We start from the raw sequence: 56,461 nt of genomic DNA on the forward strand, positions 1-56,461 counted from the left end.
GGCGAAGCCGGCGCGTCGGTGACGCTGGGTGACGTTCTGCTGGCGGGCGAAGGCTCGGAGCTGAAGGCCGTCGACGGCATCACGGTCGCCGCCGAGATCATCGCTCAGGCGAAGGCCGACAAGGTCATCGTCTTCAAGAAGCGCCGTCGCCACAACTATCGTCGTCGCAACGGCCATCGTCAGCAGCACACGATCCTGAAGATCGTGTCGGTCGGCGCCTGAATTTCAGCCGCGCCACCCCAACGAAATCCAGGAGTAGTTCGCAATGGCACATAAGAAAGCAGGCGGTTCGTCGCGTAACGGTCGTGATTCGGCCGGCCGTCGCCTTGGCGTGAAGAAGTTCGGCGGCCAGGAAGCCGTCGCCGGCAACATCCTCGTGCGTCAGCGCGGGACGAAGTTCTATCCGGGTCGCAACGTGGGCATGGGCAAGGACCATACCCTGTTCGCGCTCGTCGATGGCCGCGTCGCGTTCCACGAGGGCAAGCTCGGCCGTAAATTCTGCTCGGTCGAACTGGCCGCAGCGGCCGAATAATCGGGCAACCGCGCCGGGTTGCCCACCAGGGTGACCCGGGTTCCGCGCAGGAACCAGCAAAAAAGGGAGACGGGTCACCCCGGCTCCCTTTTTTCATGCTCCCTCCACCGTTTGGGCTTCTGTCGCCGTCCCGTCACGGGACTGTGGCAAGCGCCCGACGCGACGAGGAGTTGTCGAGTGATGTTCGCGCGGACCCCAAGATTGTTGTTGCGGCCAGCCTGGCCGGAAGATGCCGCCGCCCTGACCCGGGCCATCGGCCATGAAGCCGTCGCCCGCATGGCGGCGCGCGTTCCCCATCCCTATACCCATGACGACGCCGAACGCTGGCTGGCCCAGCCCTGCGGCCCGACCGAACCGCGTTTCCTGATGACCGCACTCGACCGGGGCGGCGCGCCCGAACTGATCGGGGGAATCGCGATCATCGCGGGCGATACCGGGCATGAGCTGGGCTATTGGCTGACGCCCGACGCCTGGGGTCGCGGCTATGCGACCGAGGCGGGCCGCGCGGTCGTCGCCATGGCGCGCCATGCCCTGCCCATCACCCGGCTGAACGCCTGGCACTTCGCCGACAACCCGGCCTCGGGCCATGTCCTCACCAAGCTCGGCTTCCGCCCGACCGGCCAGCGCATGGCCCGCGCCTCGGCCGGGCGGGACACGCTGTCGCCCAGCATCCACTATGCGCTGGACCTGGAGGATGAGCGAAATCGCGCGATGCCGCTCGCGGCGTGAGGGTTATCCCTAGGCCGGATCGACATTCAGGCTTCCCAAAGCCGCTGCAGGCTGATTCATAGGCCTCCGTGTCAAAGCGCGGAGGGAGTGATGGGGATCAAGCGTTACGAGTTGAGCGAGGCGCAGTGGTCGCGGATTGCGTCGCTGGTTCCGGGCAAGACGACTGATCCCGGCCGAACGGGTTCAGATAACCGATTGTTCGTAAACGGATGTTTGTGGGTGCTGCGCTCGGGAGCGCACTGGTGCGACCTGCCGGAACGCTACGGCAAGTGGAAGACGGTGCATCGGCGTTTCAGCCGCTGGTGCCACGCCGGCGTCTGGGAGCAGGTGTTCGAGGCGCTGACGGCCGACCGGGACAACCAGTATCTGATGATCGACAGCACCATCGTTCGAGCACACCAGCAGGCTGCGACCGGAAAAGGGGGGCCAAGGATCAGGCGCTGGGGCGTTCCCGAGGTGGATTGACAACCAAGATTCACATGCTCGCCGACACGTTCGGTCGCCCTGTGCGGTTCCGCATCACGCCGGGGCAAGCCAGCGACATCGCCTCCGCATCTGATCTGCTCGAAGGTCAGCACGCCGTGGCGGTGCTGGCCGACAAAGCCTATGACGGCAACGACTTGCGTGACCGGATCGCAGGCATGAACGCCACCGCTGTCATCCCGTCAAAACGCAATCGCAAGGTCGCAATCCCGCACGACGCCGACATCTACAGGCACCGCAACCAGATTGAGCGATGCTTCGGACGCCTCAAACATTTCCGCCGCTTCGCCACCCGCTACGACCGCCGAACTGCTCACTTCACCGGCTTCGTACATCTCGCCGCCGCCATGATATGGTTACGCTGAATGTCGATCCGACCTAGGTGTTTGATCCCGGCATTTGATGGTGCATCATCGTCGCAAGCTTGGAGGGATGCACTATGGGACAGGTTCTACACGGGAGCGCCCGCACGACAGAGGCGGTCCGTCGAGCGATACAACATAGTCAAGAGAGCCTGAGGGTGCTGGCGAAGCGCCACGGGATCAACCAGAAGACCGTCGCGAAGTGGAAGAAGCGGACGGCGGTCAAGGATCTGCCGACTGGGCCGAAGGACCCGCACTCGACGGTACTGACCATCGAGGAGGAAGCGGTCATCGTCGCTTTCCGGCGCCACACGTTGCTGCCGCTGGACGACTGCCTCTACGCGCTACAGGCGACGATCCCGCACCTGACGCGCTCGTCGCTACACCGCTGCCTGCAACGCCATGGCATCAGCCGGTTGCCCGAGATCACCGGCGACAAGACGCCCAAACGCAAGTTCAAGACCTACCCGATCGGCTACTTCCACATCGACATCGCCGAGGTTCAGACCGCCGAGGGCAAGCTGCGCCTGTTCGTGGCGATCGACCGAACGAGCAAGTTCGCGTTCGTCGAACTGCATCAGGAAGGTGGCAAGATGATCGCGGCGCAGTTCCTGCGTAATCTGGTCACGGCCGTGCCCTACCGTATCCACACCGTGCTGACCGATAACGGTATCCAGTTCACCAACCATGCCCACCAAAAATACGCCTTCCACCACATCTTCGATCGCGTCTGCGACGAGAACGGCATCGAGCACCGGCTCACCAAGGTGAAGCATCCCTGGACCAACGGCCAGGTCGAGCGGATGAACCGCACCATTAAGGAAGCGACCGTCAAGCGCTACCATTACGACAGCCACGACCAGCTCCGGCAACATCTCGGCGACTTCGTCGCCGCCTACAACTTCGGCCGCAGGCTCAAGACGCTCAAAGGCCTCACGCCCTACGAGGCCATCTGCAAAGCATGGCAGAACGAGCCAGCACGCTTTACATCAAACCCGCACCATCAAATACTGGGACCAAACACCTAGGTTCTATTCCGGATCGTGAGGCATACCCCCGCGATCCGGGATGCCTGGCGATTGCAGGGGCGTGGCCTTCGACTTCGCTCAGGCTGAACGGTTGTTGTGCAAAGACCGTATCCCGAACTCCGTTCAGCCTGAGCGAAGTCGAAGGCCACGCGACACCACCGCCCCACGCCTACCCACCCGATGCGCCGACGCCACGCCCTCCCCCCGATCACCCCCGGACCAAAAGGCCGGGCTGGTCAGTCGGTGCGGTGAGCGGTAAAGGCGCCCCATGCATTTTCTCGATCAGGCCAAGATTTTCGTCCGCTCCGGCGCGGGCGGCCCCGGCGCCGTGTCCTTTCGGCGTGAAAAATACATCGAATATGGCGGCCCCGACGGCGGCAATGGCGGCAAGGGCGGCGACATCATCTTCGAGGCGGTCGCAGGCCTGAACACCCTGATCGACTTCCGCTACACCCAGCATTTCCGGGCCCCGCGCGGGCATGGCGGATCGGGCTCGAACCGTACCGGCGGCGGCGGCGACGATCTGGTCATCAAGGTGCCGGTCGGAACCCAAGTCCTGTCCGAGGACAAGGAAGAGGTGCTGCTCGACTTCACCAAGGTCGGCCAGCGCGAAGTGTTCCTGCGCGGCGGTGACGGCGGGCGCGGCAACGCCACCTACAAGACCTCGACCAACCGCGCGCCGCGCCAGCATGGCACCGGCTGGCCTAGCGAAGAGGCATGGGTCTGGCTGCGGCTGAAGCTGCTTGCCGATGCGGGCCTGGTCGGGCTGCCCAATGCGGGCAAGTCGACCTTCATCAACGCCGTCACCAATGCGCAGGCCAAGGTCGGCGCCTATGCCTTCACCACCACCCGGCCGCAGCTGGGCGTGGTGCGGCACCGCGAGCGCGAGTTCGTGGTCGCCGACATCCCCGGCCTGATCGAGGGCGCCGCCGACGGCGCCGGGATCGGCGACCGCTTCCTGGGCCATATCGAGCGGTGCCGCGTGCTGCTGCATCTGGTCGACGCCAATGACGCGGACGTGGCCGAAAGCTATCGCATCGTCCGCGACGAGCTGGAGGCCTATGGCGGCGGGCTGATCGACAAGCCGCACATTATCGCGCTTAACAAGATCGACACGCTCGACGACGAGCTGATCGAGGCGCTGTCGGCCGAACTGGCCGAGGCGAGCGGCGCGGACGTGATCCCGCTGTCGGGCGCGGCGGGCACCGGCGTCGACTGGGTGCTCGACAAGCTGCTGGAACAGATGGGGCCGGGCGCGGATGCGGTGCCCGAGAATGACGTGGGCGAGGACGAGATTACGTGGTCGCCGCTGGGCTGATGCGTCGGGTGGTGGACTCGGTGAGACACCCTGCCCTCCCCCATCCCCTCCCGCCTGCGGGAGGGGAGCGTTTTTGCGCGGGCCGGTTCGCGCCAATCGCTATGGCCGCCCCCAGCGCAGCCGATCGATATCTCGTCCTCCACTCTCCCCAAGCACGCCCCTCCCGCAAGCGGGAGGGGATGGGGGAGGGCCGCGTGCGGCTAGGCCTGGCATTCCAATGATCTTCCCCCCCACCACCTGCCAGCGCCTGATCGTCAAGGTCGGCTCCGCCCTCCTCGTCACCCCCGAGGGCGAAGTCCGCCGCGCATGGCTGACCGGCCTCGTCGCCGACATCGCCGCGCGGGTGCGCGAGGGGCAGCAGATCGCCATCGTCTCCTCCGGCGCGATCGCACTGGGCGCGCGTCGACTCGGCCTGCCCAAGGGTGGCCGTGCCAGCCTGGAGGACGCACAGGCCGCCGCCGCGACCGGCCAGATCGCGCTGAGCCAGGCCTGGGCGGAGCTGCTCCAGGGCGAAGGGCTGACCGCCGCACAGATGCTGGTCACGCTGGACGATCTGGAGGATCGCCGCCGCTATCTGAATGCCGCGGCGACGCTGGGACGGTTGCTGGGGCTGGGCGTGGTGCCGGTCATCAACGAGAATGACAGCGTGGCGACCGAGGAAATCCGCTTCGGCGACAACGACCGGCTCGCCGCGCGCGTCGGTCAGGCCGCGGGGGCGAACGGCGTGCTGCTGCTGTCCGACGTGGACGGACTGTACGATTCGAACCCGCACACCAATCCCGATGCGCGCCATATCGAGCGGGTCGAGCGAATCGATGCGGTGCACGGCATGGCCGATGGCGGCTCGGCGTCGGGGATGGGGTCGGGCGGCATGGTGTCGAAGATCGCCGCCGCGCGCATCGCGGTCAGTGCGGGCGCGCACCTCGCCATCGCCTCGGGCCGGATCGACCATCCGCTGTCGACCCCGGCCCGCCACACCAACTTCGTCGCCGAAAAGAGTGCGCCTGCCCGCAAGGCATGGCTGGCGGGCGGGCTGACCGCGCGCGGCGCGATCCATGTCGATGCGGGTGCGGCCAAGGCGCTCGCCGAGGGCAGCAGCCTGCTTGCGGCGGGGGCGACCGCCGTGCAGGGCCATTTCGCGCGCGGCGACCTCGTCACCGTCGAAGGGCCGAACGGCACCATCGCCCGCGGCCTCAGCGAATATGACTCGACCGAGGCGCGCGCGCTGATCGGCACGCGATCGGACCAGCAGGCCGAGATACTGGGTCACGCGCCGCGCGCCGCGCTGATCCACCGCAACCACCTGGCCTTGCTATGATCGTCGCCGTCACGGGAGCGACCGGATTCGTCGGTCGCGCGGTGGTGGACCGTGCCGCCGGTTCGGGGCTGTCCTTGCGCGCCCTCACCCGCCGCGCCCAGCCATCGCGTGCCGGGCTCACCTGGATCGCGGGCGCGCTCGACAAGCCCGACAGCCTGGCGACGCTGGTCGAAGGGGCCGACGCGGTGCTGCATATCGCGGGCGTGGTGAATGCGCCCGACCGCGCGGGCTTCGTCGCGGGCAATATCGACGGCACCCGCGCGATCGTCGAGGCGGCGAAGGCGGCCGAAATCCGGCGCTTCGTCTATGTCTCCTCGCTGTCGGCGCGCGAGCCCGAGCTGTCCGTCTATGGCTGGTCCAAGCGGCAGGCGGAGGATGTGGTGACGGAGAGCGGTCTCGACTGGACGATCGTCCGGCCGAGCGGCATCTATGGCCCCCACGATACCGAGTGGCTCGACGTATTCCGTACCGCGAAACTCGGCCTCGCCTTCATGCCGCCGCCGGGCAAGCTCTCGCTGATCGCGGTCGAGGATTTCGCGCGGCTGTTGACCACGCTGGTCGCAACCGATGGTCCGCGCGCCGTGCTGGAGGTCGATGACGGCCAGGTGCTGACCCATGCCGAGCTTGCCGCCGCGATGGGCGCGGCCGTGGGGCGGCGGGTGATGACGCTGCATCTGCCCAGGGGTCTGCTGAGCCTGGGCGCGAAGATCGACCGCGCCTTGCGCGGCAAGGGCGCCAAGCTGACCCCCGACCGGGTCGGCTATCTCTGCCACCCCGACTGGACCGCGGACCCGGCCCTGCGCCCCGACCCGGCGCTGTGGGAGCCCGCCATAACGCTGTCCAAGGGGCTGGCGGATACGGCACGGTGGTATCGCGCCAACGGCTTGCTATAGCGGCAGGATACGCGCGGTCGAAAAGCCGCCGCATTTGGGTGCCACTGGGCGCCCGACTGAAAGGATCATCATGAGCGACCGCCAAGCCATTTTCGACACCGTCGCGGCCCAGATCGCGCCCTTCAACAAAAAGGGCGTGGCGCTGACCGAGGCGACGACCTTCCAGGGCGACCTGGAGTGGGACAGCCTGACCGTGATGGATTTCGTCGCCGCGATCGAGGACGAGTTCGACATCATCATCACGATGAACATGCAGGCCGAGATCGAGAATGTCGGCCAGCTGGTCGACGCGGTCGAAAAGCTGAAGCAAGCCTGATCGCCTTCAAACGGACACCGACATGACCGAAGCCGCCGCCCAGCCCCACGCCCTCCCCGCCGATGCGCCGGAGGTTGCCCCCGAGCGCGACCTGCTCTCCAAGTTCGACGGCCTGATCGCCGAGCGGCAGAAGCTGCTCGACTCGGGCGTCACCGATCCCTTCGCGATCGTGATGGAACAGGTGAAGTCCCCGACCGAGGCGGTGATCCGCGGCAAGGACACGATCCTGCTCGGCACCTATAATTACATGGGCATGACCTTCGACGCGGACGTGATCGCGGCGGGCAAGACCGCGCTGGAGAAGTTCGGCTCGGGCACCAACGGCAGCCGGATGCTCAACGGCACCTTCCACGATCACATGGAAGTCGAACAGGCGCTGCGCGACTTCTACGGCATGACCGGCGCGATCGTCTTCTCGACCGGGTACATGGCGAACCTGGGCATCATCTCGACCCTGGCGGGCAAGGGCGAATATGTCATCCTCGACGCCGACAGCCATGCGTCCATCTATGACGGCTGCCAGCAGGGCAATGCCGAGATCGTCCGCTTCCGCCACAATTCGGTCGAGGACCTCGACAAGCGGCTTGGTCGACTCCCGAAGGAACCCGCCAAGCTGGTCGTGCTGGAGGGCGTCTATTCGATGCTGGGCGACATCGCCCCGCTGAAGGAGATGGTCGCCGTCGCCAAGAAGCATGGCGCCATGGTGCTGGTCGACGAAGCGCACTCGATGGGCTTTTTCGGCCCCAACGGGCGCGGCGTGTACGAGGCGCAGGGGCTGGAAGGCCAGGTCGATTTTGTCGTCGGCACCTTCTCCAAGTCGGTCGGCACGGTCGGCGGCTTCGTGGTGTCCAACCACCCGAAGTTCGAGGCGGTGCGCCTGGCGTGCCGTCCTTATATCTTCACCGCCTCGCTGCCCCCTTCGGTAGTCGCGACCGCGACGACCTCGATCCGCAAGCTGATGACCGCGCACGAAAAGCGCGAGCGACTGTGGTCGAACGCGCGCGCGCTGCACGGTGGGCTGAAGGCCATGGGCTTCCGCCTGGGCACCGAGAATTGCGACAGCGCGATCGTCGCGGTCATCCTGGACGATCAGGAACAGGCGGTCATCATGTGGCAGGCGCTGCTGGACGGCGGGCTCTACGTCAACATGGCGCGGCCGCCCGCGACCCCGGCGGGCACCTATCTGCTGCGCTGTTCAATCTGCGCCGAGCATACGCCCGAGCAGATTCAGACGGTGCTGGGCATGTTCCGCGCCGCGGGCCAGGCGGTCGGCGTCCTGGCCTGATCCCATGGCCGGGCCGAGCGCAACGTCGGCCCGGCTTTGCAATATCTGGCCGCCGAGGATAGCGTCGCGCCCGTGATGGATCAGGACGAGCTTGGCGGGGTCGGCCGATGGCGGACCTTTGCGCTGATCGCCATGGCGGTGGCGGGTGCGGTGACGCTGGCCATGCTCGTCATCACGCTGGGCCACGCCAATCGCGAGCGCGACCGCGCGCTGGAGCGACAGAGCCACAGCTATGACGTGATGATCGCCGCGCGCACGCTGGCGGGCACGATCGCCCGGTCGGAGGCGTCGCTGGGCCGCTACGTCATCTCGGGCGACCGCAAGCTAGGCCAGCTCTATCAGGACGAGTGGACGACGGCGGGGGTGCAGCTCTACCGGCTCGACCGGATGATCGAGGATCAACGGCAACAACGCCTGATCGACCAGCTTCGCCGGGCCTATGATGCGCGCGGCCGTGAATTGTCGACGATCGCGCTGTCGACCACCTATCACCTCAACCGTCAGGCTTATGGCCTCTATTATCAGGCGCGCCAGGCCGAAGCGCTGCTGAAGATCAACGATCTGCTCGCCCGGCTGACCGATGGCGAACGCGTGTTGCTGCAACAGCGGTCCCAGGCCGCCGAGGAGACGATCCAGCATTCCAACCGGATCGCGGGCGGGCTAGTGGTGTTCGGCATCGTGCTGGTGCTGGGCGGCATTGCGCTGGCCTGGATCATCGTCGGCGCGGTCAGCGAGCGGGCCAAGGCTCATGCCGAAGCCCGCGCCGAACGCGCCCGTGCCGAGGAACTGGCCAGCGCGGTCGAGGTCGCGACCGAGGAGCTGAAGGTTCAGGAAGCCAAGCTCCGCCAGGCGCAGAAGATGGACGCGCTGGGCCAGCTGACCGGCGGTATCGCACATGACTTCAACAACATGCTGGCGGTCGTGCTGGGCGGACTCGAACTGGCCCGCCGGACCCATTCGCCCGAGGACGTGGCACGCCATCTCGACAGCGCGACCGAGGGTGCGCACCGCGCCGCCGCACTGACCCGCCGCCTGCTGATGTTCAGCCGCGAGGAAGCGCTGGCGCCCGAGACGCTGGTGCCGCGCCGCCTGGTCGAGGGGATGCGCGACCTGCTCGATCGGACGCTGGGCGACGGGGTGAAGGTCACGGTTCAGGACTGGACGACCGGCTGGACGCTGTTCTGCGATCGCACCCAGATGGAGAATGCGATCCTGAACCTGGCGGTCAACGCGCGCGACGCGATGGACGGGCGTGGCGAGCTGACCATCCGCACCGCCGAGATGCGGATGGGGCCACATGCCTTGCCCCGCGCCGAGGCGGGCGACTATGTCGTGCTGTCGGTCGCCGACACCGGCGAGGGCATGACGCCCGAGATCATTGAGCGGGTGTTCGAGCCGTTCTTCACCACCAAGCCCGCAGGCAAGGGCACCGGGCTGGGCCTCAGCCAGATTTTCGGGCTGGTCGGCCAGATGGGCGGCGACGTGACCATCCAGAGCGCGCCGGGCCGTGGCACGACCGTCAACCTCTATCTGCCCCGCCACTCCGCCCCGGCCCCCGCGCTACCCGTCGAGGCCGCGCCGGTTGCGGCCGAAGTCACGGCGGAGGCGGAGGACGCGCTGCGCATCCTGCTGGTCGAGGATGATCCGCGCGTGCTGGCCGCGACGATGGGCGCGCTTCAGGAACTGGGCCATGACCCGATACCATGCAACGATCCGCGCGAGGCGGAGGGGCTGCTCGCACGGCATCCGGGCATAAGGCTGATCGTATCCGACGTGCTGATGCCGCATCTTACCGGCCCCGAGCTGATCGCCGCGATCCGCCCGCGCCATCCCGGTCTGGCGGTGCTGTTCGTCACCGGCTTTGCGGGCGACGCGCAGGCGACCGGGTTCGAGGGGCATGAGGTGTTGCGCAAGCCCTTCACCCTCGCAGGGCTGGAGCGTGCGGTGGCGGCGGCGTTGAAGCGGGCGGACGGGATGGTCTGCGCGGCGGCGTGAGGGCTTGGGGGGCATGGCCTTCGACTTCGGCGCATCGCGCCGAAGTCGAAGGCCAAGGGAAATCCCAACCATCCAGCCGCCTTACCCCATAAACGAAGGGGGTGACGCGCCCGGCCCGCGCCCGTATAGCCATGGCCGTTTTATCGCGCGAGTGATGTCCCCGGCATGAAATCTATCGATCGCTACATGGCCCGGTTGATCGCGTTGCCGCTGTTCGCGACGCTGCTCATCTCGGCGATGCTGCTGGTGCTCGATCGCATCCGCCGCCTGTTCGAGTTTGTCGCGACCGAGGGCGGGCCGATCAGCGTGGTGTGGCGGATGCTCGCCAACCTACTGCCCGAATATCTGGGGCTCGGCATTCCGATCGGGCTCATGCTGGGCATCCTGCTCGCCTTCCGTCGCCTCGCCACCTCGTCCGAGCTGGACGTGATGCGCGGCGTGGGCATGAGCTATACGCGGCTGCTGCGCGTGCCGTACATGTACGCCATCGTACTGGCGGCGCTGAACTTCGCGATCGTCGGTTATATCCAGCCGGTCGCCCGCTATTATTACGAAGGCCTGCGCTATGAGCTGCGCACCGGCGCGCTGGGCGCGTCGATCAAGGTCGGCGAGTTCACCCATCTGGGCGACCGCATGACCCTGCGCATCGAGGAAAGCCGCGACAATGGCCGCGACCTGTCGGGCATCTTCGTCCATGCCAACACGTCCAAGGGCGACTGGATCGGCGTGACGGCAGCGCGCGGGCGGTTCCTGGCGACCGATGATCCCAACGTCATCATCTTCCGCCTGACCAACGGCACGCTCATCCACAACCGGCCCGAATTCAAGGCGCCGCGCGTGCTGACCTTCTCCAGCCACGATCTGCCGATCGACCTGCCCAAGTTCGACAATTTCCGCCAGCGCGGCGGCCGCGACCTGGAGTTCACCCTGCCCGAACTGGCCCGCCACGGTCAGGACGCGCAGAGTGCAGAGGCACGCGCGGGCAGCCGATCCGAATTCCACTTCCGCGTGGTCGAGGTGGTGACGATGTTCCTGCTGCCGCTGCTCGCGGTGTCGCTGGGCATCCCGCCGAAGCGATCGACCTCGGCACTCGGCGTATTCCTCTCGATCGTGATGCTCGTCACCTATTTCAAGGTGAACCAGTACGCGGCCGATATCGGTGCGCTGGGGCGGGTGAACCCGATCCTGGCGCTATGGGGGCCGTTCGCGGTGTTCGCGGGGCTGGTCCTGTGGATGTATTATGTCACCGCCTATGTGCCCGGCGGCCAGCCGATCGGCGCATTGGAGCGCGGGGTGGCGAAGCTCGCCAAGGCGATCGGCCGCTGGCTGCCCGGCCGCCGCCGTAAGAAGGCCTATACGGCATGAGCCTGTCCAATATCTTCCCGTCGAAGACGATCGCCATCTACATGGCGAAGATGTTCCTGGTCCGCACCTTCGCCATCCTGTTCGCGGTGGCGCTGGTGCTCCAGACGCTCGACGTGCTGAGCGAGTCCGGCGCGGTGCTGGCCGCATCCGGCAACGGCCAGGCGCAGGTATGGCGTTATGTCTCGCTGCGCCTGCCGCAGATCGTGTCGTTCCTGCTGCCCTTTTCGGTGCTGCTCGGCACCATCCTGACCTTCTTCACGATGAACCAGAATTCGGAGGTCATCGCGTTGAAGGCGGCGGGCATGTCGGCGCATCAGGTGCTCGCGCCCCTGCTGATCGCCAGCGCGGGCGTGGCCGCGTTCAGCTTCGTCTTCAACGACCGGATCGTGCCGCGCGCCAGTGCGACGCTCTCGGCCTGGCAGAAGGTGCAATATGGCCCCCTGCCCATCGACAGCGGCGACCGCTCCAATGTCTGGGTGCGCGACGGCGACGACCTGATCTCGGTCGACCTGATCCAGGGGCGCGGCGCCAAAACCCAGCTGGGCGGCGTGACCCTGTACGACCGCGCGGGCGGCAGCCTTCAGGCGATCGTTCGCGCGCCGCGCGGGGTGCGTTCGGGCGATGGCTGGAAGATCGGCCCGGTAACCCGGTTCGAGGTGAAGTCGGGCAAGCTGACCAATTATCCCTCGCTGGTTATCGGGCGCGGCGTCACGCCCGAACAGCTGACCCTGGCCAGCGTGAATGCCGACAATCTGTCGTTCGGCGCGCTGTCGAGCGCGATCACCGACCTGCGCGAGGCGGGCCGCCCGACCAAGTCGCTGGAGGGATCGCTCTGGCACAAGCTGTCCGCACCGATGTCGGCGATGCTGATGCCGCTCTTGGGCGCGGTCGCGGCGTTCGGTATCGCACGCTCGGGCAAGCTGTTCGTCCGCGCGGTGATCGGCATGGCGCTGGGCTTTGCTTATTTCGTGGCGGACAATTTCTCGATGGCGATGGGCGATCTGGGCGCCTACCCGCCCTTCCTCGCCGCCTGGGCGCCGATCCTGCTGTTCTTCCTGATCGGGGAAGCGGTGCTGTTCCGAACGGAGGAGTGAGGGGCGGGAAGCCTCGCTCCCGCCGCCATCAATCCCATCGCCCGTTCGCACTGAGCGAAGTCGAAGTGCACGGGCCGAGCATAGCGACTTGGCGGAGGTATTCCCGTGGCCTTCGACTGCGCTCAGGCTGAACGGAGGTGGGGACGCGATTACTGCGCCCCGTGTCCGCTAAGCGAGTCGAAACGCACGCCCCACCCTTCGCCCGGCAGGGAAGGATCACTTCCCCCGGCGGATCGTGCTCAGGCCGATCTTGGCAACCAACCCCGGCAACCCCTTGTAGCTCGCCTTGTGATAGGGCGAGTCCGGGGTCAGCGCCGCGCTGATCCGGCGGTGCGCTTCGCCCAGCGCATGATAGGGCAGCGACGGCAGCAGATGGTGCAGCGCGTGGTAACGCAGGCCCACCGGCGCCCACAGCCCCGGCAGCAAAGCGGGCGGCGGTACGTTGACCGAGTCGAGATACTGTGCGGTGACGGTCATCTGCTCGCCCTCATTCTCCCAGAGATGCGCGACCAGCGTGCGGACCTGGTTCAGCACCGCCACCGCCGAGCCGATCGCGAAGCCGATCGCAAAGCCACGCACCGGGATCACCCCGGTCGCGACCAGCGCGACCAGCGCGATCGCCCAGATCGATGCGGCGGCATCGGTGCGGTTGAAGCGAACCAGCGCCTCGCCCTCGGGCATACGGCGGCGGAACTGCGGGTTGATCGCCAGCGCCGAATAACGCTCGACCACGATCTTGCGCAGGCCGGGGATGACCCAGGACAGCGGCGACAGGATCGCAAAGCGGATCAACAGCCCCAGCGGCGCCAGCGCCGACACCAGGATGAACACCGGCAGCGTCCAGGGCTTCATCAGCGCCAGCGGCAGATATTCGGGATCGTCCGCCGTGCCGTAACGCGTCTTGGCATGGTGCAGGTTATGCACCCCCTCATACATGAAGGCGGGCGTCAGCAGCGGCACGCCGACCAGCACGTTCCAGCCTTCGCGGAAACGCGGCAGCGCCGAATGCTTCATGTGGCTGACTTCATGAATGAACAGCAGCGCGCGATAGAGCGCCAGCACCGCCACGACCGAGGCGACGACGATCACGCCGGTCGACGACGCCGTCACCGCCACGGCCAGCGCGGCATAGCCGACCAGCGCGCTGCCCACCATGTCGCCCCAATACAGGCCGGGACGCGGCGCGATCAGGTCGCGGGTCAGCTCGGCGGCGGCGCGCAGCATCGCCTTGTCGTCCGCAATCGGGACACGCACGGACGGGGCCGCTGCGACGGCCTGCGCACTCCGTTCAAAAGAAAGCGTCGATTCCATAGCTCTATCCTTTGCCCCCATATAGTGGCGACACGGTGGCATTCCCACGGCATGCCATGACGATATCCTCACTCGCTATGATCGACGCGGCCGGTTAGGAACGGACGCGATATCATTGTTCGGACCGCATCGCCCATGACCGTCTCCATCCGCCCCATTTCGTCGAAGCGCGACCGCAAGGCGTTCGTCGACTTCCCCTTCTCGCTCTATGCCGACGATCCCCATTGGGTGCCGCCGCTGAAGGGCGAGGCGCTGGGCCTCATCACGCCGGAAAAGAATGGCTGGTACAGCCATGCCAGGGCGCAGCTGTTCCTGGCGGAGGAGAATGGCAAGATCGTCGGGCGGATTTCGGCGCATCTCGACACGCTGGCGCTGGAGATGGAGCCGTCCAAGGGCTTCGGGCCGGGCGTCGGCTTCTGGGGCCTGATGGACACGGTGAACCATGACGTGTTCCAGGCGCTGCTCGCCGCCGCCGAGGGCTGGCTGCGCGAACAGGGCATGACCCGCGCGATCGGCCCCGTCTCGCAATCGGTGTGGGAAGAGCCGGGCCTGCTGGTCCACGGGTTCGACCAGGACCCGACGATCATGATGGGCCATGCGCGCCCCGAATATCAGGGCTGGATCGAGGGCGCGGGCTATAGCGTCGTCAAGCAGCTCTTCACCTACGAGCTGGACATCACGCAGGAATTTCCGCCAATCGTCCAGCGCATCATCAAGTCGGGCGAGAAGAACGAGCGCATCCGCGTGCGCGAGGTGAACAAGGCCAAATTTGAGGAAGAGGCCGCGATCATCCTGAGCATCCTGAACGATGCGTGGTCGGATAACTGGGGCTTCATCCCCCTTACCCCGCCCGAGATCAAGGATGTCGGCGTCAAGCTGAAGCCGATCGTCTTCAACGACCTTATCCGCATCGCCGAGCTGGACGGCAAGCCGGTGGCGTTCATGATTACGCTCCCCGACCTGAACGAGGCGATCAAGCCGCTGAACGGCAGCCTCCTGCCCTTCGGCTGGGCCAAGCTGCTGCTGTGGCTGCGCGCGCCCAAGGTGCGGACGATGCGCGTGCCGTTGATGGGCGTGGTCAAGGAGCTTCAGTCGTCGCGCATGGCGAGCCAGCTGGCCTTCATGATGATCGAATATATCCGCCGCGCCTCGGTCGAGCGCTACGGCGCGTCGCGTGGGGAGATCGGCTGGATCCTCGACGACAATCAGGGGATGCGCTCGATCGCCGAGACCATCAAGAGCGACGTCAACAAGACCTACAACGTCTATTCGCGCGATCTGGTCTGATCCGCGCCGGGTGGGGCCGTCCTGCAATGGCGGCCCCTTTTCCCGTGCTTCATTTGTTGCGGCCGAGATAGTTGAGCGGGTCGACACCGCGCCACATCCATTGCTTGCGGGTCATGCAGACCTTGCCGCGCATGATATGGTCTTCCTGGACGTTCAGGAAGCAATAGCGGGTCGGCTTGGCGTCTGCCGCCGCAGTGGTCGGCAGCGCAGCGGTTTCGACGGCCGGGGCAGTGGGCTTGGCCACATCCTCGCGTGGCGTCGGAGCGGACAGGGCGGCAGCGGCGGCGAACAGGGTGAACATCATGATGGGTCTCCGCGGTTCGAGGCTTAGCGACGCGCAATGCGGCCGGTGGGAATTTCGCCCTCCGTGGCGATCCATTCGTCGGCGGTGCGGCAGGTCTTGAGCCGAATGCGCGAGCCGGTCATCTCTCCGATGATGCAGTAGCGGGTCGCCTTCGACGGCATGATGGAAGGCTGAGTGCCGGTGGTGGCAACGGCGACGGTGTTCAGCGTGACGGTGTTCGGCTCGACGGACTCACGAGCCGGAGCCGCGGACAAGGTCGATGCGATCAGCAGTGTCAGCAACATGGTGGTAACTCCCTTTATGCCGGATCACCCCGGCATGTGAGTTACTGCATTAGTCATGCCATACACGTGAACGCTGCAATTTCAGACGGTTACGTCTTTCCGTAGCTGCGCAAGATGCCAAAGCGTGGCGAATTTCGCCATCTTGGTGGGAAAATTTGCCAAGACAGATCCAAGCCTCTCGGAGGATTGAGCGCCCTTTTCCATCGGGCCGGATGCCGGAGTTTTCCCGACGCGGCGAATAACCGCCATCGAATCATACGACACCAGAATCAAAGAATAGATACAGTACAGATCTCGATCGCACCAGCTTTTATGGTACGAAAATCTGATTGCAGAGCCTACATCCGCAAACCAAACATGACGTCCATCTTATGCCATAGTCGTAGCTTGCGACATATTCATGCAGAACCGATGACATTTTCATTGCGCTATTGCGAAAATTGCGTGGTCGATATGCGGTTTGTCGTGAAACTGTCACCGCCCGCTGCGAACAGGGATCGCATCGTCGTTCAACGGGATGCCCCTTCGATGGCAACGCAGATGAGTACCGCCAGCGTCACCAAGGCCTATGATCGCTGGTCGCCGGTCTACGACCTGGTCTTCGGCCCCGTCTTCAAGAAGGGCCGCTCCGCCGCCATCGTCGCCGCCGAGCGGATCGGCGGCCGGATCATCGAGGTGGGGGTCGGCACCGGCATTTCGCTTCCCCAATATTCGCGAGCCAACCGCATCGTCGGCGTCGACCTGTCCGAGCCGATGCTCGACAAGGCGCGCGAGCGGGTGCGCAACGGCAATCTGACCCATGTCGAGCAGATCGCGTACGGCGATGCCGAGGCTCTGCAGTTCGCCGACCACAGCTTCGATGTGGTCGTCGCGCAATATGTCATCACCGCCGTGCCCAACCCGGAAAAGGCGTTGGACGAGTTCGCGCGCATCTGCCGTCCCGGTGGCGAGATCGTCATCACGACGCGGGTCGGCGCGGGCGACGGCCTGCGCGGGCGGATCGAGAAGACGCTGATGCCGATCACCAGCCGTCTGGGCTTCCGCACCGACTTTCCGTTCGAGCGCTATACCGACTGGGCGGCGACGCGCGGTGACGTGGAGATGGTCGAAAGCCGCCCCCTGCCGCCGCTCGGCCATTTCTCGCTGGTCCGCTTCGCCAAGCGCCAGCCCCTCCAAGGACAGGTCCAATGACGGGTTTTCGCGCGCAGCTCGCCGAACAGCGGTGGGACGATCATCGCTATTATCACCACAGCCTGGTCAATCAGAGCCTGCACTTCGTCAGCGCCTGTACCTTCCTGACCGCCTATGTGCTGTTGTTCATCGACCCGGCGGTCGCCAGCCTGCTCGCCTGGGGCGTGGCGATGACCAGCCGCCAGGCCGGGCACTTCTTCTTCGAGCCCAAGGGCTATGACCATGTGAACAAGGCGACGCATGAGCATAAGGAAGAGATCAAGGTCGGCTATAACCTGGCGCGCAAATATGTGCTGATGGGCATCTGGGGCGCGATCCCGGTCGTGCTGCTGGTCCAGCCGACCTTGTTCGGCACGCTGGAATATCCGGACGGGTTCATGGGTTATCTGCGCCATGTCGGCATCGGCTGGCTGGGCCTGGGCGTCAGCGCGATCTTCGTGCGCGTGATGCAGCTCTGGTCGCAGCGCGATCTGGAAACCGGCTTGGTCTGGGCGACCAAGATCGTCACCGACCCGTTCAACGACTTCAAGATGTACAAGAGCGCGCCGCGCCGCCTGATGAAGGGTGAGCGGATGGATCATCATGACGTCGATGATTTCGAGGATTTGAAGGCGGCGTAACCCGCGGCTTGAGTTCGACGGACGGGGTGGCGGGCCGAATAGGACCGCCGCCCCGTTTTTACATCCCAACCTAGCCGCTAGCCGCTCCCCTCCCGCAGGCGAGTTTCAGGTCGGTCATGCCCCCGGCATGACCTAAACGATGCGGGGCATCGTTTACCTGAAACTGGGATGGGGGAGGGCAAGGCCGCGAGCGATGGTCTCGGTGAGACACCCTGCCCTCCCCCCAACCCCCTCCCGCCTGCGGGAGGGGGAGCAGGAAAGGCGGGAGGCCCCTACCCTCCCCGCCCCAACCTGACCGCCAGCGACTCCTTCAAAATCCGCCGCCGGATCGCCTTGTTCGCCGCCTTCAACTCCTGCGGCGCCTCCGGGGAGGTCCACCACCAGCCATCGTCACGCATCTGTTGTCCCGCTGCAACGAAGCGGTCGCAAATATCGGCGAACAGGGTGTCGTCGATGTCGAGGCTGAAGATCAGCCGCCCGGTCCCGACCCAGCTCAACGCCAGACCTTCCGCCCGGAGATAATATTGCAGCATCCAGTTATAGGGCGAGGCGACCGAATAGAGGATGGTCCAGATCGTCTGGACATGCGCGACCGACAGGGGCATTCCCGCCTCCGCCATCCGTGCGTTGAACATCGCGGCGCGCGCATTCCAGCGCGCGTCGAGCCCGTCATACAGCGCCGCCACCTCGGGCGTCTCCAGCCGCCGAAGGAACGCGTTCATCGCCCCCATCACCATGGGATGCGAATTGAACGTGCCCCGCGCGAAGCAGATGTCGACCGGCCGATCCTCGCGCCAGCGTTTCATCAGATGGGCGGGGCCGCACAGCACGCCGACCGGCAGACCGCCGCCCAGCGTCTTGCCATAGGTGATGAGATCGGGCTTCACCCCGAAATATTCGGGCATCCCCCCCTTCGCCAGGCGGAAGCCCATGAACACCTCGTCGAAGATCAGGACGATGCCGTTCGCCCGGCAGGTCTCGGCGAGCCGGTGCAGCCAGTCGCGATAGGCGGCCAGATCGGCCCCCGCCTTACGCCCGCCATCGACCAGCTGGCCGTCCGAGGGTGCGGAACCATTGGGGTGCATCGCCTGGAGCGGGTTGACCAGCACGCAGGCGATATCCTTACGCGTCGCCAGCACCTTCAGCGTCCGCTCGGACATGTCGGCCAGGGTCAGCGTGCGGTCAGCGGGCACGGGATTGCCGATCCCGGGCTGCACATCGCCCCACCAGCCATGATAGGCCCCGGCAAAGCGCACCAGGCGCGGACGCTTGGTGTGGTAACGCGCCAGGCGCACCGCCTGCATGACCGCCTCTGTGCCCGACATGTGGAAGGACACCTCGTCCATCCCCGACAGCGCGGTCAGGCGGCGGACATTGTCGGCGACGACCGGGTGGAACGAGCCGAGCACCCCGCCCAGATCGCCGACCATCGCGGCCCCCTCGGCCATGGTCTGTTTGTAGAAGTCGTTGCCGAACAGATTGACGCCGTAGGAGCCGGTCAGGTCGATCAGCCGGTTGCCGTCCAGATCGATCAGGATCGGCCCCTCGGATCGCTCGTAAAAGGCCCCGGTCGCCAGCGTCGTGCGCACCTTCTCACGGAACTGGAACGGCACGCGGTACGCGCCGGTGAATTGCAGGTCGGACAGGCCCGAGCGCGTCTCGCGGGTCAGCGCCAGCGTCTGCGCATAACGCTCGGCGAACAGGGCGCCCAACCGCTCGAACCCGGCGCGGCGTTGGGTGGCGACCACATCGGGTGCGTCATCGACCCGGAAGAAGCGATCCTCGCCATAGCTGTAGAACGGGATTTGCCCGGCGATCCGCTTGGCCAAGCGGACATGGCCGCCCAGCCCCGGATGCTTGGCGCGCGACAGGGTCAGGCGGCGATGCCCTTTCGTCAGGGCGACCGCACCGGCGGAAACGGCCAGCAGGCTAGTGAGAATCGGGTTCATGCGGCCTTTGACCGCGTACCCGTGACGGAGGCATGACAATGCGTGGACCCATCATGCGGTTCTTCCTGAACGAGGACATCAATTTCCTCGTCACCAACCGCCTGCCCCGACGCTTCGCGACGAAGCTGGTCGGGCGGATCGCGCGGAGCGAGCATCCGCTGATCGCCCGGCCCAGCCTGGGCTTGTGGAAATTCTTCGCAGGCGTGGACCTGTCCGACGCACGCACGACGCGCTTCAAATCCTTGCGCGACGGTTTCGTGCGACCGTTGCGCGACGGTGCACGGGCGTTCGACAGCGATCCCGACACGATCGCCAGCCCGTGCGACGCGCTGGTCGGGGCGCATGGCCGGATCGAGGACGACCGGCTCTATCAGGTGAAGGGCTTCCCCTATACGCTGGGCGACCTGATCTCCGATCGCGACCTGGTCGAGCGGTTCCGCGACGGATCGTTCCTGACGCTGCGGCTGACGGCGGGCATGTATCACCGCTTCCACGCACCGACGGATATCGTGGTGCAGGGCGTGACCTATCTGTCGGGCGACTGTTGGAACGTGAATCCGATCGCGCTGAAACGGGTCGAGCGCCTCTTCTGCCGCAACGAGCGCGCCGTCATCGAGGCGTGCACGCTAATGTCGGGCCAGCCGCTGTTGATCGTGCCGGTCGCCGCGATCCTGGTGGCGAGCATCCGGCTCCATTGCCTGGACACCGTCGAGACCTTGCGCGAGCATGGCCCCGGCCGCACGGCCTGTTCTGCGCGCATCGGCAAGGGCGAGGAAATGGGCTGGTTCGAGCATGGCTCGACCATCATCCTGTTCCTGCCCAAGGGGATGGCACTGGCCGACACGCTGGTCGAAGGACAGGCGATCCGCGCGGGCGAGGTGGTCGCGCGGGTCTGACGAAGGCGCTGTGCCCCGCCCAAGTCTCGGATCGGCCTGATCCTGTCACGGGAGCGCGCGGCATCGGATGGGAAGACGCGCGCAAGCCAACGCTGCCCGCCCGAAACCGGACCCCGGCCTTTGCCGGGGTGGACCGAAAAGGAGGAGTGGAGGTGGACCTTCCACTCCCCCTGAACGACGATCAGAACTCCGACCAGTCGCCGTCGTCGACCGCGACTGCCGTTGCGGCGCTGGACGCACGAGCGACACGGGGAGCGGCGGCGATGCGCGGGGTCGCCTGCGCCACGCGCGCCTGGAGCTGATGGACAGGCGAGCGATGGACGACGGGCGCAGGAGCCCGCGCGACCATGCCGCCGTCGACCAACCGGAAGCGGCTGACCTCGCGCGTCATGTTGCCGGTTTCCTCGGACAGGCTGCGTGCGGCGGCGGTGGCCTGTTCGACCATGGCCGCGTTCTGCTGGGTCACGCCGTCCATCTCGGCCACGGCGGTATTGACCTGCTGCAGCCCGGTCGCCTGCTGCGCTGCCGCCGAGGCGATGTCGGAGACCAGCGCGTTGATCTCGCCAATCCGGCCGGTGATGCGGGTCAGCGCATTGCCCGCCTGCGCCACCAGCTGCACCCCGGTATCGACCTGCTGGCTGGACGCGGTGATCCGTTCCTTGACGTCCTTGGCCGCGTCCGCCGAACGCTGCGCCAGCGCACGCACCTCGGAGGCGACCACCGCAAAGCCCTTGCCCGCATCGCCCGCACGCGCCGCCTCGACACCGGCGTTCAGCGCCAGCAGATTCGTCTGGAAGGCGATGCCGTCGATCACCGCGATGATCTCGCTGATCTCATGCGAGGAGCGTTCGATCCCATGCATCGCCTCGACGGCCTTGCGCACGACCTCGGTCGACTGGTCGGCATCGGTACGCGTCTCGGTGACGGCCTGGTTGGCACGCTTGGCGTTTTCCGCCGTTTCGCGCACCGTCTCGGTGATCTCGTGCATCGCGGCGGCGGTTTCCTCGAGGCTGGCCGCCTGCTGCTCGGTGCGGTGCGACAGATCGTCCGACGCCTCGCGGATATCGGCCGCCCCGTTGGTGATGCCCTGCGCTGGTACTCACCGCCGCCAGCGTGGCGGATACCGAGTCCATCGCATGATTGAAGTCGTGCTTCAGCTTTTCGAACGGCCCGGTCAGCGGTGCGTCGATCCGCCTGGTCAGGTCGCCCTGCGCCAGCGCATCGAGGCCGGAGCCGATGCTGCTGACGATCAGGTCGGTCTGTTCGGCCTTGGCGCGTTCGGCCCCGACAAGCTGATCGCGGAACGCCACCATCGCCTCGGCCAGTTGGCCCACTTCGTCCCGGCGCGGCGCGATATCGAGCTGGGCGTTCAGGTCGCCCCCGGCCAGCCGTCGCATGGCCCCCGTCATCGCTGCCAGCGGATTGGCGATGCCCCGGATCAGCGTCATCAGCAGATACGCCGTGAGCCCCAGCACCAACACGGAAATCGCGATCGAGATATTGCGCGACCAGATATAGTCCTGGGTCGCTTCGTTCATTTCCTTGTCCATCAGGGCGACCTGAATATCGCTCATGACGGCGGCGTCCTTGTTGGCGATGTCGAAGGTGCGCTTGCTGGCCCGAAAACTGGCCAGCGCCTGGTCATTCGCATTCCGGATGCCCAGATCGACCGTCTTCCGGGACATCTGCTCATACATGTCCCAATGTTCGCGGAACAGCCGGAACTGCGCGATCGATTTGGGAGATCTCAGACTGCGATCGAGAAAGGCCTCGTTCCGCGCAATCACCTGCGCCCGGTCTTTCCAATCCCGCAGCGCACTGGCGATCTGGTCGGGCTCCGTCATAAGAACGATAGAGGCCTCATAGGCCCGATAATCGGATGTCGCAGTGTTGATGAGCGAAATCGCGACCATTTTATCGCGGCGGCTGCGCCCCAAATTCTCGGCCACGCTGTTCAGATGCTGCTGACTCATGATCGACAGCGCCATCGTGACGACCAAGGCGACGGCAAGAATCCCGAACGCCACGAATAACTTGTTGCTGATTTTCAGATTCTTCATCGTCCACCACCCGCGATTTGGGAGGACTATCGCAGAAACCTCTTAAGATCGCGTTGAATGGCCTGATTGTTGGTTGACTTGCCGATAGATCGTTTCGGCATCAGCATGTCGGCCAGTCTATGACACGGACGATACAGGTGTTGGATCTCGGCATTCGCTGCCGTTCCTCCCACACACATTGTCGAAGATGTGGTGGAATGCCTATTCGTGACAAGCACGGTCAGAGTATGGAATACCACTATCTTTCAGCACTACACGAACATGGCAGGGCATAGCCGGAATATGTTTGAGCAGGGCCCGCGCCACGATCATCTTGCCGCCTTCTCGATGCAGTTCGGCGAACGAGAACTCACTACCTTTGATCGATTGCAACGAACCGGCGCAGCTTGCCCTCGGCGGTGTCGATGTAAAGGCAGTCGATCAGGCGGGTCTTGAACTTGCGCTTCTGGGCCGTCCACCCAGCCACTCCGGGCACTGGCGGATGCCGTGTTGCCGAAGGCAGCGGTGACAGCCTCATTCTCAAGGCTGAGACAGAACGCCGGAACGGGCTTGGGTCGTTGCGGACGTCGATCATACCGTCGTTGTGGCCCTACGCCGGCAGCGAAAGCTCCAGGGCCTCTCCGCCGCATCCCGGCTGAACCGCCGCTTCATCATGACCGGCGGCATCAAGACAGGCAGACGCCCTGATGCCGCTCTGCCACCCTTACAGCCGTGCGCGCAGAGAGAAGGCGAAGTTGCGCGAGAAATACTTCACGTCCTGCGGCGTGTCATAGGTTCCCCAGTAGCTGCGATCGCCGCTACGTGTGAGGTTCGAGGCTTCGATACCGACCGTCAAATTCTTCGTGACATCATAGTTGATCGCCGCATCCAGCCGTTCCACCGGATCCAGAAACAGGTTGTTATAGGGGTTCCAGGCATCCAGCCAGAGTTGCCGCCGCGAACGCCAATTATAGGCGACGCGCACGTTCAATCCCGCACGCTCAAAAAAGCCGGTGAGATTGTATACATATTTCGACACATACAGCATCGGACCGAATACGAAGATGGTGTTGCCCTTTTCGTCCGTGCTGGGATTGGCCTGCCGGGTCAGGTTGAGTGTGCCGTTCACCGATCCACCGAAGGATTTCAAAAATCCCGGCAGGAAGGTGAAGAAGGTCGTCAGCTGCCCCTCGATACCGCGATGGCGGCCAATCCCCAGATTATAGGGCCGCGTGATCTTGATCGGGATACCGGGATTGTCGGGCAGCAATTCGGGAAGCGTATTGTTCGCGATCAGCCCATTCTGGTTCCACTGCCAGACGGCAATGCTGGCCGAACCCGTCGTACCGAAATACCATTCCAGCGAAGCGTCATATTTGCTGAGGCTTACCGGCCGGAGTTGCGGATTGCCGCCCCAGCCAGTCGCGTTGCCCGGATCCTGCAAGTTCAGGCTCAACACCGGATTGATCTGGTTGGCGGTCGGACGCCCGACTTCATAGGTGTAGGACGCACGCAGTTGCAGCTTCGGTGTGAAATGCATGATGGCGTTGACGCTTGGCAGGATGTCCAGCGTGTTGCCCTTTGGCGTGAAAAACGTGTCAGTCTTGACCAGCGTCTTCAGACCATCGGCATTGGTCACGAATTCCTCCACATGGCGGATCGACCGCAAGGAGGTGATGTTGTTGACCACGCGCGCGCCGATGATCCCCTCGATCGGGAAGAACAGCTTCAGATTATAGTGGAACTGCGCATAGCCCGCATAGCCGCCCTCCGCCCCGGAGAACGCGGCATAGGGGTCATAATCGGGGAACACCTGCGCCAGCTTGGGATAGATCGGCGTCAGCAATTGCCGGATTTTCGGGAAACTGGCCCGGATCGAATTCGTGTCACCGATCAGCCAGTTGGCGTTGGACGAGCTCTGGAACTGGCCACCGACCTGGACGAGTCTGTACTCAGGCAACTCCGCGATCGGCAGGCGAAGAGATGCATACCAGTTGCCGCCATAATTGTAATTGTACGAACGGCGATTGTATCGAAAACCGAATTTGAAATAGTCGACCAAGTGCCAAAAGGTGTTGAATTTCAAGTCGGCCTTCAGCTCGGTTTCCGCACTCCGCGAGTCGAGGCGTTGTTGGCCAAAATTGTCGATATAGACGTAGTTCTTGGGATCAAGCAGGTCGATATTCTTGAAGTCGACCTTGACCCCGCCCAAGGGATCATTGGGATCGTTGAAGACGACGTCGACACGCGGCTGCTGGCTGAAACGAACCGAATGGTACAAGCTGTCCGAATAGCGGTTCGAACGCTGGTAATTCGCCCAGGCGTTGAAATCGACTCGGTCATCCACATACTGCACCTGGAAGCGGGCGTTGTAGCCTTTGGTCGTTTCCAGATAGGATGTCCGCCCCGGCCCCATTGGATCGAGACCATAAAGCGACACCGATTTGACCAGCCGACCGTCATCGGCCAGCACAACGTTCGACAGGCTGGGCGGCGCGTTCATGGACTCGGAATAGCTGATCGGAATCCAGAAGGTGCTGTCTGCCTGTAGTGCCTGCCGATTCGAATAGCCGCCTTCGGTCGTGATCGTCCAATGGTCGTCCGGCTTCCATTGCGACGAGATTTGGAATGCGCCCCGCTTCGACCAGCCATCGGTTCCCGCAAAGCCGACACGGAACGGCAGATAGATGCGCGCCGGGGTCGATGTCGGCAGGACGGGCTGACGGATGCTGGTCAACAGCGAAGGCAATTCGTTGAACCGAACCGCTTCGTTATAGCCCACCCGGTTCCATGTGCCGTTCACCGAGAAGCCGAGCTGACCGATGGGCGTATCCTCATTATAGGCGACCAGCGCGCTGTAATAGGGGTTCACCTTCTTGATGCGATCCGAATAATCGAAGCGCGAGCTGATGGCATAGGTCGCGCCCGGCTTGAAATCGGTTGGTCGCCTTAGCGTCAAGTTGATGACGCCAGTCTGACTTCCTTCAACCTGATCGGGCGTACGGGTCTTGTAGACTTCGATGCCAGCCACAAGGTCGGACGAGATATCGTTCAGGTCAGTGGTCCGACCACTGGACGAGAAGGTCGGTGACCCGTTGACCGTGGTCATCACGCCGTCGAGGCCACGGATCAACACCTTGCCACCCTCTCCCCGATCGCGGTCGATCTGGATGCCAGGCACACGCGCCAAGGCCTCGGCGACATTTTTGTCCGGCAACTTCCCGATATCTTGTGCCAGCACGACATCGACGATCTGCTGCGCGCGCCGCTTGGCGCTCCGCGCACTCTTCACGTTCTCGCGAAGTCCCATCACGACGACTTCGCCCTCCAGTCGCCCGGATTCACCGTTCACGACCGGCGAGCCATCGTCTTTGGCTTTCTTATTTTGTTTTTTCTTTTTCTTTTTAAGAATTGGCCTGTCCGATTTGTTTTGGGAGACCTGGATAGCAACAGGAGCTTCCGCTTCCGACTCGGTGCGAGTCTCTGCAAAAGCGATGGCCGGAGTAGATGCCACTGCAAGAGCAAATATCGCAGTTCCATTTATCAGCTTAGCTTTAGGCGACATCCTTATACTCTCCCCCTCCGGAAACGGCTTCACGCCCCCAGCGTGCACCTTGATGTTTGTATACTTTGTATGTGATTTTTTATCTTGTCCAACAAAAAATGATAGGCAATATTGAAGCGACTTACTGCTGCTTAGCTATGCACTACGGCCCAGGGGGGATCCGATCCGCAGGCGCAGAAACGAGTTGAAGTGAGATCCAAGGGGAGGGCAAAATGGAAAAAGTCAGTCAAATTTCTCAGCATGGGGCAGAGGACAGCCCGCCGCAGAATCAACTGAGGCGCGGCGCTTTGCTGGCGATACTCGGGGGAGCAATGCTGTCCGGCATGACTGGCGAGTCGCGCGCCGAGGTCTCGTCGTCGGTCGACAAGGTGCCGCTGCAGTTCGCCCTCCACATGCAGTATCTGGCGACCAACTATCTGCAGTTCCTGATCTATGGCGATAATCGACAATTGCCTCCCGAGCATATTCGCGGCGGAGAATTGTCGGGTGATGCCGGTGTCGTTGCCCAAAACCTGCAACAGGTAAGATTTCCATCGGACGCTGAGCAAGTCTTGCAATCGCGGATTCAGGAAATCGCCGATGAACACTGGTTTCAGACACTGACGATCCGCGGGATGCTCCGCGCAGATTGCGTTGCCCAGACCTTTATCGATTATCGACCGGAAACCTTTACCCGCATGTTCCGCATGGCCGGAGCGATTGGGCCGAACGACACGTTCGATCCCTATGCATCGCCGACCAACTGCCTGCTCGGCGCGGACGTGTTCCTGAGTGTCCAGGCTTCCACTTATGCCGGGATCCTGTCCAGCATGACCGATCCGATCGCGATGGCGATGATGATGTCCATGGCGGCAACGCTTGCCAGCAACGTCACCTCCATTCGGTCGATGCTGTATGATCTTTCGGCATCCGACCGGCGATTGGTCACCATGATGGACAGGCTGGCGGCGTGGCGGAATTCTATCGACGGCACCAGTACGACCGATCTGGGCATGTCCCCCGTGGCGGGGGCCGATGGAAACGTCGCGACGCGCCTGACGGTCGTCGATGCCGATGGACTCTACCTGTCCCGAACGCCGCAACAAGCGCTGAATGTCCTGTTCATGACCTCCGCCTCGGCAACCAAGGGCGGCTTTTTTCCGAACGGCATCAATGGCGGCATCGTCAGCAGCGCAGCCAATTAAGCTTAAGCGTCAAATCAGGGGGGATCACAAATGTATTCCAATATGGACAGCGGCCAGGAAAGTCGGCGAGGCTTCCTGGGACTGATCGGCGGCGCATCGGCCTTGGCTGGCGCAGCACTGCTCTCGGCCTGCAAGGATGACGTCGTCGGTGCGGAGAATGTCCCGGCACCCACGGCGACATCGACCACGCCGGTAGCCATGCCACCGGCCTATACCGCGACCGACACCGACCGACTGAATTTCGCGTTACAGATCCACTATCTGGTCGCGTCCTTTCTTCAGGTCGGACTGAATGGGGCACCATTACCCGCAAACATGACCACGGGCAGCGGAACGGCCGGACAGGTTTCGGGCGGGCGTCGTGTGAATTTCACCGATCAAAAGCTGTTGTCGATCTTTCGCGAAGTCACCAACAGTACAACGGCCCGCATCGGCTTCCTGCGCAAGACCCTAGGCAACGCCGTGACCGCGCAACCCGCCATCTCCATCGCATGGGGGCAGAACAGCGCGTTCCAAGCTTTTGCCGTACCCGCCGGTGGGGCGGTACCCACCAGCTTTTACGATCCCTATGCCTCGGAAAACAACTTCCTGCTGGCGGCGGTTGGCTTGTCGGCGGTGCTGACCAGCGCCATGGACGAGTTGGCTTGGAACATGGCCGCCTCGAACCGCACCTTCTTCGCGCCGCTGGCAGCGGGCGTCGGCGCATCGGACTCGGCGCTTCGCAACATACTGTTCACCCGCGCCTCGGTCGAGCCCAAGCCTGCCAACGACCAGCCGACGCTTTTCACCCTGGCAAACCGAATGGCGGCCGCGCGCGATCCTTTCGACGGTCCGGGCGGGCGCGATCAGGATATCGGGTGGAGCGCCACCAATCCGAATGTCGCCATCACCGACGGCGCCAACTGGGTGGCGATTCGCCGCTCCCCCGAACAGGCGCTCGGCATATTGTACACCAACGCGCTGTCGGTGGCATCGGGCGGCTTCTTCCCATCGGGCGTCAACGGAACCATCCGATATAGCGGCGCCAACAGCTGACGAGCGACGGTATGGATATGCCCGGAGGGGCCGCCCAATGTGTCGCAATGCCTGCAAGGCAGGGCTGCAACCGAGCGACCCTATCGTCGGCAGGTGGCGCGTCGCGATAGCCGGTACGTGGCAGGAATCCCTTCTTCCTTCAGGGGAAAAATGGCATTTTGCCTGTTCGACATCGAAGCGCGAAGACGGCGCAGAACACTCCGCGCGAATCCCTGCCCGTTCCATCGATAGTCGGAATTCCGATCTCGCAAAGGTCGGAAAATACAAGGAGGGGCCGGAAATTTTCGGCCCTTTTTCCTTGGTTATCAAGGCACTTGCATGGTGACCCCGACTGGATTCGAACCAGTGGCCCTCAGATTAGGAATCTGATGCTCTATCCTGCTGAGCTACGGGGCCCCATGCCAGCGGGTTGATACAGGCGGCGCGCGACATGGTCCAGAGTGGTTTGATGGCTGTCCGGCCACTCAGTTCGCCAGCTTGGGCGGCACCACGGGCAGCGGCAAGGGCGCGACGGGCACGCCCTCTTCGATCAGGGCCTTGGCCTCGGCCGGACTGGCCTGACCGTGGATCGGCATCACGGGTGCCTCGCCGTCATGCATGGCACGCGCCTTTTCGGCAAAAGCAGTGCCGACCCAGGTCGATTTCTCCAGCATCCTGGCCTGCGCCCGGGCGATATGTTCGAGCGCTGCCTTCATCGCCTGCGGGCTGGGCCAATCGGGTTTGCTGTTGCCCTTGGCGGCGATCTGGGGGGCCATGACGGCCTTTTCGACAGTACGGTCGCCGCAGAGCGGGCATTCGACCAGCGCCTTGTCCCGCTGTTCGGCATAGGCCGTCGACGAGGCGAACCACGCCTCGAACACATGGCCGCCCGAACAGCGCAGGTCGAATACGATCATGCCTGCGCCACCGGCGGAATGGCGCGGCGGTGGCGGATGGCGGGCAGGCGTTCGCGCACCGCACCGACCTGCGCCGGATCGATCGCGGCAAGGCCGAGCCCCGCCGCCTCGCCCATGTCGAGCAGTATCTCGCCCCACGGCCCCACGACCAGCGAATGACCATAGGTGGCACGGCCGTCCTGATGCTCGCCGGTCTGCGCGGCGGCGACCAGATGCACGCCAGCCTCGATCGCGCGGGCGCGGAGCAGAATATGCCAATGCGCCGCGCCGGTCGGCCGGGTGAAGGCGGCGGGTACCGACAGGATCGTCGCCCCCGCCTCGGTCAGCGCGGCAAACAGCGCCGGGAAGCGCAGGTCGTAACAGATGGCGAGACCCAAGCGGCCGACCGGGGTATCGATCACCACCGCCTGCTCGCCCGGCGCATAGGACGCCGATTCGCGCCAACTCTCGCCGCTCGGCAGGTCGACGTCGAACAGATGCATCTTGTCATAGCGCGCGCGGATCTCGCCCGACGCATCGATGACGTAACCGCGATTGGCGAGCCGCCCGTCTGCCTCGCGTACCGCGAGTGACCCCAGATGGACCCACAGGCCATGCGCCGCCGCCGCCGCACGAACGCGGGCCAAGACGGGATCCTGCTCTTCCGCCACCAGATGCGCCGCCGCCCGCGCCCGGTCGCGATCGATCAGGCCGGACATTTCCGGCGTGAACAGCATCACCGCGCCGCGCGCCGCCGCATCGGCAATGGCGCGTTCCAGGACCTGAGCATTGACGGCGGGATAGATCCCCGCCGTCATCTGCAGCACCGCGATCCGGGTCATGCCGCCAGGAGCGGGTCGAGTCCTCCGCGCTTGTCGAGCGCCGCCAGATCGTCCGAGCCGCCGATATGCTGGCCGTCGATAAAGACCTGCGGCACGGTGGTGCGGCCGTTCGCACGCTCGATCATCTCAGCGCGCTGGGGGCCGCCCATGGTGATGTCATATTCCTGGGGCTCGACGCCCTTGGAGGCGAGCAGCGCCTTGGCCCGCGTGCAATAGGGGCAGAACGCCTTGGTGTAGATTTCGACCTTTGCCATCTCCTTCAGGTGTGTCGCGGGACGCCGCTTGTCAATCGCCCGCCCCTTCGATGACGCGCGCCCAGCACAGGATCGCGACCGACGCCGCTCCGGCGGCCAGCAGCACGCGGACGCACGCCCCCGCCGTCGCGCCGGTGGTATAGACATCGTCGACCAGCACGACATGCCGCCCCTTCACCACCGCGGGATCGGTGACACGGAACGCCGCGGTCACCGCCTTGCGCCGCTGCTTCGGCGATAGTCCGCGCAGCAGCGGCGTGGCGCGTACCCGCCTGAGCCCATCCCGCGCCATCGGGACGCCGCTGCGCCGCGACACGCCTTCGCCGATCAGCACCGCCTGGTTGAAACCGCGCCGCCACAAGCGCCAGCGGTGAAGCGGCACCGGGATCAGCAGATCCGCGCCGGGCGGCATCCGCCGCGCCATCGGCCCCGCCATGGTTTCCGCCACACCGATCCGCCCGCCATGTTTCAACCGGATCGGCAATTGCCGGGCGATCGGGCCGTACGCCACCGCCGCATGGATACCGGCATGGCGCGGCGGATCGGCCAGACAGGTCCCGCATCGACCGGCCAATCCATCGCCCAGCGGTATTCCACACGTCGCGCAGCCCAGCGTGTCGAGGAAGCGCAACCGGCCCCAACAGCCGGGACAGAAGCGATGATCCGCCTCGACCGGCTCGGCACATCCCGGACAGCGCGGCGGCAGCGCCCAGTGCGCCAGCGCCATCAGCGGGCCAGCGAGCACGGCGCGGCCCCACTCCATCGCAAATCGCGCCTGTTTCGATCCCGCCCCCATCGGCTTTGCCTTGTCCCCGATCGCGCGAGCGCGCACAAGCGCGCGGGTGAGCATGTCCACCATCTTCGACCGTCGCGCCCGCCGCCTGCGCCGCGACCGCGCCCAGCCCGATTTCGCCGAGCACGACTTCCTGCGCGCCGCGATGCTCGATGGCCTTGCCGAGCGGCTGGATGCCGTCACCCGGCCGTTTCACGATATCCTGGACCTGGGCTGCTTCGATGGCGGCTTCCTGCCCCCGCCGGGCGCGCGCGTCGCACGGCTGGACCCGGGCTTCGCCTTTGCCCGTGCCGCGCGGGGCGTCCAGGGCGATGAGGACCGCCTGCCCTTCGCCGATCGCAGTTTCGATCTGGTGGTCAGCGCGGGCGTGCTCGACCAGATCGACGACCTGCCCGGCGCGCTGACCCTGATCCGCCGCGTGCTGCGGCCCGACGGGCTGTTCCTCGGCGCGTTCGTCGGCGGCGGATCGCTACCCCGCCTGCGCGCCGCGCTGCGCCTCGCCGAGGCGGAGCGGCCGGTCGCGCGGCTGCACCCGCAGGTCGATGTGCGCTCGGCGGGCGACCTGCTGATGCGCGCGGGCTTCACCCTGCCGGTCGCGGATATCGAGACGCTGGACGTGCGCTACCGCGATTTCGGGCGGCTGCTCGGCGATCTGCGCGGCATGGGGGCGAGCAACCTGCTGGCCGAGCGGCGGCCGATCGGTCGGGAAGCGCTGGCAGCGGCGGCGGCGGCCTTTGGCGAGATGGCCGATCCCGACGGACGTATCCCCGAACAGTTCAATCTGGTCTTCCTGACCGGCTGGGCGCCCGACCCTTCGCAGCCCGTACCCGCCAAGCGAGGCAGCGCCACCGCGTCGCTGGCCGAGGCGTTGAAGCCCAAGCCGGATACGGGCGAATAATCAGCCGATGATCCCACCGCCGCGATCGCCCGCCAGGATACGCCCCATCGCCTCGAACAGTTGATCCATCGCGACCGGCTTGACGATGACATCGTCCGCGCCCGCGCCCAGGCAACGTTCGCGCAGGTCCACGCCGCTGTCGGCGGTGACGACGATGATCGGCACCTCGGCCTTTTCGTCGCCGCGCGCGCGGATGTGGCGGATCGCAGTGATCCCATCCATGCCGGGCATGCGCAGGTCGATCAGGATCATGTGATACTGGTCGCGGTCGATCATCTCCAGGCCGAGTTCGGCATTCTCCGCCTCCGCCATGCTCGCGCCCGCGACGTCCAGCATGTCGCGCACGACGCGCCGGTTCATCCGGTCGTCCTCGATGAAGAGGACGTTCATCGCCGTCCCCTTCGCCCGTCGCGCCGGATGGCGTGTGTGATCGCGGTCATGATCCGGCCCTAGCGATCATGCCGCTTGCGTTACAAGTGGCTGGACAGCGGTTTGCGGCAAGGCGTCGAACATCTTCCGCATCACCTCTGTCCCCGTGATCGGTTTGGCGATAACGTGAATCAATTCGTCAGCGATAAAATCGTTCCCTTCCACCGGCTCGGCCTCGGGCCAGAGCAGATGGATCGGCAAGGGACGGTCGCTGGCCGTCACGATCCGCGCCAGGGCGGCGTCGACACCGTCGTCGCGAATCGCGCTGTCGTCGATCAGCAGCTGGGCGATCCCGCCATTCTGTAGGTGCCGAACGGCCTCCTCGACGTCCATCGCGAAGACCAGCTGTGCGTGGGGAGCGCAAATTTTGCTCCACATGGCGCGCCGGATCGGATTGCGATCGAGGATCAGGACGACAGGACGCTCGGGCTCGACCGCCGCTTCGACTTCGACGAGCGGCAGGTCGAGGGTGAAAAGCGAGCCCCTTCCCTGCTCGCTGCTTACCGTCACATCGCCGCCCATCGCACGCGCCAGCCGCCGACAAATGGCAAGGCCCAGGCCGGTGCCGCCGAACTGGCGCGTGGTGCTGGCATCAGCCTGGCGGAAGGCCTCGAATATTTCCTCCAGCTTGTGGCCGGGAATGCCGATGCCGCTGTCGGCGACAGTGATCGACACGCCCTGGGACTGGCGGCGGGCGACCAGGGAGACCCGTCCGACGCTGGTGAACTTGAGCGCGTTGGACAGCAGGTTGAAGACGATCTGCCGGATCCGCGCCGCGTCGCCCATCACCATAGCGGGACAATCGTCGAGATCGATCGTGAAGCCGATACCCTTGGCATCCGCCTGCCCATCGAACAGGCGGGAGGCGTCGCGGATCGTTCTCGCCAGATCGAACGGCGCGTTCTCCAGGGTGAGTTGGCCATGCTCGATCTTGGCGACGTCGAGCAGGTCGTCGACCAGCGCGCGCATGGTCATCCCGGCACCGTGCATCACCTCCACCCGCTCACGCTGTTCGCTGGCCAGGGCGGCGTCGGCCAGCATGACCTGGGTCATGCCCAATATGCCGTTCAGGGGGGTTCGAATTTCGTGGCTGGTCGTCGCCAGGAACTCGGTCTTGACCGCCAGCGCCTTTTGAAGCTGGTCGTTGGTCGCCGCCAGCTCGCCATGCGCCGCGCGGATACGGTTGCGGCTGCGGCCGAGCGTCACCAGCCAGATACCGAGCATCGTCAGGACCACGATGATCGCCACGACCGAGCCGATCAGGATGAAGCGCTCGGTGCGCAACTGCTCGCGCTCAAAGGCGATGTTGCGCTGGAGATCGGCGGCCTTCATCCGCGCGATCCGTAGTTCCTGATTGGCGAAGTCGAACCGCGCGCCCATCAGGGCGAGCCCCGTCGAGGTGGCAAGGCGGGTCGCTTCGTCGTCGATCCGTTTCAGCGCCTGCAAATGTCGGAGCGCGTCCGCCGTCCGCCCCGCCTTCCGATAGATTTGGTAGGCGCTTTCATGCGCATCACGCTGGGACACCGAGGTCTTCGTAACATCGACCCCTTGAAAACTGCGATCAATTAATCGCCCCGCCTCGATCAACCGCCCACGTTGAAACGCGGCTTGGGCAGCGATCGCGTCCAGTGCCCGGCTATCGGAAGGATCGGCCTGGCGCGCGCGGGCGATCGCCGCCTCACCCGCCGTCAAGGAACCTCGCCGCAATTCGGCTCGGGCAATATTGCGCCAAACCTGTGCCAGCAAAGTCGGGCTCTTCATCTTACGTGCCAGACTGCCCGCCTCGCGCAACTGGTCCAAGGCATCGTTGGCCCGGCCCAGCTCACTCAACGTGACCGACCGATTGTTCAGGATGACCATGCGCAAGGAGTCATCACCGCGATAGACGGCGCGCGCCTGCTCGAGGTAGCGAAGTGCCGACACATAGTCCTTCGCATCGAGATAGAGGTTCGCGATCTGGACCAAAGCGCGGGTTTGTCCGCGCGCATCGCTCAAATGCTGAAAGATGCGATAGGCCGAGTGATAGGTATCGAGGGCTTCCGCGATTTTCCCGTCATCGGTTGCCAGACCGCCGAGGGACAGCAGGAGATTCCCATATAGCTCTGACCGCGGTGCTTTTTGACGCGCCGTAGCCAATGCACCGGCGATCGCAGTTTTCGCCATTTCATGCTTGCCAAGCCGACTGGCTCCCTCGCCGCGCAGCCAATCTGCTGTGGCGAGCGCCAGCGACCTTTGCTCCGGATCGTGGATCCGCTCGGCGAACTGCCGCGCCTGGTTGGCTTGCTGGACGGCCAGCAGCGGATCACGCAACATCTCGGTCTTTGCCGCATCGACGGCACGATCGAAGGTGGACTGGGGCGTATTGGCGACCGTCTGGCTGCGAACCTCCCCCGCCGCCACGAGCAATGCCGCAACGATCAGCGCGATCCTAACCGCGCGCACGGCTCACCAACCGGGCCAGCGGCGTCGGCCGGGCCAGGGCGGTCATGGCCTGATGCGCCTGCTCGTCCAGGAAGCGCACCAGCGCCTCCAACCCGATCGGGCGGCTGATAAGATAGCCCTGGATCATGTCGCAGCCCATGACGCTGAGCAGGGCCAGCGTCGCCGGTGTCTCCACGCCCTCGGCCACCACTTCCATCTCCAGCGCATGGGCCAAGTCGATCGTCGAACGGACGATCAGGGGGTCACGGTTGCTGCTGGTCAACTGGGTGATGAACAGCTTGTCGATCTTCAGCTCGCACGCCGGAAGCTGCTTGAGATAGGAGAGCGACGAAAGCCCTGCGCCATAATCGTCGATCGCGACCGCGATGCCCATGTCGACAAAGGCCTGGAGATTGGCCATCGCGCTGTCGGGATCGCGGATGACCGAGGTCTCGGTGATCTCGAACCCGATGCACGCGCCGCTGTCGATGACGAGCGCGCAGGCTTCGCGCACGAAATGCGGGTCGCCTAGCAGCATGCCCGAAATATTGATGAAGATTCGAAGCGGGTGCCCCGCCTCGGCCAGACGACGCTGGTCGGCGATCACCTGTCGCAGGATCCAGAGGGTCAGCGGCCCGATGACCCGCGATTCCTCAGCAACCGGAATGAACTCGACCGGACTTATCAGGCCATAGCTGGGATGTCGCCAGCGCAGCAGCGCCTCAACGCTCGCCACGCGCTGTTGCCGGACATGCACCTTGGGCTGATATTCGACGAACAGGCCATCTTCGGTGATGGCGCGGGTCAGTTCATGCGCCAGCGCGATCCGATCGAGCCGCCCGGTCGGGACCGCCATTTCGCGAACGATCAGACGCCCCTCGACCTGGGCGTCGGCCAGTGCCTGCTCCGCCTCTTCGAGGAGGCGGATGTCATCGTCATGCGGCACGGCGGCGATGGCGGCGCCCAACACCGGCTCGATGCGACACTCGCCACCCGGCAGCGTGAAGGGATGGCCCAGCACCTCGGCCAGGGTCAACAGATGGGCATCGAGCGACTCGCGCGTCGCGGCGCGGATAAGCACCTCCACCTGGGCGGGTGCGGTCGGCCGGGCGACGGCATCGGGGATGCATTGGGTCACGCGCTCGGCCATGGCCTCGATCAGAAGGCCGCTCGCCGATCGCCCCAGATGACGACGCAGCAACGTGAAATTGCCGATCCCGACCAACACCAGCGATTGCCACTGGGAATCGGCGGGAGCCGTAACGGATGCGCCTGCATTAGGCGCGGTGGGGGAAGGGCGGTTCTTCACGCCCGTGAATCTAGGGTCAGGAATTAAACAAGGTGTTAACCGCCTTTGCCACGCCAAACCAATCGCTTGGCAATTCACCGCTTGCCCATTGCGTCATGGTTAATATCCAATTAACCATATCGGAGCACTCAAAAGGGTGCTTTCGAGGGAGAAAACCCATGCTGAAGTTCATTCTGGCGCTGATCCACGGCGAGACGATGCGCCCCTGGTAATCTATGTTATGTCATGGGGCGGCTCGATTGGACTTCATGCCGTCGAACGCCCCATGATTCTGGTTAACCCAAGCAACGATCGCGTCCGTTACCGGATCAGGTCATCGGCCAGCCGCAGCATAAAGGCGGCCCCCCGCTCCATCTGTTGAACCTCGATATATTCGTCCGGCTGATGGGCCTGCGCAATTGAGCCGGGACCACAGATGACGGTCGAGAATCCCGCCCCCTGAAACTGCCCTGCCTCCGCAGCATAGGGTACTGCCCGCGCCGGGCCGTTATCACCCGCCCAGCGCCGCGCCAGCCGCTCCGCCATGCCGTCCGCCTCGGGCGCGAAGGACGGCGTGCGCGAACGGCGCTCCACCCGGACCCCGGCTTCGGGGAAGCGAGCGCGCAGTTCGGCGTCCGCCGCCTCGCACGCGGCGAAGAACGGCGCCAGGATCGCCTCGGGCTCCTGCCCCGGCAGGGTACGCAGGTCGAAGGCGAATCGGCATTCCCGCGCCAGGATGTTGACCGCCGTGCCGCCGTTCATCTGCCCGATGGTCAGCGTGGCATGATGGGGGCAGAAGGGCCCGTGCGGATCCCCCTCCCCCGCCAGCCGGTCGGCGAGGTCGGCCAGTTGATGCATCAGGCGCACCGCGACCATATTGGCCGACGCACCCAGATGGATCAGGCTGGAATGCGCCTCATGCCCCGTCACTGTCACGTTCCAGGTGGCGATACCCTTATGCCCGCTGACCACGACCATCTCGGTCGGCTCGCCCACCACCACGGCGGCGGGGGACGGCAGCTCGCGTACGATCTCGGCGATCATTGAGGGCGCGCCCAGGCACCCGACCTCCTCGTCATAGGAAATCGCCAGGTGCAGCGGCCGTGTCATCGCCCCACGCGCGACATGCGGGGCAAGCGCCAGCGACAGCGCCAGAAACCCCTTCATGTCGCACGTCCCCCGTCCCAGCAGTCGGTCGCCGCGCCGAGTCAGTCGCCAGGGATCGCTGGTCCAGGGCTGGCCGTCGACCGGCACCACGTCGCTATGTCCCGACAGGACGACGCCGCCCGGCTCCATGGGGCCGACCGTGGCGTAGAGATTGGCCTTGCGGCCATCATCGTTGAACACCCGCCGCCCGGTGACGCCGATCCCGCCCAAATGCCGTTCGACATAGGCGATCAGCGCCAGGTTCGATTCGCGCGAGGTCGTGTCGATCGCGATCAGATCCGCCAGGATGGCGGTGGCTTGGGTGGCGAGCTGGTCCGGGGTCATCTCGACATCCTGCCGGATGTTTCAGTTCGATGAAACCCCGGCGCCCCCACAACCCTCACCCATTCCCCCCGCCTTTCGACGATGGGAAGGGATGAGGGCCACAACCTCGCTTAGAAATCCCGCGAGTAGCGCAGGCTTGCCGCCGATCCGCCGAACGAGCCGGTCTGAGTCAACAGGCTGAGCGTCCGGGTCAGTGCGATCTGCAACTGGGTGGCGGTGAAGCCGCGCGCGTCGGTGACGATCTCCACATAGATATTGTCGGTGATGTACTTGCCCGCCGCCAGGCTGGTGCCTCGGCCGGTCGCCTCGTCGGCGCCGATCACGCGCAGCCGGTCGAACCCGACCGCTGAGCGCAGCTTGCCGAGCGGGTTCAGCCCGCCGCCGCCGGAGCCCCGCAGCGAGTTGAGCGCCGCGGCCAGCTGAATCGCCTCGACCGCCGACAGGTTTTCCGGGTTGGTCCCGAACAGCAACCGGCTGAGCACCTCGTCCTGCGGCAGGGTCGGCGTCGAGGTGAAGCTGATCTGTGGACGCTGGCCGGTGCCCGTGACGTTGATGACCGCGGTGATTCCGTCGGTGGTCGTCGTCGCCTGGATATTGATGTCCGGGTCGGTCAGCGCACCGCCACGGAAGCGGATCGTGCCGCGATTCACGTCGAACCGCTTGCCGGCAAAGCTGTACGTGCCGCGCACCAGGTCGAGCCCGCCATTGATGGTCGGCGCGGCGCTTGTACCGCCGACCCGCAGGTCCATCGACCATTCCGACTCCAGCCCCATGCCCGAGACGAACAGCTGGTTGGGCGCGCGCACCCGCAGGTCCAGGCGGAACAGCCCCGGCGGCGGCGTGGGAGCGGGTCGGTCGGTCGGGCGCGGCGTCCGCATCTCGCTGCGACGACGCACGCCGGTCAGCTCGGGCACCTCGGCCTGGCCCTGGCGGATGATCTGGTAGCGTGCGTTGGGCACGGTCAGATCGCCCTGGATCAGCCCGCCATCGCGATTGTGCGTCAGCCGGATCGTGCCGCTGGTCGTGGCGGCCAACGCATCGCTGTCGGCCAGCCGCGCATTGTTCAGCTGCGCGCGCAGATCGATCGGATAGCCGCTGTCCGCCGCCAGCCCGATCGTCCCTTGCGCCTGAATCGTGCCCTCGCCCGCCTTGGCCTGCATCCGGCTGATCTCCAGCCGGTCGTTGTTGAACCGGCCCGCCAGTTGCATCGCGGTCAGGCGGGTGCCGTAGCTCTCATTGTCATAGGTCAGGTTGTCGGCGCGGATCAGCCCGTTGAGCTGCGGCGACGACACGCGCCCGCCGAAATCGGCGGCGACCGCGATCGGCCCGCTCAACTGCTGGTTGGGCAGCGCAGCGAAGGAGAACAGCACCGACGACGGGCCGTTATAGCGGATGCCCCCCGAAAGCGGCGCCTGCATCAGTCGGTTGACCCAGCCGCCATTGCCCGGCGGCAGCGGACGGAGATTGGCGACCATGCGGCCGACCACCGTTTGCCCGCGCCGGATCAGCGCGCGCGCCTCGCCGCCATCGGAGACCAGACGGCCCGCGAACACGATGTCCACCGCCTCCGACACCGCAGCCAGCCCCGTGCGCCGGAAATTGGCGACGGTCAGCCGCGCCTCGGCCGCCGGGAAGCTGGCGTCACGCGCCTGGGTGAAGTCCAGCGCACCGCTTGCCTCGCCCGAAATGCCCAGATTGGGCACGAAGGCGTCGAGGATCGACAGCTGCAGCTTGTCCAGCCGCGTCTGCACCTTCAGGCCATTGCCATAGGAGCCCGCGACGAGCAGCGACCCACGCCCGAAATCGATCCGGGTCGGCGCCACCTGCCACTCGCCCTTCACATTCTGGATGCGCGCGGCGTTGGCGGTGCGGAAGTTTATGCCATTGGCCTGCCCCTTGGCGGCGACCAGATAGTTGTTGGGCGCCAGTTGCGCATTCAGCGCGATATTGAACGGGATGCTCGACGATCCGGTCAGCACCGCCTGTGCAGTGCCGCGCCCACCCGCATAGTTCACCTTGGCGCGCGAAGACTGGATGACGACCTCGCCATAGCGGGTGTCGGCCAGCTGCGCGTCGGCGACGATCTGCGGCGCGTTCGGGACCATCACCACGCTGGCATTCACTATGGCGCGGCCGATGGTGAAGTCGACCATGCCCGGAATACGCGCGTTATAAGCGCGTGCGGCGATATCGGCGCGCTGGTTGCCACCCTGATCCGCCAGCTGGACGCGGCCGTTGATGCCCTGCCCGGCAAATTGCAGCGCGCCCGCGAACGGCCCCGCCGCCGTCTGGACGACCCGGCCGCTGGCGTTGATCCCGGCAAAGACCAGGCTACGAACGTCGATCGCCAACTGCCGCCCGGTGCTGACCAGCACATTGGCGGTAAAGGGGCCGTAATTGGTGTCGCCACTGGCATTGACGGCATAGGCGCCGTTCTGCCCCACGACCCGCGCCTGAAGATTGGCCAGGCCGACGCCGACACCCGGCCTGGTCGCGCGCAGCACGATCACCGGATTGGTCTGCGATCCCGTCACCCGTGCGGTGATCGGGCCATATTGGTTGGAATAGGCATCCGCCTCGACCGCCAGCGCGCCGTTCGCCGGATTGAACCGGCCGCTGCCGCGCGTCACCCGGAATTGCGGAGCCGCCAGCCGCAGGCCGCTGAACGTCACGATGCCCTGCGGGCTGTATTCGACGTCCGCCCGGATCGTCGCATTGCCGCCCAGGAAGTTGCGCGCGCCTTCGTTGAAGATCTGCGAGGTGCGGGCGACCACCCGGCCCTTCATCCCGAACCCGCCCGGCGTCGCCACCAGATTGGCGTCGGTGGTCAGGTTGATGATGCCGATGCTCTCGACCCGGTAATTGTTCACCCGGCCCTTGAGCGCGCCGGTGTAGCGGCCGGTCTTCATATTCGCGACGACCACGGCGGTCGCGTCGATATTGTCCGAACGAATGCGCAGATTGTCCGACAGGATGTTGGGCATGGCGACCGCGAAGTCGCCCTGGATCGCGACATTGTTGGTCAGGCCACCCACCGCCGCGTTCAGTCCGGCGATCCGCCGTGCCTTGGCGTTGACCGGCACCAGGATGCGGTCGGCATTTACCTTGGCCAGACCCTCGGCATAGAGATTCTCGACCGAGGTCTCGCCAAAGCCCAGCGCGGCGGCGCGGATCTTGTAATCCACGGTCGGCGTCGCGAACGCGCCGTCCAGCACGACGCGCGCCAGCACGTCGCGGCCGCGCAGGTTCGGCGCGATCGCGCCGGGCGTCAGCAGCTTGGCATCGACCGCGAAATTGCCGAACCGGCTGTTGGCGAGGTCGAGAATGCCCCCCGCATCGACCATCAGCGCCGAGGAACGCAGCTTGATCCGCGTATCCGCGCGACGCTCGTTCAGCGTGGTATCGATCGCGACCTGCAGTGCGGGCGCGGTCAACCGCTCGACCGGCCCTTCCAGATACAGGCCGGGTCGGGTCACACCGCGCACCTCGACATGGCCGTCGCGCGCGGTGGCGTTGAGGTTGGCAAGTTCGCCGCCGCCCAGCGTCGCGACCGCACGGCCAGTCCACGCCTTCCAGCCACCACGCCCGTCGACCGACAGGGTCAACGGCGCCTTCAGCCCCGCCATGGTGGCGACGACGCCGCCGGTCGGGGCGGTCAGCTTGACGTCCACCGCCAGCCGGTCGGCATCGGGCACCGCGTCGAGGACCAGGCGCAGACGGTCGCCGCCCGCGACACCGGGCCCCCGCAGCGCGTCGGCGCTGGCCGTCACCTGCGCGCGGCGATCGGCGATATGCACCTTGCCGTCGATCGCCAGGATGTGACGCTGCCCCGTCACCGGCGCACCGATCACGAAGCGCTTCAGCGTCAGCCGGTTCACATCGATGTCGAGATCGGGCAGCAGTGGCGCGTTGGGATCGCTGGGCGTCGGCTTCAGTTCGGGCTTGCGCGCCAGCGTGACGAGATCCGCATTCAGCGAGCGGACGTCGATATGGTTGTTGGTATAGGCAAAGGGCCGCCAGTCGACATCCAGCCGCGGGCTGGACAGGAACACCCCCTTGGGATCGCTGACCCGCAGATCGACCAGGCGCATCTGGCCATAGAGCGACCCCTCGATCCGCCCGACCTTGATGTTCAGGCCCGAGGCGGTGGTGTAACCGCCCAGCTGGTCCGCGACGAAGCGACGCCCCGGATCGGTGTTGATGCCCAGCAGGATCGCCCCGACCAGCAGGATCAGGCCCAGGATCGTGATGCCGATCCATTTGAGCACCCGCTGCCACAGTGGGCGGCGCACGACGACGGTTTCGGTTTCCGGCGCAGGCGCCATGGTCTGTTCGTCCGCCATCAGAAGGCCTGCCCGATCGAGATGTACAGGGCGACCTTGCCGTCACCCGGGCGCGGGTTCAGCGGCGTCGCCACGTCGACTCGCAGCGGCCCGAAATTGGTGTAGAAGCGCCCGCCGATACCCGCGCCGAAGCGCAAATCCTTGCCCGTGGGCAGCGTGCTTTCATAGCTGTTGCCCGCATCGACGAACGGCACGATCCCGAAATTGCCGAAGCGATAACGCGCCTCCAGCGAAAATTCGTTCAGGCTGCGCCCGCCGACCGGATTGCCCTGCGGATCGAACGGCCCCAGCCGTTGATAGCCATAGCCGCGCACCGATCCGCCGCCGCCGCCATAATAGCGCCGCGACGGCGCCAGATCGTCGCGGTCGATACCGAAGATCGACCCCGCGCGCGCCCGGCCCGCGATCACCAGACTGTCGTTGAAGGGATAATAGAAGGTCCCCTCCACCATCGTCCGCACATAGGGCCGCACCGCGCCGCGCACCGACGTTTCGGGGCTGAGATTCAGTTTCAGGCGATAGCCGCGCGTCGGGTTGAGCAGGTCGTTGGACTGGTCGAACACCACCTGCGCCGGAATCGCCGCGATGCCATAGGTGCCGCGCCGCCGGTCGCCCAGCGCGAAGTCGTAGACGCTTTCGTTGGTCCCGGTCAGCTCGCCGCCAAAGGCATAGGTGAATTTCTTCTGCCAGATCGGCGTCGAGTCATAGCTCCAGCGGAAGGCGACCGTGCCGATGAACGCATCAAACGCATCGTAATTCTGGTGGCTGGCCGAGGCGATGACCTGAAATGTCCGGTCGCGCCGCCCGGCATTGGAACGGCGGAAGGTCCCGCTGAGCCCCTGTTCCTGCGTACCGGCGATGACCGAGGCGATGATCGCCCCCTCCGGCGGGAAGGCGTTGCGGTTGGTGAAGCTGCCCTGCACCCGCACGCCCTGGCCGGTGGAATAGCCCGCCTCACCCGACAGCGTCCGGGCGGGCCCCTTGGTCTGCGTGACCTGGAGGTCGATCTGCTCGGTGCCGTCGGGATTCATGCGGCCGGTCTGCTTGGGCTCGACCGCGATGCCGTTGAACAGGCCGGTCGCGACCAGCGCGTTGCGCAAATCGTCGGTCAGCCGCGAATCGTATAGCTGGCCCTCCTCGAAACGCGGGAAGACGTTCAGGTGATCGAGGTCGAACACCTTGTCGCCCACTGTCGTCAGCTTGCCGAACGAGGATCGCGGCCCCGTATCGACCGGCAGCGTATAGGCGCCCACCGGCTCGGGCGCCTGATCCTCCAGCAGGATGTCGCGCTGTCCCACCTTGACGAAGGGATAGCCGCGTTGCGGCAGGACCAAGCTGACATTGGCCTCCGCCCCCTCGATCCGCGCCGCCTCGATCGGGTCGCCGACCTTCAGCGGCAGGTTGGAGCGGATCAGGTCGGTCGGCACGGTCGGCTGCGCGTCCACCGTGATCGACGACAGCCGATACAGCCGCCCCGGTGTCGCGGTCAGCACGACCTTCAGACGCCCGGCCTCGCCATCGGCGGCGGTTTCGCGTTGCAGGGTCGATATGGCGGTGGCGTCGTAATAGCCGAGCGACTTCATCAGCCGGATCGCCAGCTGCTCGTCCTCGCGGGCGCGGGCCGCCACCTGGGTCGCGTTGGCCGCCTTGCCCTTGCCCTCGCGCAGCGCCGAAAGCCCCTTAAACTCGTCGTCCAGCTTCAACGCGGCAAGCCCGTTCACCTCCATGTCGTAGCGGATGTCGGGCGCCTGCTTGCTCTTCGTATCCGCCACCGTGTCGAGCGGCGTCGAGTCGAAGCTGGCGAGCGGGGTCAGCGGTTGGGCGAGCTGTGGGTCCTCGGGCGCGATCGCGCCGATCGCCTCGCCGGTCGCGAGCGGCTGCGCCGTTTGGGCGTTCGGCAGGGGCGGAGCGGTCTGGGGAAGCGGAATGGTCTGCGGGCTGGTCGGCGATGGGGGCTGATCCTTCGCCATCGACGACATGGATTCCAGCGGCGCGTTGATGTCCCCGCTCAGCGGCGGCAGCGCGGCGTTGAACTGCGAATCGGGCACGATCGGGGCATTGCCCTGCGGGTCGGTGTCGCCCTGTCGCTGGTCCTGCGGCAGGCTGGGGCCCTGCGCGGGGGCGGTACCGGGCTTCGAGAGCTGCGCGGACACGGGAGCGGAAAAGAGGGAGGGAGCTATGAGCGCGAACGCAAGCCAGGTATGTCTGCCGATCCGTTCCGCCACGCCGTCAAAAGCCCCTTTCCGACAGGGCTCTTCCGCTATTCGGAATGATCCCCCACTACACCGTAACGCCGACAGAAGCCGTCAGGTTCCCTCGGCCGTTCAGCGGCTGGCGGGCGCGCACCCTATGAGGCCGCCGACGGGGACGATGATCTCATCCTGATTTCCGCGGGTTAGGCGGATACTGGCGTCCGAGACGATCGCCCCGTCCTGCAATGTTTCGCGCTGGGTGATCGTCATGTCGAGCGTCGCAGTGATGCCCGCCCCCGCATAGCGCATCGTACTGGCTAGCCCCAGCGTACCCCCGCCCCCGGCCTCGGCCGCCGCCAGGTCGGTCGGCTTGCCGTCGAGCATGATGCGCAGCCGGGTCGGCTCGACCATCGCGACGAAACGCTGGTCCTGCACCGCCCAGAGATAGGCGGCGCAGCCACGCTGGGGCAGGGTTTGTTTGGGCAGCGCGCCCAGCACCGGGGGCGCGGACGGGGCGGCCTGAACACCGGCAAGCGCCAGTGCGACGACGGACGATAGCATCATGGCGCCATTCCTATCATCAACGCCCAGGCCGGGTAAGCCGCCAGTGCCAGCAACAGTCCCAGCGGCACCATGTCCTGCCCGTTCGCGCGGTGTCCCAGCACATGCCGCACGGCGACGAAGCCCAGTCCGATGACACACGCCGCCAGCAACACGCCCGGCAGCATCCGCCAGCCCAGCCACAATCCGATTGCGCCCATCAGCTTGGGGTCGCCACCGCCCATCCCCTCGCGCCCCCGCCACCGGCGATAGCCCTGGGCGATCGCCCAGAGCGCGCCGAAGCCGACCAATCCGCCGATGATCCGCTCGCCCAGCGACGGCACTTGACCCATCACCCCGGTCGACAGTCCCGCCCCCGCCAGCCACGCGGTCAACCGATCGGGCAACCAGAAGGCAAGCGCATCCAGCGCACCCAACGCCAACAGCGACCAGCCGAACAGCGCCCCCGTCCAGCCGTCCGGTCCGGCGACCCAGCCTGCCGCTACGCCGATCAGGACGGCGATAGCTTCGATGCGCCAATGTACCGGATCGATCGGCTGATGGCACCGCGAACAGCGTCCACGCAGCGCGACGAAGCTGAGAACCGGCACCAGCTCCCACACGCGCAACGTCTTGCCGCAATGGTCGCAGGCCGATCGCCCCGTCAGCACCGAGCGATCGTCGAGCCAGCGCAGCACCAGCGCGGCGACGAACGACCCGATGATCGCCCCCGCCCCGCCATAGATCGCGGCCCATAAAGCCGATGCCGCCCCGAACGTCATGGACCCGCCCCCTACCCCCTTTGCGCGGCCTGAGCAAAAGGCGTAAGGCGCGCACCAAACAACGACATCAAAACAGACCTAATCGGAGAGTATGCCATGACGGACCCCATCGTCATCCTGTCCTATGCCCGCACCCCCATGGGCTCGTTCCAGGGCAGCCTGTCGGACCTGTCCGCGACGCAGCTGGGCGCCGCCGCCGTCAAGGGCGCGGTCGAGCGGGCCGGTGTCGATGCGTCGGCGATCGAGCGCATCTATATGGGCTGCGTCCTCCCCGCCGGGCTCGGCCAGGCGCCCGCACGCCAGGCGGCGATCTTCGCCGGGCTGGGGGAGCATGTCGAGGCGACGACCGTCAACAAGATGTGCGGATCGGGGATGCAGGCCGCGATCATGGCCGCCGAGGCGCTCGCGGCGGGCTCCGCCGACATGATCGTCGCGGGCGGCATGGAGAGCATGACGAACGCTCCCTATCTCAGCCACAAGCATCGCGGCGGCGCGCGTATCGGGCATGACACGCTGTACGATCACATGTTCCTCGACGGACTGGAGGACGCCTATGAGCGCGGCCGCCTGATGGGCCATTTCGCCGAGGAAGCCGCACAGGAATATCAGTTCACGCGCGCCGCCCAGGACGATTTCGCCATCGCCTCGCTGGAGCGCGCCAAGGCGGCGCAGGGCTCGGGCGCGTTCGACCGCGAAATCGTGCCCGTTACGGTCAAGACCCGCAAGGGCGAGGAGACCATCACCCTCGACGAACAGCCCGCCAAGGGCGATCCCGCCAAGATTCCGACGCTGAAACCCGCCTTTGCCAAGGACGGCACGATCACGGCGGCGAACGCCTCGTCCATTTCGGACGGTGCAGCGGCTCTGGTGATGACGCGGGCGAGTGTGGCCGACAAGCTGGGCCTGACGCCGATCGCGCGGGTCGTGGCGCACGCCGCCCATGCCCATGCGCCCGCCCGCTTCACCACCGCGCCGGTCTTCGCGATGCGCAAGGCTCTGGACCGCGCGGGCTGGGCGACCGGCGATGCCGATCTCTACGAGGTGAACGAAGCCTTTGCGGCGGTGGCGATGATCGCGATGCGCGACATGGACCTCTCGCACGACCGGCTGAACATCCATGGCGGCGCCTGCGCGCTGGGCCACCCGATCGGCGCGAGCGGCGCACGGGTGCTGGCGACCCTGTTGTCGGCGCTGGAGACGAAGGGCGCACGACGCGGCGTCGCATCGCTCTGCATCGGCGGCGGCGAAGCCACCGCGATGGCCGTGGAGTTGATGTAAAGGAAGGCTTCCCCCCTCCTCTTTTTACTCCCCTCCCGCAAGCGGGAGGGGTTGGGGGAGGGCACGGAGTCTCACCGAGACCACCGCCCGTGGCCTACCCTCCCCCATCCCCTCCCGCCTGCGGGAGGGACGTGCCGAAAAAGCAACGTCAGGGTTGATTTACCCGTCTCGGCTTACGGCAGCACTTCCCCCGGCTCGACGCCCCAGATCGAGCCGACCGGCACGAACCCCGCCTGCCCCTTCACGTCGAGGCGGCACCAGCCGCCATTGCATTCGCTGATCCGCCCGACCACACCCGGAGCCGCGCGCCACAGGGTCTTGGCTCCGTCATCGGGGGCCGAGCGCATCGGCAGCGGCTCGGTGCCGCGCACGATCGCGGTGCGGGTGTTGCGCAGCAGGACGGCCAGCATCCAGCCCTCCGTCCCGTCAGGGTCCTGAACCTTGCGCCATTCCTTGAACACCGCGATCACCTTCACGGGCAGGTCGGCACGGCGATAGGTCCAGCTGGCGGGATAGCTGCGGGCCGGGCCGGTTCGCATCCGCGCGACCGAGGCGCCGATCGATCCATAATAGGGCAAAGCGCGCTTTTCGGTCGCGGCCTGCGCCGCCGGGACGAACGGCCCCACCGCCAGCGTGCCGGTCGCCAGCGTCGCCGCCCAAATTGCCAGTCCGACCATGGACCTGCGCATCATCTATCCCTTCACCTGCCCGCCCGCGCGATGCTCTACGCCGAGCCGGGGGCCCGCTTCAACCATGTTCGGGCGCGCGATCGCCGGTTGACGGACCCGCAGGCTTGCCGCAATCCGATGGCCATGGTCGATCCGCGCCGCTGCCTGAACCCCAGGGTGGTCGTCACCCGCGAACTCCCCGATCCCGTGATGGAGCGGATGGCCGCGCTGTTCGAGACCGAGTCGAACCCCGCCGACGAAAAGCTGAACCGGGAACAGCTCGCCGCCGCCATGGCCGACTGCGACGTTCTGGTGCCCACCGTCACCGACGCGATCGACGCCGATCTGATCGCCAATGCCGGGCCGCGCCTCAAGCTGATCGCCAATTTCGGCGCGGGCGTGAACCATATTGACCTGAAGGCGGCGCGCGCGCGCGGCATCATCGTCACCAATACGCCGGGCGTCCTGACCGAGGATACCGCCGACATGACCATGGCGCTGATCCTGTCGGTGCCGCGCCGCCTGGCCGAGGGCGAGAAGCTGGTCCGCTCCGGCGCGTGGAGGGGGTGGAGTCCCGGCGGGATGCTTGGCCACCGGATCGGCGGCAAGGCGCTGGGCATCGTCGGCATGGGGCGGATCGGCCAGGCGGTCGCACGGCGGGCGCGCGCGTTCGGCCTGTCGATCCATTACCACAACCGCCGCCGCCTGCCCGCCAGCATCGAGGCGGAGCTGGGCGCGACCTGGCATCACGATCTCGACGCGATGCTGGGCGCGGTCGACATCGTGTCGATCCACACGCCCCTCAACGCCGACAGCCACGATTTGATCGACCGCCGCCGCATCGCCCTGATGCGCCGCCATGTCTATCTCATCAACGCCAGCCGGGGCGGGATCGTCGACGAAGACGCGCTGGTCGAGGCACTGGAGAATGGACGGCTGGCAGGAGCAGGCCTCGACGTGTGGCGGCACGAGCCCGAAATCGATCCGCGCCTTCTGGCCCTCCCCAATGTCGTGCTGACCCCGCACATGGGCTCGGCCACGCTGGAGGGTCGCGTCGCCTCGGGCGAGAAGGTCATCGCCAATATCCGCAGCTGGGCCGACGGCCACCGCCCGCCCGACCAGGTGCTTGAGGGGTGGCTTTAGCGCGTCATTCTCCGCCGGGCGCGTTCACTCGATCCCCTGAACGACGAAGGTGAACCACGCGCCGTCCGCGTGATCGTAGAGCTGGACCAGCTGATCCTCGACCCGGCAGGTGAAGTGGCCGGAGCTGCTGCGATCGAAGCCCTTGGTCTCCCCATCGGCGACTTCCATGTAGATCGCAGCCCCAGTGCCGGTTTCGCGCAGTTCGGGAAGCGTCCCGCCGAACTTCACGTTCCGGTCGCCGTCCAGCCCCTGCAAATGCTCGCCGCGCGCCTCCGCCGCGATGCGACGATGACGGTCCACGGCCTGGTCATAGAGGCCGGCGACCTTCTTGCCGGTCACGAAGGCATGGGACGAGGCGGCGATGATGGCGCGGATGTCTGGTTGCATGGCCGCTGGCCTGACACAGGGCAGGGTGTGGATCAACCTCCCGCCCTTCCCGCCCCAGGACCTGACAGCCCCTTTCCCCATGTCAAAATGTTGCAGAGCGGAACCGTGACGGCGGGACTGCATTCCTCTCCTGTCATTCAAACGGGAGCTACATCGATGAAAAAGCTGGCAATTGCCGCAACCCTCGCCGCAACCGCGCTGTCGATCTCGGCATGTTCGACCCTGAAGGGCGCCGCCATCGGCGGTGCGGGCGGCGCAGGCGTCGCGGCGGCGACGGGCGGCAGCGTCCAGAAGGGCGCAGCGGTTGGCGGCACCGCAGGCGCGGTGGTCGGCACCGTCGCCGATTGACCTATCACGCGGAAGCGGCGGATCGCGCTGCCGCTTCCGCCGATAGCATCGCCTGAATGCGCGGCGCATCCTTCGGCCGCCCGAATAGGCGAAACAGGGCAAGCAGTTCCTGGCGATCGGGCACGAACAGCGCTTCGTCCGCCATCATGATCTGTTGGCGCGTACGAGGTTCGACAGGCTGCCATTGGCCAGAAACCGCGACATGCAAACCGGCCATCACCTCGACCCGAAGCGGCATCACATCCCATTTCGCGAACGTCTTCGAGCGGAACAGATTGTCGGGCGACAATGCGATCGGCTCAATGCCCATATGAGCCAACACGGCATGGGCCAGTTCTGCGTCGATCAGCAGGTCAATGTCATGGACGGGCCCCGCATCGACACCGTGCAGCGCCAAGGCCGCGCTACCGATAATCCACCAGCCGTCGGGAAATGATGCCATCGCCGCCGCGACGCCTCGCAACGTCGCGGAGAGCTCCGGCACCATCATCACGACTTAATCGCCGGTCAGGATACGGTCGACCAGCTGCTTCACGGTCGGCACGAACCCGTTCGAGTAGAAGGGGTCGCGCTTGAAGTTATAGGCTGCGTGCCCTGCGAACATCAGGTTCTGCTCGACATCGCCGCCATGGGCGATCTCCTGGAGCGTCTTCTGGATGCAGAAGCTGCGCGGGTCGGCCAGGCGGCCGGTCGAGTTGGTCTCGCTGTCCGCCCAGCTCGAAAACAGGCACTGCGACAGGCAGCCCATGCAGTCGGCCTGATCCTTGCGGATCTCCTTGGCTTCCTCAGGGGACACGAACACCAAAGTGTTGTCCGGGGTCTTCAGCGCCATGGTAAAGCCCGCGCCGAACCACTCGCGCGCGCGCAGCAGGTCGCCCTTCGTCACCCAGAAATTCTTGCCCTTCACGCCCACGTCGAGCTGGAAGACATGGTCGCCCGCTTCCTGCGTCGAAAAGGCGATCTGGCGTTCGGAGCGCGCTTCCAGATTGCGCAGGAACGGATTGCGTACCGCGCTGGAGTAGAAGCCCGTCGGCGAGAAACGGTGAAGAAGGACATCGCCCTCCTCGATCGTCATCAGCCGCTGCTTCCATTCCTCGGGGATCGGGCTTTCCTGCGTCAGCAGCGGGCGCGTGCCGAACTGGAAGGCGATCTTGCCCAGCTCGGGGTTGTCGATCCAGTTGTTCCAGTCGCGCAGGTACCAGACGCCGCCCGCCATCACGATCGGCACCTCGTCCGAAATCCCGCCCTCGCGCATCGTATCGCGTAGCGCCTTCACGCGCGGATAGGGGTCCTGCGGCTGCAAGGGGTCCTCGGCGTTCGACAGGCCGTTATGGCCACCGGCGAGCCAGGGGTCCTCGTACACGACCGCCGCCAGCCATTCCGACGCCTTGGAATAGGCGCGCTTCCACAGCGCGCGGAAGGCGCGGCCCGAGGACACGATCGGCAGATAGCTGACCTGGTGATGCGCCGCGATCTCAGACAGCTTGTAGGGCATGCCCGCGCCGCAGGTGACGCCCGCGACCAAGCCCTTGGTCCGCGCCAGCACGCCTTCCAGCACCCGCTGCGCGCCGCCCATTTCCCACAGCACGTTGATGTTGATCGCGCCCTTGCCACCGGCAATGTCCCAGGCGCGCTTCACCTGCTGGACCGCGCCCTCGATGGCGTATTCGATCAGTTCCTCATGCCGCTCGCGCCGGGTCAGCGCGCGGTAGATCTGGGGAATGATCTTGCCCTCGGCGTCATAGCTGTCCGCGTTCACCGCCGACACGGTGCCGACCCCGCCCGCCGCCGCCCAGGCACCCGCCGAGGCGTGATTGGTCGCAGCGACGCCCTTCCCGCCTTCGATCAGCGGCCAAACCTCGCGGCCGTTGTACAGGATGGGGCTCAAGCCTTTGAACACGTCATTACCTTGTCTGTCCGAAAGGGTCTCATATAGCGTGTTAGGATCGCTTAGCGAGGGGAATTAACGGCACGCATCCGTACCGGCCTTCAGCCCAGCGCGCCGGGTCGGCCCAATACGCCCTCATACAGCGCCTTGTAGCGCGCGACCATCTGGCTCTGGTCGAACTCGGCGCGCACGCGGGCCTGGTTGGCGGCGCCTGCCTCGGCGCGCAGCTCGGGATGGTTGACCAGGGCCTGGATCACGTCGCGCAGCCGCACCTCGTTGGGCGCATCGGCGATGAACTGGCGGTTGGGCTCGGACACCATCGACGCCACATCGCCCACCGGCAGCGAGGCGATGGGCAGCCCTGCCGCCATCCCCTCCAGCACCGAGATCGGCGCCTGTTCGGACAGCGAGGACAGCGCAACGATGTCGAAATGGCGGATATAGTTATACGGCCGCTCCAGGAAGCCCGGCATGACCAGCCGGTCGGCGATGCCCATGGCGGCGGCCGCCTGCATGATGTTGGCGCGCTCCGGCCCCTCGCCGACGATCACCAGCCGGAAGCGGTTGGGAATGCCGCCCATCGCGCGGACCAGCATCGGCAGATTCTTGACGGTGCGCAGGCCCGCCAATGCACCGACGACGATCTCCTTGGGCTGACGGACGAAGCCCGGAATGCCCTTGGGGTCGGGATCGCGGGCGTAGAGTTTGGTGTCGATGCCGTTGGGAATGCGGTGCACGCGGGTCGCGGGCTGTTTCCAGGTCTGGAGCGCGATCGCCTCCAGGATGTGGCTCGGCACCGCCAGCGCGTCCGCCGCGGACAGGGCGATGCGGCGATAGATGTTGCGCTCGATCTTGAGGCCCCGCGCCTCGTCGGCGTTAAAGCCATCCTCGTGATGGACCAGCGGCGGCGCGCCCTTGGAATATACGCGCCGCGCCATCACCCCGTCGATCGCGCCCCAATTGTACGTCAGCACCAGGTCGAAGCGGCGCATATAGGCCGCGATCGCCTCGTACCGCTTGACCGAGGGCTTGCCGGTCAGCGGCGGGGCACCTTGCGCGATCTCGTAGCGGATGCCCTTGGCGATCGAATCGCGCGCGCCCAATTCGTCGGGCATGGCGGAGACGATGGTGTGCTTCGCGGCATCGCCAAAGGCGTTCATCAGCGCAACCGCGCGCGCCTCCTTCCCGCCCAGCGAAAAGGAGGAATGAAGGTGCAGGATGTTCAGCGGACGGGCCATGGCCGCCGGATTAGCGAGCAGCGGACGGGTTGAAAACCGCTAACGCCATCTTCCTCCCCTGCAAGGGGAGGTGGCAGGCCGAAGGCCTGACGGAGGGGGGCTTCCACAAGCGACTCGCCTAGCGGCACGCCCCCTCCACCATGCTGGCGCATGGTCCCCCTCCCCGTGCCGGGGAGGAATGTGATGGCCCTATCCCGCCACGCGGTCGAGCAAACGCGCGATCCCCGCGATCGCCTCCGGCTCGGTCAGCAGGGGCGTATGGCCGACATTGGGCACCGTCACCAGCTCCGACGGGGACAGGCGCTCGACCATCCGCTCGGCGACGCTGGCGCTCAGGATATCCGACCGCTCGCCGCGCACCACCAGCGTCGGCACGCCGTTCAATGCGTCGAGCGCCGACCACATGTCCGGCCCGCCCTCGGTATTGGGCACGCGGAACGGCTCGGCGATCTTCAGGTCGTAATCGAGCACGATCCGCCCCGCGCTGGTCAGCCGGTGCGTGCGCTTGGCCATGGCCAGCCAGTCCTCGACCCCCCAGCCGGGATAGACGTCCTCGTTATTCTCCTGGACGCAGCGCGCGGCGTGCAGCCAGGTGGGAAAGCTCTGCCCCTTGCCGACATAGCCGCGGATGCGCGCCAGCCCCGCCGCCTCGATCTCCGGCCCGATATCGTTCAGCACCGCGCCAGCCAGCCGCCCGCGCGCGGTCGCCGCCAGCACCATCGTCACGATCCCGCCCAGCGAGGTGCCGACCGCCACGAACCGGCCGATGCCGAATTCGTCGAGCATCGCCTCGACATCCTGGACATAGGTGAGCGGCACATAGCTCATCGGATCCTTGGCATAGGCGCTTTCGCCCCGCCCCCGGAAACTGACCGCGATGACCCGCGCCCGGCCCGCCAGCGCCTCGGCCAGCCCCTCGAAATCGCGGGCATTGCGGGTCAGGCCGGGCAGGCAGATGACGGGGGGCAGCGCATCGCTTCCGGCATAATCCCGTGCGTGGAGCCGCAGGCCGTCCTTCGACCACCAATAACGATTCTCATACGCCGTCATGCTTGAAGGTCCTCCGGTGCCGCCTCCATATCGCGGTATGCCCCTATCCCCGCAAGCCTATCGCCCCGCGTCCGCCCTGACCGAGATCGCCGACTTCATCGCCGACCCCGTCGCGCCCGCCGATTTCCCGCAGACGATCATCCGCTTCCGCAACGACCAGACGGCGGCGGAGATCGGGCTGGAGACGCTGACCGATGCGGAATGGGCCGCGCATCTTGGCCGGTTCCAGCCCTTGCCCGACACGCTGCCGGGGCCGTTCGCGATGCGTTATCACGGACATCAGTTCCGCCATTACAATTCGGACCTGGGCGACGGGCGCGGCTTCACCTTCGCGCAGATGACGGCGCGTGACGGCCGGTTGCTCGAACTCGGCACCAAAGGTTCCGGGCAGACGCCCTATAGCCGCTCCGGCGACGGTCGCCTGACCCTGAAGGGCGGGGTCCGCGAAATCCTGGCGACCGAGATGCTGGAGGCGCTGAACGTCCCCACCTCGCGCACCCTGTCGATCATCGAGACGGGCGAGGCGCTGCACCGGGGCGACGAGCCCTCCCCCACCCGCTCGGCGGTGATGGTGCGGATGAGCCACGGCCATATCCGTATCGGCAGTTTCCAGCGCCTCGCCTTCGAGCGTGACGAGGCGGGGATGAAGCGGCTGGTCGCATACGTCCTCCGCCATTTCTACGGCGAGGATTCGGACGATCCCGTCCGGCTGCTGACGCTGGTCGCACAACGCACGGCGACGCTGGCGGCGCGCTACATGGCCGCCGGGTTCGTCCACGGCGTGCTCAATTCGGACAATATCAATGTCACCGGCGAGAGCTTCGACTATGGCCCGTGGCGCTTCGCACCGACCTGGGACCCCGAATTCACCGCCGCCTATTTCGACCATAGCGGCCTCTACGCGCTCGCCCGCCAGCCCGAGGCGATCCAGTGGGACGTGATGCAGCTCGCCTCCAGCCTGCGCCTGATCGCCGAGAGCGATCCGCTGATCGCCGCGCTGGAGGGCTTCGCCACCACCTATCAGACGGAGATCGTGACCGCGATCCTCTGGCGGCTGGGGCTGGCCCCGCGCGGCGGGACCGAGGACCGCGCGCTCGTCCAGACCTTCGAACGCGCACTGCGGGAGAGCCAGGCCAGCCTCGACCGCACCTATTTCGACCTGTTCGGCGGGCGGGTGCCGGATCATTACGACGAAAGCTGGAATGCCCTGCGCGACCTGATCGAGCCCTATGCGCCGCGCCGCGCCCGCGACGACGCCTATTGGCAGGGGGAGCCGGAATCCATGCTGATCGACGAGGTCGAGGCGATCTGGGCGCCGATCGCCGAGCGCGACGACTGGACCCTACTGCACAACAAGGTAGCGCGGGTGCGCGCCATGGGCCGCGCGCTTGCCGACCCGGTTTCGGCGGCCTAGCTTCCCGCCATGACCCGATTCCTGTCGACCTACGAACCCGCCACGGCCGTCCTGATCGCCGAGCTGTCCATCGGCGATGCCGACCAGGAGGTCGCCGCCGCACGCGCGGCATGGCCCGACTGGGCGACGACGCCCCTGTCCGAGCGGATCGACACGCTGCGCCGCTTCGCCGAGATCGTGCGGGACCGGACAGCGGCGTTCGCCGACCTGATCGCGCGCGAAACCGGCAAGCCGCTCTGGGAAGCCAGGACCGAGGTCGACACCGTGATCGCCAAGGTCGCCATCTCGATCACCGCGCAAGCCGAGCGCGCGGGCGAGCGGTCTACCGATCAGCCGGGTGGCGGGCGCATGGCCTTGCGTCACCGGCCGCACGGCGTGCTGGCGGTGCTGGGGCCGTATAATTTCCCCGCACACTTGCCCAACGGCCATATCGTGCCCGCGCTGCTTGCCGGGAATACGGTGGTGTTCAAGCCGTCGGAAAAGACCCCCGCAACGGGCCAGTTCCTGGTCGAATGCTATCATGCGGCGGGGGTGCCCGAGGGGGTCGTCCGGCTACTGATCGGCGGGCCGGACCAGGGGCGTGCGCTGGCCGGGCATGACGATATCGACGGGCTGCTCTTCACCGGCTCGGCGCCCACTGGCCTGGCGCTCAACCGCCAGTTCGCCGAGCGGCCGGAGAAGATCCTGGCACTCGAGATGGGGGGCAACAACCCGATCATCGTCTGGGACGATCCCGATCTCGACGCCGCCGCCACGCTGATCGTCCAGTCGGCCTATACGACGGCCGGGCAACGCTGCACCGCCGGGCGGCGGCTGATCGTCGAGGACCGGCTGTTCGATCCGCTGATGGCGGCGCTGACCCGTCTCACCGACCGGCTGATCGTCGGCGCCCCCCACGACGCGCCTGCGCCGTTCATGGGGCCGGTGATCGACAATGAGGCGGCCGAGCATTTGCTCTCGCGGGTCGAAGCGTTGGTCGCGAGCGGCGCAAAGGTCGTCCGTCCGCTGGAGCGCGTCGCACCGGACTTGCCGTTGCTGACGCCCGCTATCCTCGACGTCGGCGCCGTCGCCGAGCGCCCCGACGACGAACTGTTCGGCCCGGCCCTACAGGTCTCCCGCGCCACCGACTTCGCGGATGCGATCGAACAGGCCAACGCCACGCGCTACGGCCTGTCGGCCTCGCTGATCTCGCCTTCGCGCGAGCGTTACGAGCAGTTCTGGACCGGCATCCGGGCGGGGATCGTCAACTGGAACCGCCCGACCAACGGCGCGGCCTCCAGCGCACCGTTCGGCGGCATCGGCTGGTCGGGCAACCACCGCCCCAGCGCCTATTACGCCGCCGATTACTGCGCCTATCCTGTCGCCAGCGCGGAAAGCGAAAGCGCCGCCGCCACGATCCCGATCGGCCTGCGCGCATAGCTGATCTACCCCCGCCCCAAGCATCGCTCGGTTGTGGCAGATGCGCGGAGGGATCATCTGGAGAATATGGCTAGTCTTCTCGATCCCACCGCGCGGG

The 56,461-nt window shown here is 65.9% G+C and carries 51 protein-coding genes, 1 tRNA gene and 1 pseudogene (2 of these 53 cut by a window edge); 27 read left to right on the forward strand and 26 right to left on the reverse strand.

Features of this window, described 5'->3' with window-relative positions; translation table 11 throughout:
* The 13 genes and pseudogenes from rplU to lptG form a co-directional block, all read left to right on the forward strand.
* On the forward strand, window positions 1–222 hold the 3' portion of the coding sequence (rplU, locus tag AC1GI4_RS06885; protein WP_007405484.1) for a 50S ribosomal protein L21. Its footprint begins 78 nt before the window's first position; 222 of the gene's 300 nt are visible here — the last part of the coding sequence; its start codon lies beyond the left edge, outside the window; it ends in the stop codon at window positions 220–222.
* A gap of 43 nt (window positions 223–265) precedes the next feature.
* Window positions 266–532, forward strand: coding sequence for a 50S ribosomal protein L27 (gene rpmA, locus AC1GI4_RS06890; RefSeq protein ID WP_230482215.1), 267 nt, complete (start codon window positions 266–268; stop codon window positions 530–532).
* Between the two features lie 180 nt (window positions 533–712).
* Window positions 713–1,261 (forward strand): GNAT family N-acetyltransferase, encoded by a 549-nt coding sequence (locus tag AC1GI4_RS06895; protein WP_433911416.1) that lies wholly within the window; start codon window positions 713–715, stop codon window positions 1,259–1,261.
* Between the two features lie 90 nt (window positions 1,262–1,351).
* Window positions 1,352–2,109 (forward strand): annotated as a pseudogene (locus AC1GI4_RS06900) (IS5 family transposase).
* A 74-nt stretch (window positions 2,110–2,183) separates the two neighbouring features.
* Entirely contained in the window at window positions 2,184–3,134 is a 951-nt protein-coding gene (locus AC1GI4_RS06905) for an IS481 family transposase (RefSeq protein ID WP_479628588.1), read from the forward strand.
* Window positions 3,135–3,402: 268 nt separating this feature from the next.
* Complete coding sequence (gene obgE, locus AC1GI4_RS06910) at window positions 3,403–4,452, forward strand: GTPase ObgE (protein WP_294272469.1); 1,050 nt, start codon at window positions 3,403–3,405, stop codon at window positions 4,450–4,452.
* A 217-nt stretch (window positions 4,453–4,669) separates the two neighbouring features.
* Window positions 4,670–5,770, forward strand: a complete 1,101-nt coding sequence (gene proB / locus AC1GI4_RS06915; RefSeq protein ID WP_479629043.1) for a glutamate 5-kinase — start codon at window positions 4,670–4,672, stop codon at window positions 5,768–5,770.
* Window positions 5,767–6,663, forward strand: a complete 897-nt coding sequence (locus tag AC1GI4_RS06920) for an SDR family oxidoreductase (protein ID WP_479629044.1) — start codon at window positions 5,767–5,769, stop codon at window positions 6,661–6,663. The genes proB and AC1GI4_RS06920 overlap by 4 nt, the downstream gene beginning before the upstream one ends.
* Window positions 6,664–6,733: 70 nt before the next feature.
* Window positions 6,734–6,979, forward strand: a complete 246-nt coding sequence (locus tag AC1GI4_RS06925; protein WP_058718202.1) for an acyl carrier protein — start codon at window positions 6,734–6,736, stop codon at window positions 6,977–6,979.
* 22 nt (window positions 6,980–7,001) lie between these two features.
* A complete protein-coding gene (gene spt, locus AC1GI4_RS06930; RefSeq protein WP_479629045.1) occupies window positions 7,002–8,264 on the forward strand; it encodes a serine palmitoyltransferase in 1,263 nt (420 codons plus the stop codon).
* A gap of 75 nt (window positions 8,265–8,339) precedes the next feature.
* A complete protein-coding gene (locus AC1GI4_RS06935; protein ID WP_479630368.1) occupies window positions 8,340–10,259 on the forward strand; it encodes an ATP-binding protein in 1,920 nt (639 codons plus the stop codon).
* Between the two features lie 165 nt (window positions 10,260–10,424).
* Window positions 10,425–11,624, forward strand: coding sequence for an LPS export ABC transporter permease LptF (gene lptF / locus AC1GI4_RS06940; protein WP_294272481.1), 1,200 nt, complete (start codon window positions 10,425–10,427; stop codon window positions 11,622–11,624).
* Complete coding sequence (gene lptG / locus AC1GI4_RS06945; RefSeq protein WP_479629046.1) at window positions 11,621–12,718, forward strand: LPS export ABC transporter permease LptG; 1,098 nt, start codon at window positions 11,621–11,623, stop codon at window positions 12,716–12,718. Before lptF ends, lptG begins: the two co-directional genes overlap by 4 nt.
* A 216-nt stretch (window positions 12,719–12,934) precedes the next feature.
* Here lptG and AC1GI4_RS06950 read toward each other — a convergent pair whose 3' ends face one another.
* On the reverse strand, window positions 12,935–14,029 hold the full coding sequence (locus AC1GI4_RS06950; protein ID WP_479629047.1) for a fatty acid desaturase family protein: 1,095 nt from the start codon (window positions 14,027–14,029) through the stop codon (window positions 12,935–12,937).
* 135 nt (window positions 14,030–14,164) lie between these two features.
* On the opposite strand from AC1GI4_RS06950, the gene AC1GI4_RS06955 reads away from it, so the two are divergent.
* Window positions 14,165–15,316 carry an N-acetyltransferase gene (locus AC1GI4_RS06955; protein ID WP_479629048.1) on the forward strand — a complete coding sequence of 384 codons (1,152 nt, stop codon included), beginning with the start codon at window positions 14,165–14,167 and terminating at the stop codon, window positions 15,314–15,316.
* Between the two features lie 49 nt (window positions 15,317–15,365).
* Here AC1GI4_RS06955 and AC1GI4_RS06960 read toward each other — a convergent pair whose 3' ends face one another.
* Together AC1GI4_RS06960 and AC1GI4_RS06965 are read right to left on the reverse strand one after the other, a co-directional pair.
* Window positions 15,366–15,620 carry a hypothetical protein gene (locus AC1GI4_RS06960; protein WP_479629049.1) on the reverse strand — a complete coding sequence of 85 codons (255 nt, stop codon included), beginning with the start codon at window positions 15,618–15,620 and terminating at the stop codon, window positions 15,366–15,368.
* A gap of 23 nt (window positions 15,621–15,643) precedes the next feature.
* Window positions 15,644–15,904, reverse strand: a complete 261-nt coding sequence (locus AC1GI4_RS06965) for a hypothetical protein (RefSeq protein ID WP_479629050.1) — start codon at window positions 15,902–15,904, stop codon at window positions 15,644–15,646.
* Window positions 15,905–16,432: 528 nt separating this feature from the next.
* Here AC1GI4_RS06965 and AC1GI4_RS06970 point away from each other — a divergent pair.
* Both AC1GI4_RS06970 and AC1GI4_RS06975 read left to right on the forward strand, forming a co-directional pair.
* A complete protein-coding gene (locus tag AC1GI4_RS06970; protein ID WP_479629051.1) occupies window positions 16,433–17,095 on the forward strand; it encodes a class I SAM-dependent methyltransferase in 663 nt (220 codons plus the stop codon).
* The gene (locus tag AC1GI4_RS06975; RefSeq protein ID WP_479629052.1) at window positions 17,092–17,715 is read left to right on the forward strand and encodes a hypothetical protein; all 624 of its coding nucleotides are present in this window, start codon (window positions 17,092–17,094) and stop codon (window positions 17,713–17,715) included. The genes AC1GI4_RS06970 and AC1GI4_RS06975 overlap by 4 nt, the downstream gene beginning before the upstream one ends.
* A 272-nt stretch (window positions 17,716–17,987) precedes the next feature.
* On the opposite strand, the gene AC1GI4_RS06980 is transcribed toward AC1GI4_RS06975, so the two are convergent.
* On the reverse strand, window positions 17,988–19,664 hold the full coding sequence (locus AC1GI4_RS06980) for an aminotransferase class III-fold pyridoxal phosphate-dependent enzyme (protein WP_479629053.1): 1,677 nt from the start codon (window positions 19,662–19,664) through the stop codon (window positions 17,988–17,990).
* 38 nt (window positions 19,665–19,702) lie between these two features.
* Between AC1GI4_RS06980 and asd the strand changes: the two genes are divergently transcribed.
* Window positions 19,703–20,560 carry an archaetidylserine decarboxylase gene (gene asd, locus AC1GI4_RS06985; protein ID WP_479629054.1) on the forward strand — a complete coding sequence of 286 codons (858 nt, stop codon included), beginning with the start codon at window positions 19,703–19,705 and terminating at the stop codon, window positions 20,558–20,560.
* A gap of 181 nt (window positions 20,561–20,741) precedes the next feature.
* Here asd and AC1GI4_RS06990 read toward each other — a convergent pair whose 3' ends face one another.
* From AC1GI4_RS06990 to AC1GI4_RS07000, 3 genes are all read right to left on the reverse strand, one after another.
* A complete protein-coding gene (locus tag AC1GI4_RS06990) occupies window positions 20,742–21,443 on the reverse strand; it encodes a methyl-accepting chemotaxis protein (RefSeq protein WP_479630369.1) in 702 nt (233 codons plus the stop codon).
* Complete coding sequence (locus tag AC1GI4_RS06995) at window positions 21,394–22,620, reverse strand: HAMP domain-containing protein (RefSeq protein ID WP_479629055.1); 1,227 nt, start codon at window positions 22,618–22,620, stop codon at window positions 21,394–21,396. The genes AC1GI4_RS06990 and AC1GI4_RS06995 overlap by 50 nt, the downstream gene beginning before the upstream one ends.
* A gap of 703 nt (window positions 22,621–23,323) precedes the next feature.
* The gene (locus AC1GI4_RS07000; RefSeq protein WP_479629056.1) at window positions 23,324–25,951 is read right to left on the reverse strand and encodes a TonB-dependent receptor; all 2,628 of its coding nucleotides are present in this window, start codon (window positions 25,949–25,951) and stop codon (window positions 23,324–23,326) included.
* Between the two features lie 425 nt (window positions 25,952–26,376).
* Between AC1GI4_RS07000 and AC1GI4_RS07005 the strand changes: the two genes are divergently transcribed.
* Genes AC1GI4_RS07005 through AC1GI4_RS07015 form a run of 3 tightly spaced genes read left to right on the forward strand, consistent with a single transcriptional unit; the run spans window position 26,377 to window position 28,708 of the window.
* A complete protein-coding gene (locus AC1GI4_RS07005; protein WP_479629057.1) occupies window positions 26,377–27,348 on the forward strand; it encodes a ferritin-like domain-containing protein in 972 nt (323 codons plus the stop codon).
* Between the two features lie 30 nt (window positions 27,349–27,378).
* On the forward strand, window positions 27,379–28,383 hold the full coding sequence (locus tag AC1GI4_RS07010; RefSeq protein WP_479629058.1) for a ferritin-like domain-containing protein: 1,005 nt from the start codon (window positions 27,379–27,381) through the stop codon (window positions 28,381–28,383).
* A gap of 37 nt (window positions 28,384–28,420) precedes the next feature.
* Window positions 28,421–28,708: a hypothetical protein gene (locus AC1GI4_RS07015; protein ID WP_479629059.1), complete on the forward strand. Its 288-nt coding sequence runs from the start codon at window positions 28,421–28,423 to the stop codon at window positions 28,706–28,708.
* On the opposite strand, the gene AC1GI4_RS07020 is transcribed toward AC1GI4_RS07015, so the two are convergent.
* From AC1GI4_RS07020 to AC1GI4_RS07040, 5 genes are all read right to left on the reverse strand, one after another.
* Window positions 28,703–28,779: transfer RNA gene (locus tag AC1GI4_RS07020), tRNA-Arg, on the reverse strand. The two genes, AC1GI4_RS07015 and AC1GI4_RS07020, sit on opposite strands and share 6 nt — an antisense overlap.
* A gap of 68 nt (window positions 28,780–28,847) precedes the next feature.
* Window positions 28,848–29,279, reverse strand: a complete 432-nt coding sequence (locus AC1GI4_RS07025; RefSeq protein ID WP_479629060.1) for a DUF1178 family protein — start codon at window positions 29,277–29,279, stop codon at window positions 28,848–28,850.
* Window positions 29,276–30,100 (reverse strand): carbon-nitrogen hydrolase family protein, encoded by an 825-nt coding sequence (locus AC1GI4_RS07030; protein ID WP_479629061.1) that lies wholly within the window; start codon window positions 30,098–30,100, stop codon window positions 29,276–29,278. The genes AC1GI4_RS07025 and AC1GI4_RS07030 overlap by 4 nt, the downstream gene beginning before the upstream one ends.
* Window positions 30,097–30,354 (reverse strand): glutaredoxin 3, encoded by a 258-nt coding sequence (gene grxC / locus AC1GI4_RS07035; RefSeq protein WP_479629062.1) that lies wholly within the window; start codon window positions 30,352–30,354, stop codon window positions 30,097–30,099. Before grxC ends, AC1GI4_RS07030 begins: the two co-directional genes overlap by 4 nt.
* A gap of 31 nt (window positions 30,355–30,385) precedes the next feature.
* On the reverse strand, window positions 30,386–31,204 hold the full coding sequence (locus tag AC1GI4_RS07040) for a ComF family protein (protein ID WP_479629063.1): 819 nt from the start codon (window positions 31,202–31,204) through the stop codon (window positions 30,386–30,388).
* Between AC1GI4_RS07040 and AC1GI4_RS07045 the strand changes: the two genes are divergently transcribed.
* On the forward strand, window positions 31,203–32,045 hold the full coding sequence (locus tag AC1GI4_RS07045; protein WP_294271673.1) for a class I SAM-dependent methyltransferase: 843 nt from the start codon (window positions 31,203–31,205) through the stop codon (window positions 32,043–32,045). The two genes, AC1GI4_RS07040 and AC1GI4_RS07045, sit on opposite strands and share 2 nt — an antisense overlap.
* On the opposite strand, the gene AC1GI4_RS07050 is transcribed toward AC1GI4_RS07045, so the two are convergent.
* The 8 genes from AC1GI4_RS07050 to AC1GI4_RS07085 all read right to left on the reverse strand — a co-directional run bounded on the left by AC1GI4_RS07050 (window position 32,046) and on the right by AC1GI4_RS07085 (window position 45,531).
* Window positions 32,046–32,435 carry a response regulator gene (locus tag AC1GI4_RS07050; RefSeq protein ID WP_294271637.1) on the reverse strand — a complete coding sequence of 130 codons (390 nt, stop codon included), beginning with the start codon at window positions 32,433–32,435 and terminating at the stop codon, window positions 32,046–32,048.
* 66 nt (window positions 32,436–32,501) lie between these two features.
* A complete protein-coding gene (locus AC1GI4_RS07055) occupies window positions 32,502–34,916 on the reverse strand; it encodes an ATP-binding protein (RefSeq protein WP_479629064.1) in 2,415 nt (804 codons plus the stop codon).
* Window positions 34,903–36,123, reverse strand: a complete 1,221-nt coding sequence (locus AC1GI4_RS07060; RefSeq protein ID WP_479629065.1) for an EAL domain-containing protein — start codon at window positions 36,121–36,123, stop codon at window positions 34,903–34,905. The genes AC1GI4_RS07055 and AC1GI4_RS07060 overlap by 14 nt, the downstream gene beginning before the upstream one ends.
* Before the next feature lie 381 nt (window positions 36,124–36,504).
* Window positions 36,505–37,674: an acetylornithine deacetylase gene (gene argE, locus AC1GI4_RS07065; RefSeq protein ID WP_479629066.1), complete on the reverse strand. Its 1,170-nt coding sequence runs from the start codon at window positions 37,672–37,674 to the stop codon at window positions 36,505–36,507.
* Between the two features lie 110 nt (window positions 37,675–37,784).
* On the reverse strand, window positions 37,785–42,017 hold the full coding sequence (locus AC1GI4_RS07070) for a translocation/assembly module TamB domain-containing protein (protein WP_479629067.1): 4,233 nt from the start codon (window positions 42,015–42,017) through the stop codon (window positions 37,785–37,787).
* The gene (locus AC1GI4_RS07075) at window positions 42,017–44,170 is read right to left on the reverse strand and encodes an autotransporter assembly complex protein TamA (RefSeq protein ID WP_479629068.1); all 2,154 of its coding nucleotides are present in this window, start codon (window positions 44,168–44,170) and stop codon (window positions 42,017–42,019) included. The genes AC1GI4_RS07070 and AC1GI4_RS07075 overlap by 1 nt, the downstream gene beginning before the upstream one ends.
* Window positions 44,171–44,341: 171 nt before the next feature.
* On the reverse strand, window positions 44,342–44,773 hold the full coding sequence (locus tag AC1GI4_RS07080) for a hypothetical protein (protein ID WP_479629069.1): 432 nt from the start codon (window positions 44,771–44,773) through the stop codon (window positions 44,342–44,344).
* On the reverse strand, window positions 44,770–45,531 hold the full coding sequence (locus tag AC1GI4_RS07085; RefSeq protein WP_479629070.1) for a prepilin peptidase: 762 nt from the start codon (window positions 45,529–45,531) through the stop codon (window positions 44,770–44,772). Before AC1GI4_RS07085 ends, AC1GI4_RS07080 begins: the two co-directional genes overlap by 4 nt.
* A gap of 96 nt (window positions 45,532–45,627) precedes the next feature.
* Between AC1GI4_RS07085 and AC1GI4_RS07090 the strand changes: the two genes are divergently transcribed.
* Window positions 45,628–46,809, forward strand: a complete 1,182-nt coding sequence (locus AC1GI4_RS07090) for an acetyl-CoA C-acyltransferase (protein WP_479629071.1) — start codon at window positions 45,628–45,630, stop codon at window positions 46,807–46,809.
* A 173-nt stretch (window positions 46,810–46,982) separates the two neighbouring features.
* Here the strand turns inward: AC1GI4_RS07090 and AC1GI4_RS07095 are convergent, their stop codons facing one another.
* Complete coding sequence (locus tag AC1GI4_RS07095; RefSeq protein WP_479629072.1) at window positions 46,983–47,501, reverse strand: SH3 domain-containing protein; 519 nt, start codon at window positions 47,499–47,501, stop codon at window positions 46,983–46,985.
* Between the two features lie 120 nt (window positions 47,502–47,621).
* On the opposite strand from AC1GI4_RS07095, the gene AC1GI4_RS07100 reads away from it, so the two are divergent.
* Window positions 47,622–48,620, forward strand: a complete 999-nt coding sequence (locus tag AC1GI4_RS07100; protein WP_479629073.1) for a 2-hydroxyacid dehydrogenase — start codon at window positions 47,622–47,624, stop codon at window positions 48,618–48,620.
* A gap of 24 nt (window positions 48,621–48,644) precedes the next feature.
* Here the strand turns inward: AC1GI4_RS07100 and AC1GI4_RS07105 are convergent, their stop codons facing one another.
* Entirely contained in the window at window positions 48,645–49,007 is a 363-nt protein-coding gene (locus AC1GI4_RS07105) for a hypothetical protein (protein WP_433909858.1), read from the reverse strand.
* 156 nt (window positions 49,008–49,163) lie between these two features.
* On the opposite strand from AC1GI4_RS07105, the gene AC1GI4_RS07110 reads away from it, so the two are divergent.
* Window positions 49,164–49,355, forward strand: coding sequence for a hypothetical protein (locus tag AC1GI4_RS07110; protein ID WP_294271606.1), 192 nt, complete (start codon window positions 49,164–49,166; stop codon window positions 49,353–49,355).
* A gap of 4 nt (window positions 49,356–49,359) precedes the next feature.
* Here AC1GI4_RS07110 and AC1GI4_RS07115 read toward each other — a convergent pair whose 3' ends face one another.
* The 4 genes from AC1GI4_RS07115 to AC1GI4_RS07130 form a co-directional block, all read right to left on the reverse strand.
* A complete protein-coding gene (locus tag AC1GI4_RS07115) occupies window positions 49,360–49,845 on the reverse strand; it encodes a hypothetical protein (protein ID WP_479630370.1) in 486 nt (161 codons plus the stop codon).
* 6 nt (window positions 49,846–49,851) lie between these two features.
* Window positions 49,852–51,255, reverse strand: a complete 1,404-nt coding sequence (locus AC1GI4_RS07120) for an NAD(P)H-dependent flavin oxidoreductase (protein ID WP_294271603.1) — start codon at window positions 51,253–51,255, stop codon at window positions 49,852–49,854.
* A gap of 89 nt (window positions 51,256–51,344) precedes the next feature.
* On the reverse strand, window positions 51,345–52,481 hold the full coding sequence (locus AC1GI4_RS07125) for a glycosyltransferase family 4 protein (RefSeq protein ID WP_294271600.1): 1,137 nt from the start codon (window positions 52,479–52,481) through the stop codon (window positions 51,345–51,347).
* Between the two features lie 189 nt (window positions 52,482–52,670).
* The gene (locus AC1GI4_RS07130; RefSeq protein ID WP_294271597.1) at window positions 52,671–53,531 is read right to left on the reverse strand and encodes an alpha/beta fold hydrolase; all 861 of its coding nucleotides are present in this window, start codon (window positions 53,529–53,531) and stop codon (window positions 52,671–52,673) included.
* Between the two features lie 37 nt (window positions 53,532–53,568).
* Here AC1GI4_RS07130 and AC1GI4_RS07135 point away from each other — a divergent pair, with 37 nt between their 5' ends.
* The 3 genes from AC1GI4_RS07135 to cobA all read left to right on the forward strand — a co-directional run.
* Window positions 53,569–54,945: a protein adenylyltransferase SelO family protein gene (locus tag AC1GI4_RS07135; protein WP_294271594.1), complete on the forward strand. Its 1,377-nt coding sequence runs from the start codon at window positions 53,569–53,571 to the stop codon at window positions 54,943–54,945.
* 9 nt (window positions 54,946–54,954) lie between these two features.
* Window positions 54,955–56,364, forward strand: a complete 1,410-nt coding sequence (gene astD / locus AC1GI4_RS07140; protein ID WP_479629074.1) for a succinylglutamate-semialdehyde dehydrogenase — start codon at window positions 54,955–54,957, stop codon at window positions 56,362–56,364.
* A 66-nt stretch (window positions 56,365–56,430) separates the two neighbouring features.
* Window positions 56,431–56,461: the 5' end (the start) of a uroporphyrinogen-III C-methyltransferase gene (gene cobA, locus AC1GI4_RS07145; protein WP_294269096.1), read on the forward strand. The gene runs 761 nt beyond the window's last position; only the first 31 of its 792 coding nucleotides appear in the window; it begins with the start codon at window positions 56,431–56,433; its stop codon lies beyond the right edge, outside the window.

The sequence above is a fragment of the Sphingomonas sp. 77B genome (genome assembly GCF_056497825.1).

Bases quoted from the DNA above. Each gene is read 5' to 3' on its own strand.
- AC1GI4_RS07070 (WP_479629067.1), bottom strand. From the start codon at position 42,017: ATGGCGGACGAACAGACCATGGCGCCTGCGCCGGAAACCGAAACCGTC.
- AC1GI4_RS06955 (WP_479629048.1), top strand. From the start codon at position 14,165: ATGACCGTCTCCATCCGCCCCATTTCGTCGAAGCGCGACCGCAAGGCG.
- AC1GI4_RS06950 (WP_479629047.1), bottom strand. From the start codon at position 14,029: ATGGAATCGACGCTTTCTTTTGAACGGAGTGCGCAGGCCGTCGCAGCG.
- AC1GI4_RS07050 (WP_294271637.1), bottom strand. From the start codon at position 32,435: ATGAACGTCCTCTTCATCGAGGACGACCGGATGAACCGGCGCGTCGTG.
- AC1GI4_RS07095 (WP_479629072.1), bottom strand. From the start codon at position 47,501: ATGATGCGCAGGTCCATGGTCGGACTGGCAATTTGGGCGGCGACGCTG.
- AC1GI4_RS07110 (WP_294271606.1), top strand. From the start codon at position 49,164: ATGAAAAAGCTGGCAATTGCCGCAACCCTCGCCGCAACCGCGCTGTCG.
- AC1GI4_RS07130 (WP_294271597.1), bottom strand. From the start codon at position 53,531: ATGACGGCGTATGAGAATCGTTATTGGTGGTCGAAGGACGGCCTGCGG.
- AC1GI4_RS07030 (WP_479629061.1), bottom strand. From the start codon at position 30,100: ATGACCCGGATCGCGGTGCTGCAGATGACGGCGGGGATCTATCCCGCC.
- AC1GI4_RS06895 (WP_433911416.1), top strand. From the start codon at position 713: ATGTTCGCGCGGACCCCAAGATTGTTGTTGCGGCCAGCCTGGCCGGAA.
- lptG (WP_479629046.1), top strand. From the start codon at position 11,621: ATGAGCCTGTCCAATATCTTCCCGTCGAAGACGATCGCCATCTACATG.
- AC1GI4_RS06970 (WP_479629051.1), top strand. From the start codon at position 16,433: ATGGCAACGCAGATGAGTACCGCCAGCGTCACCAAGGCCTATGATCGC.
- AC1GI4_RS06995 (WP_479629055.1), bottom strand. From the start codon at position 22,620: ATGAAGAATCTGAAAATCAGCAACAAGTTATTCGTGGCGTTCGGGATT.
- AC1GI4_RS07080 (WP_479629069.1), bottom strand. From the start codon at position 44,773: ATGATGCTATCGTCCGTCGTCGCACTGGCGCTTGCCGGTGTTCAGGCC.
- rpmA (WP_230482215.1), top strand. From the start codon at position 266: ATGGCACATAAGAAAGCAGGCGGTTCGTCGCGTAACGGTCGTGATTCG.
- AC1GI4_RS06905 (WP_479628588.1), top strand. From the start codon at position 2,184: ATGGGACAGGTTCTACACGGGAGCGCCCGCACGACAGAGGCGGTCCGT.
- AC1GI4_RS07135 (WP_294271594.1), top strand. From the start codon at position 53,569: ATGCCCCTATCCCCGCAAGCCTATCGCCCCGCGTCCGCCCTGACCGAG.
- AC1GI4_RS06965 (WP_479629050.1), bottom strand. From the start codon at position 15,904: ATGTTGCTGACACTGCTGATCGCATCGACCTTGTCCGCGGCTCCGGCT.
- spt (WP_479629045.1), top strand. From the start codon at position 7,002: ATGACCGAAGCCGCCGCCCAGCCCCACGCCCTCCCCGCCGATGCGCCG.
- AC1GI4_RS07015 (WP_479629059.1), top strand. From the start codon at position 28,421: ATGTGTCGCAATGCCTGCAAGGCAGGGCTGCAACCGAGCGACCCTATC.
- AC1GI4_RS07105 (WP_433909858.1), bottom strand. From the start codon at position 49,007: ATGCAACCAGACATCCGCGCCATCATCGCCGCCTCGTCCCATGCCTTC.
- AC1GI4_RS07125 (WP_294271600.1), bottom strand. From the start codon at position 52,481: ATGGCCCGTCCGCTGAACATCCTGCACCTTCATTCCTCCTTTTCGCTG.
- grxC (WP_479629062.1), bottom strand. From the start codon at position 30,354: ATGGCAAAGGTCGAAATCTACACCAAGGCGTTCTGCCCCTATTGCACG.
- AC1GI4_RS06925 (WP_058718202.1), top strand. From the start codon at position 6,734: ATGAGCGACCGCCAAGCCATTTTCGACACCGTCGCGGCCCAGATCGCG.
- obgE (WP_294272469.1), top strand. From the start codon at position 3,403: ATGCATTTTCTCGATCAGGCCAAGATTTTCGTCCGCTCCGGCGCGGGC.
- AC1GI4_RS07040 (WP_479629063.1), bottom strand. From the start codon at position 31,204: ATGCTCACCCGCGCGCTTGTGCGCGCTCGCGCGATCGGGGACAAGGCA.
- argE (WP_479629066.1), bottom strand. From the start codon at position 37,674: ATGACCCCGGACCAGCTCGCCACCCAAGCCACCGCCATCCTGGCGGAT.
- lptF (WP_294272481.1), top strand. From the start codon at position 10,425: ATGAAATCTATCGATCGCTACATGGCCCGGTTGATCGCGTTGCCGCTG.
- AC1GI4_RS06935 (WP_479630368.1), top strand. From the start codon at position 8,340: ATGGATCAGGACGAGCTTGGCGGGGTCGGCCGATGGCGGACCTTTGCG.
- AC1GI4_RS07115 (WP_479630370.1), bottom strand. From the start codon at position 49,845: ATGATGGTGCCGGAGCTCTCCGCGACGTTGCGAGGCGTCGCGGCGGCG.
- astD (WP_479629074.1), top strand. From the start codon at position 54,955: ATGACCCGATTCCTGTCGACCTACGAACCCGCCACGGCCGTCCTGATC.
- AC1GI4_RS07005 (WP_479629057.1), top strand. From the start codon at position 26,377: ATGGAAAAAGTCAGTCAAATTTCTCAGCATGGGGCAGAGGACAGCCCG.
- AC1GI4_RS06975 (WP_479629052.1), top strand. From the start codon at position 17,092: ATGACGGGTTTTCGCGCGCAGCTCGCCGAACAGCGGTGGGACGATCAT.
- proB (WP_479629043.1), top strand. From the start codon at position 4,670: ATGATCTTCCCCCCCACCACCTGCCAGCGCCTGATCGTCAAGGTCGGC.
- AC1GI4_RS07100 (WP_479629073.1), top strand. From the start codon at position 47,622: ATGGTCGATCCGCGCCGCTGCCTGAACCCCAGGGTGGTCGTCACCCGC.
- AC1GI4_RS07010 (WP_479629058.1), top strand. From the start codon at position 27,379: ATGTATTCCAATATGGACAGCGGCCAGGAAAGTCGGCGAGGCTTCCTG.
- AC1GI4_RS07025 (WP_479629060.1), bottom strand. From the start codon at position 29,279: ATGATCGTATTCGACCTGCGCTGTTCGGGCGGCCATGTGTTCGAGGCG.
- AC1GI4_RS06960 (WP_479629049.1), bottom strand. From the start codon at position 15,620: ATGATGTTCACCCTGTTCGCCGCCGCTGCCGCCCTGTCCGCTCCGACG.
- asd (WP_479629054.1), top strand. From the start codon at position 19,703: ATGCGTGGACCCATCATGCGGTTCTTCCTGAACGAGGACATCAATTTC.
- AC1GI4_RS06980 (WP_479629053.1), bottom strand. From the start codon at position 19,664: ATGAACCCGATTCTCACTAGCCTGCTGGCCGTTTCCGCCGGTGCGGTC.
- AC1GI4_RS07085 (WP_479629070.1), bottom strand. From the start codon at position 45,531: ATGACGTTCGGGGCGGCATCGGCTTTATGGGCCGCGATCTATGGCGGG.
- AC1GI4_RS07045 (WP_294271673.1), top strand. From the start codon at position 31,203: ATGTCCACCATCTTCGACCGTCGCGCCCGCCGCCTGCGCCGCGACCGC.
- AC1GI4_RS07090 (WP_479629071.1), top strand. From the start codon at position 45,628: ATGACGGACCCCATCGTCATCCTGTCCTATGCCCGCACCCCCATGGGC.
- AC1GI4_RS06920 (WP_479629044.1), top strand. From the start codon at position 5,767: ATGATCGTCGCCGTCACGGGAGCGACCGGATTCGTCGGTCGCGCGGTG.